The 56,412-nt window shown below is 38.9% G+C and carries 71 protein-coding genes and 2 other annotated features; of the genes, 70 read left to right on the forward strand and 1 reads right to left on the reverse strand.

The features are described from left to right. Positions 1-369 precede the first annotated feature (369 nt). The 70 genes from J7Q84_RS15450 (at position 370) to J7Q84_RS15795 (ending at position 55,776) form a co-directional block, all read left to right on the forward strand. Positions 370-831: a CtsR family transcriptional regulator gene (locus tag J7Q84_RS15450; protein ID WP_209095703.1), complete on the forward strand. Its 462-nt coding sequence runs from the start codon at positions 370-372 to the stop codon at positions 829-831. 28 nt (positions 832-859) lie between these two features. Then, positions 860-1,405 carry a protein-arginine kinase activator protein McsA gene (gene mcsA, locus J7Q84_RS15455; RefSeq protein ID WP_209095705.1) on the forward strand — a complete coding sequence of 182 codons (546 nt, stop codon included), beginning with the start codon at positions 860-862 and terminating at the stop codon, positions 1,403-1,405. 4 nt (positions 1,406-1,409) lie between these two features. Then, a complete protein-coding gene (gene mcsB / locus J7Q84_RS15460) occupies positions 1,410-2,498 on the forward strand; it encodes a protein-arginine kinase McsB (protein WP_209095707.1) in 1,089 nt (362 codons plus the stop codon). Between the two features lie 5 nt (positions 2,499-2,503). After that, positions 2,504-4,939, forward strand: a complete 2,436-nt coding sequence (gene clpC, locus J7Q84_RS15465; protein WP_209095716.1) for an ATP-dependent protease ATP-binding subunit ClpC — start codon at positions 2,504-2,506, stop codon at positions 4,937-4,939. A 102-nt stretch (positions 4,940-5,041) separates the two neighbouring features. Next, complete coding sequence (gene radA / locus J7Q84_RS15470) at positions 5,042-6,418, forward strand: DNA repair protein RadA (RefSeq protein WP_209095725.1); 1,377 nt, start codon at positions 5,042-5,044, stop codon at positions 6,416-6,418. Positions 6,419-6,421: 3 nt separating this feature from the next. Then, the gene (disA, locus tag J7Q84_RS15475) at positions 6,422-7,492 is read left to right on the forward strand and encodes a DNA integrity scanning diadenylate cyclase DisA (protein WP_209095734.1); all 1,071 of its coding nucleotides are present in this window, start codon (positions 6,422-6,424) and stop codon (positions 7,490-7,492) included. A 152-nt stretch (positions 7,493-7,644) separates the two neighbouring features. Further along, positions 7,645-8,727, forward strand: a complete 1,083-nt coding sequence (locus J7Q84_RS15480; protein ID WP_209095736.1) for a PIN/TRAM domain-containing protein — start codon at positions 7,645-7,647, stop codon at positions 8,725-8,727. 16 nt (positions 8,728-8,743) lie between these two features. Further along, on the forward strand, positions 8,744-9,421 hold the full coding sequence (ispD, locus tag J7Q84_RS15485; protein ID WP_209095738.1) for a 2-C-methyl-D-erythritol 4-phosphate cytidylyltransferase: 678 nt from the start codon (positions 8,744-8,746) through the stop codon (positions 9,419-9,421). Between the two features lie 11 nt (positions 9,422-9,432). Then, complete coding sequence (gene ispF, locus J7Q84_RS15490; RefSeq protein WP_209095740.1) at positions 9,433-9,909, forward strand: 2-C-methyl-D-erythritol 2,4-cyclodiphosphate synthase; 477 nt, start codon at positions 9,433-9,435, stop codon at positions 9,907-9,909. Between the two features lie 153 nt (positions 9,910-10,062). Continuing rightward, positions 10,063-11,520: a glutamate--tRNA ligase gene (gene gltX / locus J7Q84_RS15495; protein ID WP_209095742.1), complete on the forward strand. Its 1,458-nt coding sequence runs from the start codon at positions 10,063-10,065 to the stop codon at positions 11,518-11,520. Between the two features lie 48 nt (positions 11,521-11,568). Then, positions 11,569-11,795 (forward strand) — a binding site (T-box leader). Between the two features lie 117 nt (positions 11,796-11,912). Further along, the gene (gene cysE, locus J7Q84_RS15500; RefSeq protein WP_209095744.1) at positions 11,913-12,557 is read left to right on the forward strand and encodes a serine O-acetyltransferase; all 645 of its coding nucleotides are present in this window, start codon (positions 11,913-11,915) and stop codon (positions 12,555-12,557) included. 1 nt (position 12,558) lies between these two features. Further along, positions 12,559-13,959: a cysteine--tRNA ligase gene (gene cysS, locus J7Q84_RS15505; RefSeq protein WP_209095746.1), complete on the forward strand. Its 1,401-nt coding sequence runs from the start codon at positions 12,559-12,561 to the stop codon at positions 13,957-13,959. A gap of 2 nt (positions 13,960-13,961) precedes the next feature. Next, positions 13,962-14,381: a Mini-ribonuclease 3 gene (locus J7Q84_RS15510; protein ID WP_247739312.1), complete on the forward strand. Its 420-nt coding sequence runs from the start codon at positions 13,962-13,964 to the stop codon at positions 14,379-14,381. Continuing rightward, positions 14,371-15,114: a 23S rRNA (guanosine(2251)-2'-O)-methyltransferase RlmB gene (rlmB, locus tag J7Q84_RS15515; RefSeq protein WP_209095750.1), complete on the forward strand. Its 744-nt coding sequence runs from the start codon at positions 14,371-14,373 to the stop codon at positions 15,112-15,114. The genes J7Q84_RS15510 and rlmB overlap by 11 nt, the downstream gene beginning before the upstream one ends. 2 nt (positions 15,115-15,116) lie before the next feature. After that, positions 15,117-15,629 (forward strand): NYN domain-containing protein, encoded by a 513-nt coding sequence (locus J7Q84_RS15520; RefSeq protein ID WP_209095752.1) that lies wholly within the window; start codon positions 15,117-15,119, stop codon positions 15,627-15,629. 98 nt (positions 15,630-15,727) lie between these two features. Further along, positions 15,728-16,354 (forward strand): RNA polymerase factor sigma-70, encoded by a 627-nt coding sequence (locus J7Q84_RS15525; RefSeq protein WP_247739314.1) that lies wholly within the window; start codon positions 15,728-15,730, stop codon positions 16,352-16,354. Between the two features lie 139 nt (positions 16,355-16,493). Beyond that, a complete protein-coding gene (gene rpmG / locus J7Q84_RS15530) occupies positions 16,494-16,640 on the forward strand; it encodes a 50S ribosomal protein L33 (protein WP_209095760.1) in 147 nt (48 codons plus the stop codon). A gap of 49 nt (positions 16,641-16,689) precedes the next feature. Continuing rightward, on the forward strand, positions 16,690-16,872 hold the full coding sequence (gene secE / locus J7Q84_RS15535) for a preprotein translocase subunit SecE (protein WP_209095762.1): 183 nt from the start codon (positions 16,690-16,692) through the stop codon (positions 16,870-16,872). A gap of 117 nt (positions 16,873-16,989) precedes the next feature. Then, a complete protein-coding gene (gene nusG, locus J7Q84_RS15540) occupies positions 16,990-17,523 on the forward strand; it encodes a transcription termination/antitermination protein NusG (protein WP_209095764.1) in 534 nt (177 codons plus the stop codon). Between the two features lie 166 nt (positions 17,524-17,689). Further along, complete coding sequence (gene rplK / locus J7Q84_RS15545; RefSeq protein WP_164464297.1) at positions 17,690-18,115, forward strand: 50S ribosomal protein L11; 426 nt, start codon at positions 17,690-17,692, stop codon at positions 18,113-18,115. A gap of 223 nt (positions 18,116-18,338) precedes the next feature. Then, a complete protein-coding gene (gene rplA, locus J7Q84_RS15550) occupies positions 18,339-19,031 on the forward strand; it encodes a 50S ribosomal protein L1 (RefSeq protein ID WP_209095766.1) in 693 nt (230 codons plus the stop codon). A 49-nt stretch (positions 19,032-19,080) separates the two neighbouring features. Next, positions 19,081-19,223: a sequence feature (ribosomal protein L10 leader region), on the forward strand. Positions 19,224-19,265: 42 nt separating this feature from the next. Continuing rightward, on the forward strand, positions 19,266-19,766 hold the full coding sequence (rplJ, locus tag J7Q84_RS15555) for a 50S ribosomal protein L10 (protein ID WP_209095768.1): 501 nt from the start codon (positions 19,266-19,268) through the stop codon (positions 19,764-19,766). 58 nt (positions 19,767-19,824) lie between these two features. Then, the gene (gene rplL / locus J7Q84_RS15560; protein ID WP_209095769.1) at positions 19,825-20,187 is read left to right on the forward strand and encodes a 50S ribosomal protein L7/L12; all 363 of its coding nucleotides are present in this window, start codon (positions 19,825-19,827) and stop codon (positions 20,185-20,187) included. A gap of 97 nt (positions 20,188-20,284) precedes the next feature. Continuing rightward, on the forward strand, positions 20,285-20,884 hold the full coding sequence (locus J7Q84_RS15565) for a class I SAM-dependent methyltransferase (protein WP_209095771.1): 600 nt from the start codon (positions 20,285-20,287) through the stop codon (positions 20,882-20,884). Between the two features lie 318 nt (positions 20,885-21,202). After that, positions 21,203-24,736 (forward strand): DNA-directed RNA polymerase subunit beta, encoded by a 3,534-nt coding sequence (rpoB, locus tag J7Q84_RS15570; protein WP_209095774.1) that lies wholly within the window; start codon positions 21,203-21,205, stop codon positions 24,734-24,736. Positions 24,737-24,775: 39 nt separating this feature from the next. Then, the gene (gene rpoC / locus J7Q84_RS15575) at positions 24,776-28,387 is read left to right on the forward strand and encodes a DNA-directed RNA polymerase subunit beta' (RefSeq protein ID WP_209095776.1); all 3,612 of its coding nucleotides are present in this window, start codon (positions 24,776-24,778) and stop codon (positions 28,385-28,387) included. A gap of 114 nt (positions 28,388-28,501) precedes the next feature. Then, positions 28,502-28,750, forward strand: a complete 249-nt coding sequence (locus J7Q84_RS15580; protein ID WP_209095778.1) for a 50S ribosomal protein L7ae-like protein — start codon at positions 28,502-28,504, stop codon at positions 28,748-28,750. Positions 28,751-28,862: 112 nt separating this feature from the next. Further along, a complete protein-coding gene (gene rpsL, locus J7Q84_RS15585; RefSeq protein ID WP_209095780.1) occupies positions 28,863-29,285 on the forward strand; it encodes a 30S ribosomal protein S12 in 423 nt (140 codons plus the stop codon). Positions 29,286-29,317: 32 nt separating this feature from the next. Then, the gene (gene rpsG, locus J7Q84_RS15590) at positions 29,318-29,788 is read left to right on the forward strand and encodes a 30S ribosomal protein S7 (protein ID WP_209095782.1); all 471 of its coding nucleotides are present in this window, start codon (positions 29,318-29,320) and stop codon (positions 29,786-29,788) included. Positions 29,789-30,000: 212 nt separating this feature from the next. Further along, positions 30,001-32,079: an elongation factor G gene (fusA, locus tag J7Q84_RS15595; RefSeq protein WP_209095784.1), complete on the forward strand. Its 2,079-nt coding sequence runs from the start codon at positions 30,001-30,003 to the stop codon at positions 32,077-32,079. A 121-nt stretch (positions 32,080-32,200) separates the two neighbouring features. Beyond that, on the forward strand, positions 32,201-33,388 hold the full coding sequence (gene tuf, locus J7Q84_RS15600) for an elongation factor Tu (RefSeq protein WP_209095785.1): 1,188 nt from the start codon (positions 32,201-32,203) through the stop codon (positions 33,386-33,388). A 359-nt stretch (positions 33,389-33,747) separates the two neighbouring features. Beyond that, positions 33,748-34,056, forward strand: a complete 309-nt coding sequence (gene rpsJ, locus J7Q84_RS15605) for a 30S ribosomal protein S10 (RefSeq protein ID WP_209095787.1) — start codon at positions 33,748-33,750, stop codon at positions 34,054-34,056. A gap of 32 nt (positions 34,057-34,088) precedes the next feature. Next, entirely contained in the window at positions 34,089-34,721 is a 633-nt protein-coding gene (rplC, locus tag J7Q84_RS15610; RefSeq protein ID WP_209095789.1) for a 50S ribosomal protein L3, read from the forward strand. 26 nt (positions 34,722-34,747) lie between these two features. Next, positions 34,748-35,371, forward strand: coding sequence for a 50S ribosomal protein L4 (gene rplD / locus J7Q84_RS15615; protein ID WP_209095791.1), 624 nt, complete (start codon positions 34,748-34,750; stop codon positions 35,369-35,371). Beyond that, positions 35,371-35,661 (forward strand): 50S ribosomal protein L23, encoded by a 291-nt coding sequence (gene rplW / locus J7Q84_RS15620; RefSeq protein WP_209095793.1) that lies wholly within the window; start codon positions 35,371-35,373, stop codon positions 35,659-35,661. The genes rplD and rplW overlap by 1 nt, the downstream gene beginning before the upstream one ends. A gap of 28 nt (positions 35,662-35,689) precedes the next feature. Beyond that, on the forward strand, positions 35,690-36,520 hold the full coding sequence (gene rplB, locus J7Q84_RS15625) for a 50S ribosomal protein L2 (protein ID WP_209095795.1): 831 nt from the start codon (positions 35,690-35,692) through the stop codon (positions 36,518-36,520). 57 nt (positions 36,521-36,577) lie between these two features. Then, positions 36,578-36,856: a 30S ribosomal protein S19 gene (rpsS, locus tag J7Q84_RS15630; protein ID WP_209095797.1), complete on the forward strand. Its 279-nt coding sequence runs from the start codon at positions 36,578-36,580 to the stop codon at positions 36,854-36,856. A gap of 17 nt (positions 36,857-36,873) precedes the next feature. Next, positions 36,874-37,215, forward strand: a complete 342-nt coding sequence (gene rplV / locus J7Q84_RS15635) for a 50S ribosomal protein L22 (protein WP_209095799.1) — start codon at positions 36,874-36,876, stop codon at positions 37,213-37,215. Between the two features lie 3 nt (positions 37,216-37,218). Then, entirely contained in the window at positions 37,219-37,875 is a 657-nt protein-coding gene (rpsC, locus tag J7Q84_RS15640; RefSeq protein ID WP_209095801.1) for a 30S ribosomal protein S3, read from the forward strand. Between the two features lie 2 nt (positions 37,876-37,877). Beyond that, positions 37,878-38,312 (forward strand): 50S ribosomal protein L16, encoded by a 435-nt coding sequence (gene rplP / locus J7Q84_RS15645; RefSeq protein WP_209095802.1) that lies wholly within the window; start codon positions 37,878-37,880, stop codon positions 38,310-38,312. Continuing rightward, a complete protein-coding gene (gene rpmC, locus J7Q84_RS15650) occupies positions 38,302-38,502 on the forward strand; it encodes a 50S ribosomal protein L29 (protein ID WP_209095803.1) in 201 nt (66 codons plus the stop codon). Before rplP ends, rpmC begins: the two co-directional genes overlap by 11 nt. A 23-nt stretch (positions 38,503-38,525) precedes the next feature. Continuing rightward, positions 38,526-38,789 (forward strand): 30S ribosomal protein S17, encoded by a 264-nt coding sequence (rpsQ, locus tag J7Q84_RS15655; RefSeq protein WP_209095804.1) that lies wholly within the window; start codon positions 38,526-38,528, stop codon positions 38,787-38,789. A gap of 46 nt (positions 38,790-38,835) precedes the next feature. Continuing rightward, positions 38,836-39,204: a 50S ribosomal protein L14 gene (gene rplN / locus J7Q84_RS15660; RefSeq protein WP_209095805.1), complete on the forward strand. Its 369-nt coding sequence runs from the start codon at positions 38,836-38,838 to the stop codon at positions 39,202-39,204. Between the two features lie 39 nt (positions 39,205-39,243). Further along, positions 39,244-39,555: a 50S ribosomal protein L24 gene (gene rplX / locus J7Q84_RS15665; protein ID WP_209095806.1), complete on the forward strand. Its 312-nt coding sequence runs from the start codon at positions 39,244-39,246 to the stop codon at positions 39,553-39,555. A 25-nt stretch (positions 39,556-39,580) separates the two neighbouring features. After that, the gene (rplE, locus tag J7Q84_RS15670; protein ID WP_209095807.1) at positions 39,581-40,120 is read left to right on the forward strand and encodes a 50S ribosomal protein L5; all 540 of its coding nucleotides are present in this window, start codon (positions 39,581-39,583) and stop codon (positions 40,118-40,120) included. Positions 40,121-40,153: 33 nt separating this feature from the next. After that, positions 40,154-40,339 carry a 30S ribosomal protein S14 gene (gene rpsN / locus J7Q84_RS15675; RefSeq protein WP_003397678.1) on the forward strand — a complete coding sequence of 62 codons (186 nt, stop codon included), beginning with the start codon at positions 40,154-40,156 and terminating at the stop codon, positions 40,337-40,339. Positions 40,340-40,368: 29 nt separating this feature from the next. Beyond that, complete coding sequence (gene rpsH / locus J7Q84_RS15680; RefSeq protein WP_209095809.1) at positions 40,369-40,767, forward strand: 30S ribosomal protein S8; 399 nt, start codon at positions 40,369-40,371, stop codon at positions 40,765-40,767. 26 nt (positions 40,768-40,793) lie between these two features. Further along, entirely contained in the window at positions 40,794-41,333 is a 540-nt protein-coding gene (gene rplF, locus J7Q84_RS15685) for a 50S ribosomal protein L6 (RefSeq protein WP_209095811.1), read from the forward strand. 31 nt (positions 41,334-41,364) lie between these two features. Then, the gene (rplR, locus tag J7Q84_RS15690) at positions 41,365-41,727 is read left to right on the forward strand and encodes a 50S ribosomal protein L18 (RefSeq protein ID WP_209095813.1); all 363 of its coding nucleotides are present in this window, start codon (positions 41,365-41,367) and stop codon (positions 41,725-41,727) included. Between the two features lie 23 nt (positions 41,728-41,750). After that, on the forward strand, positions 41,751-42,251 hold the full coding sequence (gene rpsE / locus J7Q84_RS15695) for a 30S ribosomal protein S5 (RefSeq protein ID WP_209095815.1): 501 nt from the start codon (positions 41,751-41,753) through the stop codon (positions 42,249-42,251). 16 nt (positions 42,252-42,267) lie between these two features. Further along, positions 42,268-42,450 (forward strand): 50S ribosomal protein L30, encoded by a 183-nt coding sequence (gene rpmD / locus J7Q84_RS15700; RefSeq protein WP_209095817.1) that lies wholly within the window; start codon positions 42,268-42,270, stop codon positions 42,448-42,450. 36 nt (positions 42,451-42,486) lie between these two features. After that, positions 42,487-42,927 carry a 50S ribosomal protein L15 gene (rplO, locus tag J7Q84_RS15705; RefSeq protein ID WP_209095820.1) on the forward strand — a complete coding sequence of 147 codons (441 nt, stop codon included), beginning with the start codon at positions 42,487-42,489 and terminating at the stop codon, positions 42,925-42,927. Then, entirely contained in the window at positions 42,927-44,225 is a 1,299-nt protein-coding gene (secY, locus tag J7Q84_RS15710) for a preprotein translocase subunit SecY (protein WP_209095822.1), read from the forward strand. Before rplO ends, secY begins: the two co-directional genes overlap by 1 nt. A gap of 52 nt (positions 44,226-44,277) precedes the next feature. Beyond that, positions 44,278-44,928, forward strand: coding sequence for an adenylate kinase (locus J7Q84_RS15715; protein WP_209095824.1), 651 nt, complete (start codon positions 44,278-44,280; stop codon positions 44,926-44,928). Then, positions 44,928-45,674 (forward strand): type I methionyl aminopeptidase, encoded by a 747-nt coding sequence (map, locus tag J7Q84_RS15720; protein WP_209095825.1) that lies wholly within the window; start codon positions 44,928-44,930, stop codon positions 45,672-45,674. Before J7Q84_RS15715 ends, map begins: the two co-directional genes overlap by 1 nt. A 123-nt stretch (positions 45,675-45,797) precedes the next feature. Next, positions 45,798-46,016: a translation initiation factor IF-1 gene (gene infA / locus J7Q84_RS15725; protein ID WP_209095826.1), complete on the forward strand. Its 219-nt coding sequence runs from the start codon at positions 45,798-45,800 to the stop codon at positions 46,014-46,016. 35 nt (positions 46,017-46,051) lie between these two features. Beyond that, positions 46,052-46,165: a 50S ribosomal protein L36 gene (rpmJ, locus tag J7Q84_RS15730; protein ID WP_000868344.1), complete on the forward strand. Its 114-nt coding sequence runs from the start codon at positions 46,052-46,054 to the stop codon at positions 46,163-46,165. Positions 46,166-46,184: 19 nt separating this feature from the next. After that, positions 46,185-46,550 (forward strand): 30S ribosomal protein S13, encoded by a 366-nt coding sequence (rpsM, locus tag J7Q84_RS15735; RefSeq protein ID WP_209095830.1) that lies wholly within the window; start codon positions 46,185-46,187, stop codon positions 46,548-46,550. Between the two features lie 25 nt (positions 46,551-46,575). Next, the gene (gene rpsK / locus J7Q84_RS15740; RefSeq protein WP_209095831.1) at positions 46,576-46,965 is read left to right on the forward strand and encodes a 30S ribosomal protein S11; all 390 of its coding nucleotides are present in this window, start codon (positions 46,576-46,578) and stop codon (positions 46,963-46,965) included. A gap of 174 nt (positions 46,966-47,139) precedes the next feature. Next, complete coding sequence (locus tag J7Q84_RS15745; RefSeq protein ID WP_209095833.1) at positions 47,140-48,084, forward strand: DNA-directed RNA polymerase subunit alpha; 945 nt, start codon at positions 47,140-47,142, stop codon at positions 48,082-48,084. A 93-nt stretch (positions 48,085-48,177) separates the two neighbouring features. Further along, positions 48,178-48,540 carry a 50S ribosomal protein L17 gene (gene rplQ / locus J7Q84_RS15750; protein WP_209095842.1) on the forward strand — a complete coding sequence of 121 codons (363 nt, stop codon included), beginning with the start codon at positions 48,178-48,180 and terminating at the stop codon, positions 48,538-48,540. Positions 48,541-48,777: 237 nt separating this feature from the next. Next, positions 48,778-49,614: an energy-coupling factor ABC transporter ATP-binding protein gene (locus J7Q84_RS15755; RefSeq protein ID WP_209095844.1), complete on the forward strand. Its 837-nt coding sequence runs from the start codon at positions 48,778-48,780 to the stop codon at positions 49,612-49,614. After that, positions 49,590-50,459, forward strand: a complete 870-nt coding sequence (locus J7Q84_RS15760; protein ID WP_209095846.1) for an energy-coupling factor ABC transporter ATP-binding protein — start codon at positions 49,590-49,592, stop codon at positions 50,457-50,459. The genes J7Q84_RS15755 and J7Q84_RS15760 overlap by 25 nt, the downstream gene beginning before the upstream one ends. Continuing rightward, positions 50,459-51,253, forward strand: a complete 795-nt coding sequence (locus tag J7Q84_RS15765) for an energy-coupling factor transporter transmembrane component T family protein (RefSeq protein WP_209095870.1) — start codon at positions 50,459-50,461, stop codon at positions 51,251-51,253. Before J7Q84_RS15760 ends, J7Q84_RS15765 begins: the two co-directional genes overlap by 1 nt. Before the next feature lie 14 nt (positions 51,254-51,267). Further along, positions 51,268-52,011, forward strand: a complete 744-nt coding sequence (gene truA / locus J7Q84_RS15770; RefSeq protein WP_209095848.1) for a tRNA pseudouridine(38-40) synthase TruA — start codon at positions 51,268-51,270, stop codon at positions 52,009-52,011. A gap of 151 nt (positions 52,012-52,162) precedes the next feature. Next, positions 52,163-52,600: a 50S ribosomal protein L13 gene (gene rplM / locus J7Q84_RS15775; protein ID WP_209095850.1), complete on the forward strand. Its 438-nt coding sequence runs from the start codon at positions 52,163-52,165 to the stop codon at positions 52,598-52,600. A gap of 20 nt (positions 52,601-52,620) precedes the next feature. Continuing rightward, on the forward strand, positions 52,621-53,013 hold the full coding sequence (gene rpsI, locus J7Q84_RS15780; RefSeq protein WP_209095852.1) for a 30S ribosomal protein S9: 393 nt from the start codon (positions 52,621-52,623) through the stop codon (positions 53,011-53,013). 296 nt (positions 53,014-53,309) lie between these two features. Then, positions 53,310-53,750: a DUF2521 family protein gene (locus J7Q84_RS15785; protein WP_209095854.1), complete on the forward strand. Its 441-nt coding sequence runs from the start codon at positions 53,310-53,312 to the stop codon at positions 53,748-53,750. Between the two features lie 65 nt (positions 53,751-53,815). Then, the gene (gene cwlD, locus J7Q84_RS15790; protein WP_209095856.1) at positions 53,816-54,529 is read left to right on the forward strand and encodes an N-acetylmuramoyl-L-alanine amidase CwlD; all 714 of its coding nucleotides are present in this window, start codon (positions 53,816-53,818) and stop codon (positions 54,527-54,529) included. Between the two features lie 185 nt (positions 54,530-54,714). Beyond that, a complete protein-coding gene (locus J7Q84_RS15795; protein WP_209095858.1) occupies positions 54,715-55,776 on the forward strand; it encodes an Mrp/NBP35 family ATP-binding protein in 1,062 nt (353 codons plus the stop codon). Positions 55,777-55,805: 29 nt separating this feature from the next. On the opposite strand, the gene gerD is transcribed toward J7Q84_RS15795, so the two are convergent. Continuing rightward, positions 55,806-56,405 carry a spore germination lipoprotein GerD gene (gerD, locus tag J7Q84_RS15800; RefSeq protein WP_209095860.1) on the reverse strand — a complete coding sequence of 200 codons (600 nt, stop codon included), beginning with the start codon at positions 56,403-56,405 and terminating at the stop codon, positions 55,806-55,808. Between the last annotated feature and the right edge of the window lie 7 nt (positions 56,406-56,412).

The raw sequence follows: 56,412 nt of genomic DNA on the forward strand, positions 1-56,412 counted from the left end.
AAATTGACTGGTTTTTTTATTATAGTTATCTTCTTTTCTTCAGCATCGAATCCTCAACAGTAAACATGGATCCTACATTAATGCACAGCTCTTATTGTTAGAAAGTGCTCGACTTTATTTCATAGTAGTAAAATCCGTATACTCCATATATACATATCTAAACAGAATATATATTTTTTCTCCATAGATTTGCCATCATATTTATTTTCGCTGCACATAAATATAAAGTTACAGATTTCTCATTTTTATAGTATGAATCGTTATGAAAATTGGCTAGGCTATTGATGAAGTACAAATGAGTTGAAAAATTTTATAATACGTATATAATTATAGTCAAAGATAGTCAAAGTCAATAAAGGTGGAAGGTGAATGAGAAATATATCTGATATCATCGAACAGTATTTAAGAAAGGTTATTGACTTAAACGGAAATAACATAGCAGAAATCAAAAGAAGTGAAATTGCGAACAAGTTTGATTGTGTGCCGTCTCAAATTAATTATGTTATAAATACTCGTTTTACATTAGAACGCGGTTTTATAGTTGAGAGTAAACGAGGAGGCGGAGGATATATTCGCATTATTAAGGTGAATTTACATGAGGATATCCATCTAATTGAACAGATGCTTCGTATTATTAAGAATAGTATTTCTCAATTTAATGCTGAAAGTGTAATACAAACATTAATGGAAGAAACGGTCATTACCAGCCGTGAAGGTAAATTAATGCTTAGTGTACTTGATCGTTCCGTTTTATTAGCGGAGCTCCCATATCGGGATGAGCTACGTGCACGTATGTTAAAAGCAATGCTTACTAGCTTGAAATACAAATAAGTTTGTTGTAGTAAAGGTGGTGTGTTCTTTGATTTGTCAAGAATGTAAACAACGACCAGCTACTTTACATTTTACAAAAGTAGTAAATGGAGAAAAAACAGAAATCCATATTTGTGACACATGCGCTCAGCATAAAGGAGATATGTTCTTATCTTCTGGAAATCCTGGTTTCTCGATTCATAATTTATTAGCGGGGTTGTTAAATACAGAACAATCATTTGCCGACAAGAAAGTTAATGCATTCTCACAAAAGCCTATGCCGCAGTGTTCAAAGTGCGGGATGACGTATCAGCAATTTACGAAAATAGGAAAGTTTGGATGTTCTCATTGTTATAAAGAGTTTAAAGCTCAGCTTGAATCGATATTAAAGAGAGTTCATGGAGGAAATACCTTGCATAAAGGGAAAATTCCAAAGCGGATGGGAGGAAATATACACCTTCGCAAAGAATTAGATGAGTTAAAACAGATGCTTCAAAAACATATTCAGCAGGAGGAATTTGAACAGGCAGCAGAAATGCGAGATAGAATTCGAATTATTGAAAAGCAATTAAGTGCACATAGGGAGGAGGAATAGTTCCATGTCACTAGATCGCATCATTAATCAAGCTATTAGTCCATGGATGATAGAAGAAGGTCCAGCTTCAGATATTGTATTAAGTAGTCGAATTCGCCTTGCTAGAAATTTGCAAAACTATTCCTTTCCAACTTTATTTTCTAGTAAAGAAGCAAAAGAAATTATTGATATGTGCGAAGAGAAGCTTTCTTATCAACCGTTTCTTTCCTTTGGTAAATTAGAGTTGCTAAAGATGTCAGAAGTACAGCCGATTGAAAGGAAAGTATTGGTAGAAAAACATCTTATCAGTCCAGATTTGGCAGAGAATTCTTATTCCGGAGCTTGTTTATTATCTGAAAACGAGAAAATCAGCATAATGATAAATGAAGAAGACCATATACGGATTCAGTACTTAGCACCAGGATTTCAATTATCTGAAGCGCTGGAAATTGCAAATCATTTAGATGATTGGATTGAAGAAAAAGCAGAATATGCATTTGATGAAGAATACGGCTACTTAACAAGTTGCCCAACAAATGTAGGTACAGGTCTTCGTGCTTCTGTTATGATGCATGTGCCTGCATTAGTCTTGACTCAGCAAATGAAACGTATTATTCCTGCTATTAATCAACTTGGGCTAGTAGTGAGGGGCATGTATGGAGAGGGAAGCGAAGCTGTTGGTAATATTTTTCAAATTTCGAATCAGATTACATTAGGGAAATCAGAGGAAGAGATTGTTGAAGATTTAAAAAGTGTAGTTCAGCAGCTTATTGAGCAAGAGCGTTCTGCTCGAGAAGCTTTAATGAAGACCTCCCCTATTCCTTTAGAGGATAAAGTATATCGTTCCTTAGGGATATTGGTAAACAGCCGATTGATTGAATCGAATGAAGCAGCGAGCTGTTTATCTGATGTTCGCTTAGGAATTGATATTGGATATATCAAAAATATTTCTAAAAATATTTTGAATGAACTTATGATTTTAACGCAACCAGGCATTCTTACTCAATATGTGGGAGAGCCATTACGTCCGGAAGAGCGGGATTACCGCAGGGCGGCGTTAATTCGTGAAAGATTGTTGCTTGAGCAAGATAAAAATCATGGTGTAGGAGGCTGAAGAATATGATGTTTGGAAGATTTACGGAACGAGCACAAAAGGTATTAGCCTTATCACAAGAGGAAGCAATTCGCATTGGTCACAATAATATTGGAACTGAGCATATATTGCTTGGCTTAGTTCGTGAAGGAGAAGGAATTGCTGCAAAAGCATTAAGTGCTTTGGGACTAAGCCCTGAAAAAATTCAAAAAGAAGTAGAAGCATTGATTGGCAGAGGGCAAGATACATCTCAAACAGTACATTATACTCCGCGTGCAAAGAAAGTCATTGAGCTTTCAATGGATGAAGCTAGAAAACTCGGACATTCATATGTAGGTACAGAACATATATTGCTCGGTTTAATTCGTGAGGGTGAGGGTGTAGCGGCACGTGTATTAAATAATCTTGGTGTGAGTTTAAATAAAGCAAGACAACAAGTATTACAATTATTGGGAAGTAATGAGTCTTCTTCAGGTCATCAAAATGGCACAACAACAAACGCAAATACACCAACCTTAGATAGCTTGGCACGTGATTTAACTGTGATTGCTCGTGAAGGACGTCTTGATCCTGTTATTGGGAGAAGCGGTGAAATTCAACGGGTTATTGAAGTATTAAGTCGCAGAACTAAAAATAATCCAGTATTAATTGGTGAGCCTGGAGTTGGAAAAACAGCGATTGCTGAAGGACTTGCCCAACAAATTGTAAATAATGAAGTGCCAGAAATTTTACGCGATAAACGTGTTATGACCTTAGATATGGGAACGGTGGTAGCAGGTACAAAATATCGTGGTGAGTTTGAAGATCGTTTAAAAAAAGTAATGGATGAAATTCGCCAAGCAGGAAATATTATTTTATTCATTGATGAGCTTCATACCTTAATTGGAGCTGGTGGGGCAGAAGGGGCTATTGATGCTTCTAATATATTAAAACCATCATTGGCTCGTGGAGAATTACAATGTATTGGTGCTACAACATTAGATGAGTACCGTAAATATATTGAGAAGGATGCAGCCTTGGAACGTCGTTTTCAACCAATTCAAGTAGATGAGCCGACTTTGGAAGAAACTATTCTAATCTTAAAAGGATTACGTGATCGTTACGAAGCACATCATCGTGTTTCTATCACTGATGAATCTATAATTGAAGCGGTTAAGCTTTCAGACCGTTATATTACAGATCGGTTCTTACCTGATAAAGCTATTGATGTTATTGATGAGGCAGCTTCGAAAGTACGTTTACGTTCCTACACAACACCTCCGAATCTAAAAGAATTAGAGCAAAAGCTGGAGGAGGTCCGCAAAGAGAAGGATGCAGCTGTACAAAGTCAAGAGTTTGAAAAAGCGGCTTCTTTACGTGATACAGAACAACGTTTACGAGAGCAATTAGAAGATACGAAGCGAATTTGGAAAGAAAAGCAAGGAAAAGAAAATTCAGAAGTGACAGTAGAGGACATTGCTAATGTTGTATCTACATGGACTCGTATTCCTGTTTCAAAGCTTGCACAAACAGAAACAGAAAAGCTGCTTAATCTTGAAACAATTTTACATGATCGCTTGATAGGTCAAGAGGAAGCAGTTATAGCTGTTGCTAAGGCAGTACGACGTGCAAGAGCTGGATTAAAAGATCCAAAACGCCCAATTGGTTCATTTATCTTTTTAGGACCTACAGGAGTTGGTAAAACGGAATTAGCACGTGCCTTGGCAGAATCTATGTTTGGTGATGAAGATGCTATGATTCGTGTGGATATGTCAGAGTACATGGAGAAACATGCTACTTCCCGTCTCGTTGGTTCACCTCCTGGATATGTTGGATATGAGGAAGGCGGTCAGTTGACAGAAAAAGTACGCCGCAAACCATATTCAGTCATTTTATTGGATGAAATAGAGAAAGCACATCCCGATGTATTTAATATCCTTCTTCAAGTATTAGAGGATGGTCGTTTAACAGACTCTAAGGGACGTACAGTTGATTTTAGAAATACTATCGTCATTATGACATCGAATGTAGGGGCCAATACACTGAAAAGAAATAAATATCTCGGCTTTAATATTCAAGATGAAAGCCGTGATTATGCAGATATGAAAAATAAAGTAATGGATGAATTAAAGAAAGCATTTCGTCCAGAGTTTTTAAACCGTATCGATGAGATTATCGTATTCCATTCTTTAGAGAAAAAGCATATTAAAGAGATTGTTACTTTGATGGTAAATCAGTTAACAAAACGCTTGCAAGAGCAAGAGATGGAGCTATATCTAACGAATGCAGCCATTGAAAAAATTGCAGATGAAGGGTTTGATCCAGAATATGGAGCGCGTCCGTTGCGCAGAGCCATTCAAAAGCATATTGAAGACAGATTATCTGAGGAACTTTTGAAAGGTACAATTGAAAAAGGACAGAAAGTTGTACTTGATGTAGAAGGTGAATCATTTGTCGTTCAAAGCGTAGAAAAGGTAAAATAAGAAAAAGAAAAGAGGCTGATGTAGCCTCTTTTCTTATATTGTTACAATGGATAAACTTGGTAACATAAGGATAAGTATATATAATAAAGGATGGGCTGAAATATGGCGAAAAGAAAAACAAAATTTGTTTGTCAGTCTTGTGGCTATGAATCGGCTAAATGGATGGGAAAATGTCCTGGATGCGGTGCATGGAATACATTAGTTGAAGAGTTAGAAGCACAAACAACATCGAAACGACTGACATTTAATACAGGTTTGCAGTCTGAATTTGCAAAGCCTCGTCCTCTTATGGAAGTGGAAACGAAGCAGGAAGCCCGTATTTTCACAAGGTTTCAAGAATTAAACCGCGTGCTTGGGGGAGGAATTGTGAATGGTTCCCTTGTACTAATAGGAGGAGACCCAGGAATTGGAAAGTCTACTTTATTACTACAAGTATCGTCTCAGTTAGCAGATAGCTCATATAAAGTGTTATATATATCTGGTGAGGAGTCCGCAAAACAAATTAGATTAAGAGCAGATCGCTTAGATGTACAAAGTAATAACTTGTATGTTGTATCTGAAACAGATTTAGAATATATTTCAAAATATATCGATGAAGTGCAGCCTGCTTTCGTTGTGATAGATTCTATTCAAACTATTTATCTTTCGCATATTACTTCTGCACCAGGAAGTGTCTCCCAAGTAAGGGAGTGTACATCTGAGCTTATGAAATTGGCAAAGACAAAGGGTATTCCTATTTTTATTGTTGGTCATGTCACAAAAGAAGGGTCCATTGCAGGACCTAGATTATTAGAACACATGGTAGATGCTGTTTTGTATTTTGAAGGAGAACGTCACCATACATATCGAATTTTAAGAGCAGTAAAGAATCGTTTTGGTTCTACTAATGAAATTGGAATTTTTGAAATGAAGGAGCTTGGTTTGCAGGAGGTCTTGAATCCTTCAGAAATTTTTTTAGAGGAACGGCCTGTTGGAGTAGCCGGTTCAACGGTAGTTGCTTCAATGGAAGGGACACGTCCGGTTTTAGTAGAGGTGCAAGCCCTTATTTCTCCAACCAGCTTTGGAAATCCTCGCAGAATGGCAACTGGTATTGACCATAATCGAGTATCGCTTATTATGGCTGTGTTAGAAAAACGTGCAGGAATGTTGTTGCAAAATCAAGATGCATATTTAAAGGTAGCAGGAGGATTGAAATTAGATGAACCAGCCGTTGATCTTGCAGTTGCCTTAAGTATTGCTTCGAGCTTCCGTGATAAAGCTTCTGCACCAACAGACGTAGTAATTGGAGAAGTTGGTTTAACAGGCGAAGTGCGCAGAGTATCAAGGATAGAACAGAGGGTACAGGAAGCGGCTAAGTTAGGATTTAAACGTGCGGTGATACCACAAAAGAACTTAGGAGGCTGGACTGTACCTGACGATATTGAGGTAGTAGGTGTATCTAACATCGGAGAAGCTCTTCGATATACGTTAGGAGGATAGTAAATGGAGGAAAACAAGCAAAAAAAGAGTATTATCAATATTTTACAGCTCGTAGCTCCGGGTACACCTCTTCGTGAAGGAATTGATAATGTATTGCGTGCAGAAACCGGAGGGCTAATTGTTTTAGGCTATAACGATCAGATTAAAGGAATTGTAGATGGAGGGTTTCATATTAATTGCCCCTTTTCTCCTGCAAGTTTATATGAACTGGCAAAAATGGATGGTGCTATCATTTTGAATGAGACAGGGAGCAAAATTTTAATCGCTAATGCTCAATTGATGCCAGCTGCTGCAATTGATTCTATGGAAACGGGCATGCGTCATCGTACTGCAGAAAGGGTAGCGAAGCAAACAGGAAGTCTCGTAATAGCTATTTCACAAAGAAGGAATGTAATTACCCTATATCAAAGCAATTTACGTTATACATTAAAGGATATGGGAGTGATTTTAACAAAAGCAAATCAAGCGATTCAAACCCTTGAAAAATATAAGATTGTATGGAATGAAGGGATCACAAATCTTGGTGTATTGGAATTTGAAGAGGTAGTGACACTGTCTGAAGTGCTACATGTTCTTCATAGTGTGGAAATGGTTCTTCGTATAAAAAATGAAATCTTTAGTTATATCAATGAACTTGGCACAGAGGGAAGATTAATTCGTCTCCAGCTGACAGAGCTTTTGGCAGATTTAGAAGAAGAAGCAGCGTTACTTATTAAGGATTATCATTATGAAAAAACACAAGATCACTATCAAATCTTAAAAAAGCTGCAAGAGTTGTCTAACCTAGCATTACTGGAGGATACAGATATAATAAGGTTGCTTGGTTACCCAGGACAAATTAACTTGGAAGAGATTGTAATGCCAAGAGGATATAGGATTTTAGGGAAAATTTCACGATTGCCGCCGCTTGTCATTGAGAATTTGATTAACTGTTTCAAGAATCTTAAAGGTATTTGCAAGGCGACGATGGATGACTTAGATGAAGTAGAAGGAATTGGAGAAGTCCGAGCCAAAAAAATCCGTGAGGGGCTGAAACGAATACAAGAACAACTTTATATCAGCCGTCATAATTAAGAATATTAAATTCGTGTAACAAGATAACTAAATCCAACATTTCCAAAATGTGTTATGATATATTGGTAAGCAAATCATGAAAGTCTTTTCTGTTTTCTCATTCGACGTTTTCAATTGAAATAGACTGTCAATAATGAGTAGGAGGTGGTTGAATGTTAAAACGGGTTGTACAGATTTTCTTTCTAATCGTAGGCGGTACATTGGGTATTTTCTTTATACCCAAAGTTGTCAATCTGTTAAATGTCGGTTCTATAGGCTGGCTGGAAGAATCCTATGTTCGAGCTATTATCGGAGCGGCTATTTTATTTATTACTACATTTTGGTTGGTGGACTATATTGTTCATCTTATAAAATATGTTGAAGAAGCATTAGTAAAAGCACCTGTAACAGATGTGTTATTTGGAAGCTTAGGCCTCATTTTCGGACTTATATTAGCTTATTTACTTCTTTACCCTGTCAAGTATATTTCTATTCAAGTCGTAAGTACGGTTTTACCAATTTTTGTGACTATTTTGCTTGGATACTTAGGATTTCAGGTAGGATTTAAAAAACGAAATGAGCTTGTGACATTATTGCAAAGAGCAGGTAAAAAGAAGAATACAGAGGAAGAGCCGGAAAGCCGTTCTGCTAATTTTAAAATTCTAGATACCAGTGTAATTATTGACGGAAGAATTGCAGATATTTGTCAAACCGGATTTTTAGAAGGGGTTTTGGTCATTCCTCAGTTCGTATTAGAGGAACTGCAGCATATTGCTGATTCTTCAGATGCATTAAAACGGAACCGTGGCCGAAGAGGTTTGGATATTTTAAACAAAATTCAAAAAGAGCTTTCAGTTAAAGTTGAAATTTATGAAGGTGACTTTGAGGATATTCAAGAAGTAGACAGCAAGCTTGTAAAGCTGGCAAAGATTACAGGCGGTACAGTAGTAACGAATGATTTTAATTTAAATAAAGTATGTGAGCTGCAACGAGTTGCAGTCTTAAATATTAATGATTTAGCAAATGCTATTAAGCCAGTTGTTCTTCCTGGTGAAGAGTTGAGCGTTTATGTAGTAAAGGACGGTAAAGAGCATAATCAAGGAGTTGCATATTTGGATGATGGAACGATGATTGTTGTGGAAGATGGGCGTCAGTACATAGGTACACAAATTGATGTTCTCGTTACTAGCGTGTTACAGACATCAGCGGGAAGAATGATCTTTGCAAAGCGAAAACTGCTAGAAAAAGCATTGTAATATAAGAGGTATCCAAATGAATTACACATTAATCATTCCAGCAGCGGGACAAGGGAAACGTATGGGGGCAGGAAAGAACAAACTCTTTTTAGAAGTAGCCTCCATCCCGCTTATTGTTCACACATTAAAAGTGTTTGAAAGAGATATAAAATGTAAGCAAATTATACTAGTTATAAATGAACAAGAACAGGATATTTTTCGTCAGTTTATAGAAAAATACCGTCTTAACAAGAAAGTAATATTTGTTCCCGGTGGAGCTGAACGGCAAGACAGCGTATATAATGGCTTGATGAAGGTACAGGACGGAGAGTTTGTCATAGTACATGATGGGGCACGACCATTTGTAACCCAAGAGATTATTGATACTGTTTTGCATTCTGCTGAAGAGTATGAAGCAGCCATTTGTGCAGTCCCTGTAAAGGATACTATTAAACGTGTTCAAGACAGAACAGTTCAGGAAACAGTGGAGCGTTCCAGCTTGTGGGCGGTGCAAACACCACAGGCTTTTCGACTTTCTGCTTTAGTGGAGGCTCATGAACAAGCACGTCAGGAAGCGTTTCTTGGCACGGATGACGCCAGTTTGGTGGAACGGTTAGGTAAGCAGGTAGGAGTAGTAGAAGGAAGTTATTATAACATAAAAGTAACGACACCAGATGATTTACTGGTGGCAGAAAGTTTTTTGAAGAGAAGTTAAGGAGGGTAAAGATGTTTCGAATTGGACAAGGATTTGACGTACATGCTTTTGCAGAGGGGCGCCCGCTTATTCTTGGCGGGATTACTATTCCGTATGAAAAGGGATTGCTTGGTCATTCAGATGCAGATGTATTATTGCATGCCATTACAGATGCTTGCTTAGGAGCAATTTCTGCAGGTGATATTGGTAAGCATTTTCCCGATACAGATCCAGCTTTTAAAGATGCAGATTCGGCAATTTTACTTGAAAAAGTGTGGGAATTTGTGAGTGAAAAAGGGTATGAGCTAGGAAATGTAGATTGTACTATTATCGCTCAAAAGCCTAAAATGGCACCTTATATAGAAGAAATGCGTCATCGTATTAGTGAGTTATTGCAAACTCCTCTTGAAAATGTCAATGTAAAGGCTACGACAACAGAAAAGCTTGGATTTACAGGACGTGAAGAAGGAATTGCTTCTCAAGCAATTGTGTTATTGAAAAAAAAGTAATAAACTTATAAGGATAGAACTGGTGTTGGTGAGGAATTACTCACCGATGACTAGTGAAATTAACAGGCAGCCTACATTTTTTTGAGGAAACTTTACTGTCTGTCTATATGATATAAGCTTACAGTACACAAATTAAGACGGAAGGTGTCATCCATGTCAAAAAAAGTAAGATTACGTTATGCTCCAAGTCCAACAGGACATTTACATATTGGAAATACGAGAACAGCGTTATTCAATTATTTATTTGCCAAGCACCATAATGGTGATTTTATAATCCGAATTGAAGATACGGATTTAAAGCGTAATGTGCAAGGTGGAGAAGAGAGCCAATTAAAATATTTAAAGTGGCTTGGTATTGAGTGGGATGAAAGTGTCGATAAGCCAGGGAATTATGGTCCTTATCGTCAAACGGAACGCTTAGATATTTATAAGAAATATTATAATGAATTATTAGAACGCGGCTTGGCATATAAATGCTATATGAATGAAGAAGAATTAGAAGCAGAACGGGAAGAGCAAATGGGTCGCGGCGAAACACCTCGTTATTCTGGTAAGCATCGCAATCTGACTGAAGAAGAAATCCAGGCTTTTGAGGCAGATGGGCGTGTACCAAGTATTCGTTTCCGTGTTCCAGAAAATCAAGATTACACATTTCATGATATGGTAAGAGGTGAAATTACCTTTAATACAAACGAGATGGGTGATTTTGTCATCATTAAACGAGACGGCATCCCTACATATAACTTTGCTGTTGCTATTGATGATCATTTAATGGAGATTACCCATGTTCTTCGAGGTGAAGAGCATATCTCAAATACCCCAAAGCAACAGATGATTTATGAGGCGTTTGGTTGGGAACCTCCTCAATTCGGTCATATGACGTTGATTGTAAATGAGAATAGAAAGAAGTTAAGCAAACGTGATGAGTCGGTTCTTCAATTTATTTCACAATATGATGACCTTGGGTATCTACCAGAAGCATTATTAAACTTTATTACATTACTTGGCTGGTCTCCGGTAGGAGAAGAAGAAATTTTCACAAAAGAACAATTCATTGAAATGTTTGATCCGGCTCGTTTATCAAAATCTCCAGCTGTATTTGATACACAAAAACTAAAATGGATGAACAACCAGTATATTAAAAAGCAAGATGTAAACCGTGTAATAGAGTTAAGCTTGCCTCATTTGATCGAAGCTGGTTTAGTGAGTGCTAATATGGGCGAACAAGAGAGTGCTTGGATTCATGATTTAGTGGCGTTGTACCAAGATCAAATGAGTTATGGTGCTGAAATCGTGGAGTTATCTAAAGTATTCTTTAAAGAACAACTGGAATATAATGAAGAAGCACAAATGGTGCTGAATGAAGAACAGGTACCAACAGTATTGAGTACATTTGCAGCTCAGCTTGAAACACTTGAAATATTAACGGCAGATGCTGTACAATCAGCTATAAAAGCAACACAAAAACAAACTGGTCAAAAGGGTAAAAAACTATTTATGCCGATTCGAGTTGCAACAACCGGGCAAACACATGGTCCTGACTTACCAAAAGCAATTGCTTTACTTGGTAAAGATAAAATAATGACTAGGATTGCTGCTGTTATTGATTAACTTTTTGCTGAAAACTGTAATATACTAACAGTATTATAAAAATCTATATAAAAAGCGACGAGAAGGAGAAGTAAAAAATTTTCCTCTTTCCAGAGAGAACCACCTTCGGCTGTAAGTGGTTTAAGAGAAAATTTTTGAAATGCACCTTTGAGCCTTCTACTGAACTCGGAGTAAGTAGAAGCGGTGGAAAGCCGTTATGCAAAATTAAGTTGAGGTGAAGGTAATTTATTCATCTAAACAGAGTGGAACCGCGCTTAACCCAAGGCGTCTCTGTCTTCATGCAGAGACGCCTTTTTGTTGTTTATTTCTTTTGTAATGCTTATATAGATACTATAGAACCTTGCTACAATTATCAAAGAGCCGATTATATAAAATTAAAAGGGGGAAAATGTATGTTTAAGAGACTTCAGGAGGATATAGAAGTCGTCTTTGAACAAGACCCGGCGGCAAGAAGTTATATAGAAGTTATTCTGACATATTCTGGATTACATGCATTGTGGGCTCATCGAATAGCTCATGCATTTTATAATTGGCGGTTATTTTTTATCGCTCGTGTGATTTCACAAGTAAGTCGCTTTTTTACAGGTATTGAAATTCATCCCGGTGCTAAAATTGGGAGAAGATTTTTTATTGACCATGGTATGGGAGTGGTTATAGGAGAAACCTGTATTATTGGAGATAATGTAACTATTTATCAAGGTGTTACATTAGGTGGTACAGGAAAAGAGAAGGGAAAACGCCATCCTACAATCAAGGATAATGTGTTGATTGCCACAGGTGCTAAAGTGTTAGGTTCTATTACTGTGGGAGAGAATGCCAAAATAGGGGGAGGATCAGTCGTACTGAAGGAAGTACCCCCAAACTCTACAGTAGTTGGAATTCCAGGGCGAGTCGTTATCCAAGACGGGGTAAAAGTTGACAGAGACTTAAACCATTCAGATCTCCCGGATCCTATTGCAGATAAATTAAAAGCTATGGAAATGCAATTAACACAGTTAAAAAAACAACTTGAGGATTTAAGAGAAAGGAAAGATTAACATGACTATTTATCTCTATAATACGCTAACTCGTCAAAAAGAAGAGTTTAAACCGATTGAAAAAAATAAGGTAAAGATGTACGTTTGCGGCCCTACTGTATATAACTACATTCATATTGGAAATGCACGTCCAGCTATAGTGTTTGATACTGTCCGTCGTTACCTTGAATATAAAGGGTATGAAGTACAATATGTATCTAATTTTACCGATGTAGATGATAAATTGATTAAAGCAGCGAACGAATTGGGAGAAGATGTTCCTACGATTGCAGATCGTTTTGTTAAGGCGTATTTTGAGGATGTAACGGCACTTGGCTGCAAGCGTGCAACGGTTCATCCGCGTGTAACAGAAAATATGGATATTATTATTGAGTTTATTCAGCAATTGATTGAAAAAGGATACGCATATGAATCCGCTGGAGACGTCTATTATAAAACAAAGGAATTTAATGAATATGGGAAATTATCTCATCAATCTATTACGGAACTCCGTTTAGGAGAGCGTATCGAAGTAGGCGAAAAGAAACATGACCCTTTAGATTTTGCTCTTTGGAAGGCTGCTAAAGAAGGAGAAATTTATTGGGAAAGTCCATGGGGAAAGGGGAGACCGGGCTGGCACATTGAGTGCTCTGCAATGGCTCGAAAATATTTAGGAGATACTATAGATATACATGCCGGCGGTCAAGACTTGGCGTTCCCTCATCACGAAAATGAAATTGCACAATCTGAGGCGTTGACAGGAAAAACCTTTGCAAACTATTGGATGCATAATGGATATATTAATATCAATAATGAGAAAATGTCTAAGTCACTAGGTAACTTTGTATTAGTACACGACATTATTAAACAGTATGACCCGCAGCTTATTCGTTTCTTTATGTTATCAGTGCATTATCGTCATCCTATTAATTTCAGTGAAGAGTTGTTACAAAGCACCAAAAATGGATTGGAGAGAATTAAAACATCCTATCAAAACTTGAAGCATCGTATGGAAGCAAGTACGAATTTGACGGAGAATAATGACATGAAGATAGCAGGAATTCTAGAGTTCCGTCAAAAATTTGAAGCGGCAATGGATGACGATTTTAATACTGCGAATGCTGTTACTGAATTGTATAATTTGGCTAATCATGCAAACCAATATTTATTAGAAAAGCATACATCAAAAGAAGTCATTGAAACATACCTGAATGAATTTGAACAGTTATTCATAGTACTAGGAATGGAATTAAATGAACAAGAGGAACTGTTGGATGAGGATATAGAAGCTTTGATTCAAAAGCGTATTGAAGCTCGTAAAAATCGTAACTTCGCCTTAGCTGATCAAATTCGAGATCAATTGAAGAGCCTTCATATCATTTTGGAGGATACGCCGCAAGGAACAAGATGGAAAAGAGGATAAACATGACGAAACTAGATGTAAGGCAACTGAATAGTTTGGCCTTGGCTTACATGGGTGATGCGGTGTATGAGCAATATATCCGTCATCACCTTTTATCCAATGGGAATATTCGACCTAATCAGTTGCATCGTTTAGGAACACATTATGTTTCTGCAAAAGCACAAGCAGCAATTATTCATTATCTCTTAGAAAAGAGTTCTTTAACAGAAGAAGAGCATGCAGTAGTGATGAGAGGACGAAATGCAAAATCAGGTACTATCCCTAAAAATACAGATGTGCAAACGTACCGATACAGTACAGCATTTGAGTCTCTGCTTGGCTATCATTATTTATTGCAAAATCAAGAAAGACTGGAAGAACTTATCTCATCGGCTATATCAATAGTAGAGGAGAAGAAAGGAAGCAATTCAGATGAATCATGAATATATTATCGGACGTAATCCTGTAATGGAGGCAATACGCTCCGGACGGGACATTAATAAAATTTGGGTAGCGGAAGGCTCGGCAAAGGGACAGATACAAACATTACTGCAACTTGCTAAAGAAAAAGGGGTAATCGTTCAATTTTCCCCTAAAAAGAAATTAGATCAGCTTGCAGAGGGGAACCACCAAGGCGTAATTGCTCAGGTTGCAGCATATCAGTATGCTGAATTAGATGATTTATTTTCCTTAGCTCAAAAACGAAATGAGGAGCCATTCTTTTTATTATTAGATGAAATTGAAGATCCTCATAATCTTGGTTCTATCATGAGAACAGCAGATGCATCAGGGGCTCATGGTATTATTATTCCTAAGCGACGAGCGGTAGGCTTGACAGCAACGGTAGCCAAAGCTTCCACTGGAGCTATTGAGTATATCCCTGTAGTTCGTGTCACTAACCTTGCTAGAACTATTGAAGAATTAAAAGAACGAGGCGTTTGGATTGCAGGGACGGATGCAAAGGGAAAAGATGATTATCGAAATCTGGATGGAACAATGCCAATTGCTTTAGTAATAGGAAGTGAGGGTAAAGGAATCAGTCGTCTTATTACGGAGAAGTGTGATTTTCTTGTTCGTTTGCCGATGGCTGGGAAAGTCACATCCTTAAACGCTTCAGTTGCTGCAAGCTTGTTAATGTATGAGGTATACCGAAAGAGAAACCCTTTGGGTGAGTAATAATGAAAGATATTTTAATTGTGGACGGCTACAATATTATCGGTGCGTGGGTCGAATTGAAAAAACTCAAGGAATCAGACTTGCAAACAGCACGGGATTTGCTTATAGATAAAATGGCTGATTATCAAGGATATACGGGGACAAGAGTTATCGTTGTATTTGATGCACACTTTGTATACGGGATAGAGAAAAAAACAAAACAATCTAAAGTAGAAGTTATTTTTACAAGGAAAAATCAAACTGCAGATGAGAAAATTGAACAACTTGCGATTGAGTTAAAAAAAATTGATACTCAAATTTATGTAGCTACATCAGATTATACAGAGCAATGGGCAATCTTCGGACAAGGTGCTTTGCGAAAGTCAGCGCGGGAACTTGAAATTGAAGTACAGGGAATGGAAAACAATGTACGAAATAAAATTAAGAAGGAATTAGAGCACAAGCTAGGATTTCGATCATTATTTAGTAAGGAAATTACAGAAAAATTAGAAAAATTAAGGCGAGGGGAGCGTTGACTTATTGACGCTCCTAAAACCCTTGCTGTATAATGTTGACTATCTAAACAGTGTTCGGGGTGATAAGTGTGGAATCAGACTTCTTAAGTACAAGCAACATGAAATTTCGAAGTTTAGAGGATGAGGAAGTAGTAGAATTGGTTCGCAGGGGAAATATAGAAGCGCTGGAGTACCTAATTAATAAGTACAGGAATTTCGTGCGTGCAAAATCAAGGTCTTATTTTCTCGTGGGAGCAGACCGAGAAGATATCGTTCAAGAAGGTATGATAGGATTATTTAAGGCCATACGCGACTATAAAGAAGACAAGCTTTCTTCATTTAAAGCTTTTGCCGAACTTTGTATTACTCGTCAAATTATTACGGCAATTAAAACTGCAACCAGACAAAAGCATATCCCTTTAAATTCGTATGTTTCATTGGACAAGCCTATTTATGATGAGGAATCTGATCGAACACTACTAGATGTTATTTCTGAAGCAAAAGTCATGGATCCTGAAGAAATGATCATTAACCAAGAGGAATATGTAGACATAGAACTTAAAATATCAGAATTATTAAGCGATTTAGAAAGGAAAGTACTTTCTTTATATTTAGACGGACGTTCCTATCAAGAGATTTCAGAACTGTTAAATAGACATGTGAAATCTATAGATAATGCTTTGCAGCGTGTTAAACGGAAGTTGGAGCGTTATGTAGAAATGAGAGAAAGCACAACCTTTCATTGACATTAGCTTTTAATCTATGGTACGCTTTTGGAGATGTGAAAGGCATATTTATGCATTTGTCACGGTGCAAAAGCGGTAGATTTATGTCTCATACATGGTTCACAAGAATCATAGTTATGTATTCAAGGCTGGTGTGGAAATGAGAAAAAAGGTTATTCTTGCTTGTGTTGATTGTAATGGCAGAAACTACTCGACGATGAAGAATCAAAATTCTTCAGAACGTTTAGAGATGAAGAAATTTTGCAAAGCATGCAACACACATACTATCCATAAAGAAACTAAATAAAATTTCATTAATAGATCTTGTAACTGTAATAAATATTGGGGGTTTCCGCATGCGACGTTTGACAAATTTTTTAGGTGATGTAGCTCGTGAAATGAGAAAAGTCAGTTGGCCAAAGAGAGGCGAATTGTTTCGTTCTACATTGACTGTACTTACAACTGTAGTTTTTTTCGGTGTTTTTTTTGCAGTTATTGATTTAGGTATTTCTAGATTGATTCGTCTAATTATTGAATAACGAGCACTTATACATGGTATAATGATGAATACAATAACCAAAAAACCCGGTTCACGGGTTTTTTAATTTGAGCAAAAATTGGATTTTCAGGGAGGGAAGGACAGTAGTCCTATTTTTATGGAGAAAAACTGGTATGTTGTACATACGTATTCTGGATATGAGAATAAAGTAAAAGCGAATTTAGAAAAACGTGTAGAATCTATGGGAATGCAAGACAAGATTTTCCGTGTAGTAGTACCGGAAGAAACAGAAGTGGAAATGAAAAACGGTAAAGAAAAAGTAACTAAGCGTAAAGTGTTTCCGGGTTATGTTCTTGTAGAGATTATTATGACTGATGATTCTTGGTATGTGGTACGCAATACCCCTGGTGTCACAGGATTTGTTGGTTCTGCGGGTTCCGGTTCTAAGCCAACACCTTTACTGAGTGAAGAAGTTGCAGTTATTTTAAAACGTATGGGAGTAGAGAGTGAGAAGGTAGACTTTGATTTTGAGATGCATGAAACTGTACGAGTAAAAGAAGGTCCATTCGCAAATTACACAGGTGCAATTGAAGAAATTGATACAGAAAAGCAAAAGGTTAAAGTACTTGTTGATATGTTTGGACGTGAAACGCCGGTAGAGCTAGATTTTTCCCAAATCGAAAAATTATAAATGAAAAACTTGAAATTGCCGTTGAAAAGTGTTAATATCTTTTAAGTCAGTATGTCTTCGTATTGCGGAGGCTTTTATTGAAATATTTGTCTCACTATATGTGAGATGATTTGAGTGGGAGGGCAAAGCCCATTTACCACATCACGGACTTAAGGAGGTGTGTCTCGTGGCTAAAAAGGTAATTAAAGTTGTAAAATTACAAATTCCTGCAGGTAAAGCAAACCCAGCTCCACCGGTTGGTCCGGCACTAGGACAAGCAGGTGTTAACATTATGGGATTCTGTAAAGAGTTTAACGCTCGTACAGCTGACCAAGCTGGTTTAATCATTCCTGTTGAAATTACGGTATTTGAAGACCGTTCATTTACTTTTATTACAAAAACTCCGCCTGCTGCTGTTCTTCTTAAAGTAGTAGCTGGAATCCAGTCTGGTTCTGGTGAACCAAACCGTAATAAAGTAGCGACTGTTAAGCGTGATAAAGTTCGCGAAATTGCTGAACAAAAAATGCCTGACTTAAACGCTGCAAGCGTGGAAGCTGCAATGCGCATGGTTGAAGGTACTGCACGTAGCATGGGAATCGTTATCGAAGACTAATTCTGTTGCAGTTTTGGTGGATAGGAAGGTTGCGGGTATAGAACTATAACTCTCGCAACCTTTATTATCGTCACTCACACTAGTATTTTCACGATGATCGTTTTATCGATAGAGGGCGCGTGCCCGTCCGAGACCGGTAACAAAACACGGCTGAAATCCACATATTGGAAGGCTCAATCGTGGGAGGTTATTCCGCTAAAACCACATAAGGAGGAAAAATACAATGGCTAAAAGAGGTAAAAAGTATCTAGAAGCTGCTAAGCTAGTAGATCGTATGTCTACTTACGCGATTGCAGAGGCAATCGAGTTAGTAAAGAAAACTAACACTGCTAAATTCGATGCGACTGTTGAGGTTGCTTTCCGTTTAGGCGTAGACCCTAAGAAAGCTGACCAACAAATTCGTGGTGCAGTAGTTCTTCCACACGGTACTGGTAAAGTACAACGTGTATTAGTATTCGCTAAAGGCGAAAAAGCAAAAGAAGCAGAAGCTGCTGGCGCTGATTTTGTAGGAGATAGCGACTATATCAACAAAATCCAACAAGGTTGGTTTGATTTCGATGTAGTAGTAGCAACTCCAGATATGATGGGTGAAGTTGGTAAACTTGGTCGTGTATTAGGACCAAAAGGCTTAATGCCAAACCCTAAAACTGGTACAGTTACATTTGATGTAACAAAAGCAGTTAACGAAATTAAAGCAGGTAAAGTAGAGTACCGTGTAGATAAAGCTGGTAACATTCATGTTCCTATCGGTAAAGTATCTTTCGAAGATAACAAGCTTGCTGAAAACTTGCAAACAATTTATGATGCAATGTTAAAAGCTAAGCCATCTGCTGCAAAAGGTACGTACATGAAGAACGTAACTGTAGCTTCTACAATGGGACCTGGTGTACGCGTAGACGTTTCTACTTTTGCATAAAAATTGGAAGTTGACTTAATTAAAAAGTTTTTATATAATCAAACATGTTGTTAATTCAATAGATGTACCGTAGACAGTAGGTGCTTTTAAGGCTTAATTTCCTACCGAGGTGTTAATTATAAGGAACGGATTTATTCTGTGATTATAATACCTCCATGTCTTCTGTAAGAGTGGAGGTTTTTTTACGCCGCACTTTCGGTATCGGTACAAGACAGACCTACAGGAGGTGTAATGATGAACAAAGCAGTTGAGGCTAAACAAGAAGTAGTATCTGAAATTGCTGGTAAACTACGTGAAAGTAAGTCAACTATCGTTGTTGATTACCGTGGCTTAACAGTTTCTGAAGTGACTGAACTTCGTAAAAGCTTACGTGAAGCGGGTGTTGAGTTCAAAGTATACAAAAACACTTTAACTCGCCGTGCAGCTGAGCAAGCAGAAGTAGCAGATCTTAATGCGTACCTAACAGGGCCGAATGCGATTGCATTCAGTAATGAAGATGTAGTTGCTCCTGCGAAAGTATTAAACGACTTTGCGAAAAAGCACGAAGCTTTAGAAATCAAAGCAGGTGTTATTGAAGGTAAATTGGCTTCTAGTGAAGAGGTTAAAGCGATTGCTGAACTTCCATCTCGCGAAGGTTTACTTTCTATGTTGCTTAGCGTTCTTCAAGCTCCAATCCGCAACCTTGCTCTTGCTACAAAAGCGGTTGCTGAACAAAAAGAAGAACAAGGTGCTTAATTTAGAACCTTTCATCTTATGTTATTAATAAAAAGCGAAAAATAAGGAGGATATTCAAATGACTAAAGAACAAATCATTGAAGCGGTTAAAAGCATGACTGTATTAGAACTTAACGACTTAGTAAAAGCTATTGAAGAGGAATTCGGCGTAACTGCTGCGGCTCCTGTAGCTGTTATGGCTGGTGGCGGTGCTGCTGCTGTTGAAGAGCAAACTGAATTTGATGTAGTACTTGCTAGCGCAGGCGCTCAAAAAATCAAAGTTATCAAAGTTGTTCGTGAATTAACTGGTCTTGGCTTAAAAGAAGCTAAAGAACTTGTTGACAACACTCCAAAAGCAGTTAAAGAAGGTGCTTCTAAAGAAGAAGCTGAAGAAATCAAAGCTAAACTTGAAGAAGTTGGAGCAGTTGTTGAAGTTAAGTAATTTAACTTGTGCTGCATAAAAAAGCTCGCTCTAGCGCGAGCTTTTTTTTTACCTTTATAACGGTGTTACTAAATGTTCCGTAGGAAAGAGGGGTTTTATGGCAGATCATTACTTTTCCGACAATCCAATAAGTAGAAGTGAACGAAAAAGATGGAATTATGATTTGAAAGGATATACCTTTACTTTCCTTTCAGATTATGGTGTGTTTTCAAAAAACGAGGTGGATTTTGGATCTCGATTATTGATTGAGACATTTGTTGAACCAGAAGTTAAGGGAGATTTTTTGGATGTGGGTTGTGGATATGGTCCGATCGGTCTTTCGCTTGCAAAAGCATATTCTCTAAGAAACATTGATATGGTAGATGTAAACGAAAGAGCGATGGAACTAACGCGGGAGAATGCGGCTTTGAATCACATAAATAATATTTCGGTTTTTCGAAGTAATGTGTATGAAAATGTTGAAAGGAAGTATGCTGCGATCTTATCGAATCCCCCTATCCGTGCGGGAAAGCAAGTTGTTCACCAGATTTTAGAGGAAGCTAATGAATATCTTGTTCCTGGAGGAGAGCTTTGGATTGTTATTCAAAAAAAACAAGGAGCTCCGTCCGCTCTTGCGAAAATGGAAGAGGTATATGGAACCGTTGAAGTGGTAGAAAAGAAAAAAGGATATTATATCATAAAATCAAAAAAACGTTGACGGTTATTTTTGGTTATGTTAACATTATAAAATGCCAATGTGCGATTTTCTATAGTTAGTATATAATGTATAATTTTGTCTAACTTAGGAAAAGATAGTAAAATCAGTAGAGCGTTAAACAGAATGATGGTTTTCTTATAGAAGCCATTTTTCTTTTTTGCGTAAAAAGCAGGAAATACTTTCAAATTACTTATAAGGACAATTTGGTGGATGTTTATAATTTTTAAAATTATGTATGCACCGGGTTTTCTTTATCTCATGACTCCACACTAGCTTTCTGGTGTGATTATAAAACTCTTGATTTGAGGGGTGAAGCAGTTGACAGGTCAACTAGTTCAGTATGGACGACACCGCCAACGAAGAAGTTACGCGCGTATCAATGAAGTGTTAGAATTACCAAATCTCATCGAAATTCAAACCTCTTCATATCAATGGTTTCTTGATGAGGGCTTGCGAGAAATGTTCCAAGATATTTCTCCAATCGAAGACTTTACAGGAAATCTTTCTCTTGAGTTCATCGATTACAGCTTAGGTGAGCCTAAGTATCCAGTAGAGGAATCGAAGGAACGTGATGTTACGTACGCAGCACCATTGCGTGTAAAAGTACGTCTCATTAATAAGGAAACAGGTGAAGTGAAGGAACAAGACGTTTTCATGGGTGATTTCCCTCTGATGACAGAAACGGGAACCTTCGTGATTAATGGCGCAGAGCGCGTAATTGTTTCTCAGCTAGTACGTTCACCTAGCGTTTACTATAGTGGTAAAATTGATAAAAATGGTAAACGAGGATTTACTGCCACAGTAATTCCAAACCGAGGTGCTTGGTTGGAGTATGAAACAGATGCTAAGGATGTAGTATATGTACGTATTGACCGTACAAGAAAACTTCCAGTAACTGTTTTATTACGTTCACTAGGGTTTGGTTCTGATCAAGAAATCATCGAACTGTTAGGCGAGAATGAATACTTACGTAATACTTTAGAAAAAGACAACACAGATAGTACTGAGAAAGCATTGTTAGAAATCTATGAGCGTCTTCGTCCGGGCGAACCGCCTACAGTAGAGAATGCGAAGAGCCTTTTGGTTTCTCGTTTCTTTGATCCGAAGCGCTATGATTTGGCGAATGTTGGACGTTACAAAATTAATAAGAAGTTACACATTAAAAACAGACTATTTAACCAACGTTTAGCAGAAACATTGGTAGATCCAGAAACGGGAGAGATCTTAGCTGCGGAAGGTACAATTTTAGATCGCCGCACACTTGACCGCATTCTTCCATACTTAGAAAATAACATTGGGTTTAAATCAGCGAGACCTATGGGTGGAGTTGTAGAAGGTAATGTTACTTTACAGTCTATTAAGATTTACACACCTGATGGAGATGGTGAGCAAGTCATCAATGTAATTGGTAATGCAAATGTTGAGCATGGAGTGAAACATATTACTCCGGCAGATATTATAGCTTCCATCAGTTACTTCTTTAACCTACTTTACAAAGTAGGAGATACAGATGATATTGACCATTTAGGTAACCGCCGTCTGCGTTCCGTAGGTGAGTTGTTGCAAAATCAATTCCGAATTGGCCTTTCCCGTATGGAGCGTGTCGTTCGTGAGAGAATGTCTATTCAGGACACAAATGCAATTACGCCTCAAGCGCTAATTAATATTCGTCCTGTTATAGCTTCTATTAAAGAGTTTTTTGGAAGTTCGCAGCTTTCACAGTTTATGGACCAAACTAACCCGCTAGCGGAATTGACTCACAAACGAAGATTATCCGCATTGGGACCAGGTGGTTTGACACGTGAGCGTGCAGGCTTTGAAGTGCGTGATGTTCACTATTCTCACTATGGCCGTATGTGTCCAATTGAGACGCCTGAGGGTCCGAACATCGGGCTTATTAACTCTTTATCTTCTTTCGCTAAAGTAAATCAATTTGGTTTTATTGAAACACCATATCGTCGCGTAGATCCAGAAACTGGACGCGTAACGAACCGAGTAGATTATTTGACTGCGGATGAAGAAGATAATTATGTAGTAGCCCAAGCGAACGCAAGATTAACGGAAGAAGGCGATTTTATCGATGAAGATATCGTTGCTCGTTTCCGTGGTGAGAACACAGTTGTAAAACGTGATCGACTCGATTATATGGATGTATCACCAAAACAGGTTGTATCTGCTGCTACAGCATGTATTCCGTTCTTAGAAAATGACGACTCTAACCGTGCATTAATGGGAGCGAACATGCAACGTCAAGCAGTTCCATTATTAAATCCAGAGTCGCCAATTGTTGGTACAGGTATGGAATATGTATCTGCAAAAGACTCCGGAGCGGCTGTTATTTGTAAATATCCTGGCGTGGTAGAACGTGTAGAAGCCAAAGAAGTCTGGGTTCGTCGATATGTAGAAATCGATGGGCAAAAGGTTAAAGGCGATTTAGATAAGTACAGAATGTTAAAATTTGTTCGTTCTAACCAAGGGACTTGTTATAACCAACGTCCGATTGTAAGTGTTGGAGATGAAGTAGTAAAAGGAGAAATCCTTGCTGATGGACCTTCCATGGAAAAGGGTGAACTTGCACTTGGACGTAATGTGCTTGTCGGCTTCATGACATGGGATGGGTATAACTACGAGGATGCTATCATTATGAGTGAGCGCCTTGTAAAAGATGATGTATATACTTCTGTTCATATTGAAGAATATGAATCGGAAGCTCGGGATACAAAGCTTGGTCCAGAAGAAATTACTCGTGATATTCCAAATGTGGGCGAAGAAGCATTACGTAACCTTGATGAGCGTGGAATTGTGCGAATCGGTGCGGAAGTAAAAGACGGAGATCTTCTTGTTGGTAAAGTTACACCAAAAGGAGTAACAGAATTAACAGCAGAAGAACGTTTATTACATGCAATCTTTGGAGAAAAAGCTCGTGAGGTTCGTGATACTTCCTTACGTGTACCACACGGCGGAGGCGGAATCATTCTGGATGTAAAAGTATTCAACCGTGAAGATGGGGATGAACTTCCACCGGGCGTTAACCAGTTGGTTCGTGTATATATCGTACAAAAACGTAAAATCTCTGAAGGAGATAAAATGGCGGGACGACATGGTAACAAGGGTGTTATCTCTCGCATTTTACCAGAAGAGGATATGCCATATCTTCCTGATGGAACACCTATTGATATCATGTTAAACCCTCTAGGTGTACCTTCACGTATGAACATCGGTCAGGTATTAGAGCTTCATTTAGGTATGGCAGCTCGTTATCTTGGCATTCATGTTGCAACTTCCGTATTTGATGGTGCTCGTGAGGAAGATGTATGGGGAACAATTCAGGAAGCAGGAATGGCTAATGATGCCAAAACTGTTCTTTATGATGGCCGCACAGGTGAACCGTTTGATAATCGTGTATCTGTCGGTGTAATGTATATGATTAAATTGGCCCACATGGTCGATGACAAGTTGCATGCTCGTTCAACTGGACCATACTCTCTAGTAACGCAACAGCCTCTGGGCGGTAAAGCTCAATTTGGCGGACAGCGTTTTGGTGAGATGGAGGTTTGGGCACTTGAGGCGTATGGCGCTGCTTATACATTACAAGAGATTTTAACGGTTAAATCAGATGACGTTGTAGGTCGTGTGAAGACATATGAAGCTATTGTTAAAGGTGAAAATGTACCAGAGCCAGGTGTTCCTGAATCATTCAAGGTATTGATTAAGGAATTACAAAGCTTGGGTATGGATGTTAAAATGTTAACTAGCGATGAACAAGAAATTGAAATGCGCGATACAGATGATGACGATGATCACCAGTCTGCGGACAAGTTGAATATCGAAGTTGAGACAACTAAGGAATAAAACGGGTAAAACCTGAAGGTTGAAAGGGAGGTAGGCCCCTTGATAGATGTAAACAACTTTGAATATATGAAGATTGGACTTGCTTCACCAGATAAGATTCGTTCTTGGTCATATGGTGAAGTGAAAAAACCAGAAACAATTAACTATCGTACGTTAAAGCCAGAAAAAGACGGTTTATTCTGCGAACGCATTTTCGGTCCTACAAAGGACTGGGAATGTCATTGCGGAAAATATAAGCGTGTTCGTTACAAGGGTGTAGTTTGTGACCGATGCGGTGTAGAAGTTACACGTGCAAAAGTACGTCGTGAGCGTATGGGTCATATTGAATTAGCTGCGCCTGTATCTCATATTTGGTATTTTAAAGGAATCCCGAGTCGGATGGGGCTTGTTTTAGACATGTCCCCTCGGGCTCTTGAAGAAATCATCTATTTTGCTTCGTATGTTGTAACAGAAAATGGAGATACGCCGCTTGAGAAGAAACAGCTTCTTTCCGAGAAGGAGTATCGTGCATACCGTGAAAGATATGGAAGTACATTCCAAGCTTCTATGGGTGCAGAAGCCATTAAAAAGCTTTTACAAGATATCGACTTAGATAAAGAAGTAGATTTCCTGAAGGAAGAGTTAAAAACGGCACAAGGACAACGTCGTACACGTGCCATTAAACGTCTAGAAGTGTTAGAAGCATTTCGTAATTCTGGAAACAATCCAGACTGGATGATACTAGATGTATTACCAGTTATTCCACCGGAACTTCGTCCGATGGTACAGTTAGATGGTGGACGTTTCGCTACTTCGGATTTAAATGATTTGTACCGTCGTGTTATTAATCGGAACAATCGTTTGAAACGTTTGTTAGATTTGGGTGCACCTAGCATTATCGTTCAAAATGAAAAACGTATGCTGCAAGAAGCAGTTGATGCATTGATTGATAATGGTCGTCGTGGCCGTCCTGTTACTGGACCAGGAAACCGTCCATTAAAATCTCTTTCTCATATGCTAAAAGGTAAGCAAGGACGTTTCCGTCAAAACTTACTAGGAAAACGTGTTGATTACTCTGGTCGTTCTGTTATCGTTGTAGGACCGAACTTAAAGATGTATCAGTGTGGTTTACCGAAAGAGATGGCATTAGAGTTATTCAAGCCATTCGTAATGAAAGAGCTAGTAGAAAAAGGATTAGCTCATAATATTAAGAGTGCGAAAAGAAAGATTGAGCGCGTACAACCAGAAGTATGGGATGTATTGGAATCTGTCATTAAAGAACATCCTGTTCTACTTAACCGTGCTCCAACGCTTCACCGTCTTGGTATCCAAGCGTTTGAGCCTACGTTAGTAGAAGGACGTGCTATTCGTCTACACCCGCTTGTATGTACTGCATATAACGCAGACTTTGACGGAGACCAGATGGCTGTTCACGTTCCATTATCTTCAGAAGCACAAGCAGAAGCGCGTCTTCTTATGCTTGCAGCACAGAATATCTTAAATCCGAAAGATGGAAAACCTGTAGTAACACCGTCTCAGGATATGGTTTTAGGAAACTATTACTTAACGATGGAGCGAGCAGGTGCAGTTGGTGAAGGTATGGTTTTCAAAGATACAAATGAAGCATTGATTGCGTACCAAAATGGATATGTACACTTGCATACTCGTGTCGCTGTAGCGGCAGGCTCTTTAAATAATGAAACATTTACCGAAGAGCAAAAAGGAAAGTTGTTATTGACTACTGTTGGTAAGATGATCTTCAATGAAATTTTACCTACATCTTTCCCTTACATTAATGAACCGACACAAACGAACTTAGAAAAAGAAACACCTGAGCAGTACTTTGTTCCAAAAGGTGCAGATGTAAAGCAAATTCTTGCAGAACGCGATGAAATTGCACCATTCAAAAAGAAAATCCTTGGTAACATCATCGCAGAAGTATTCAAACGCTTTAAAATCACCGAAACTTCTCGCATGCTGGATCGCATGAAAAACTTAGGGTTCAGACATTCTACAAAAGCTGGTATTACAGTTGGGGTAGCTGATATCATCGTTTTAGCTGAGAAAGAGGAGCTTTTAAAAGAAGCGCAAACAAAAGTTGATACAGTAATGAAACAATTCCGTCGTGGTTTAATTACGGAAGAAGAGCGTTACGATCGAGTTATTTCTATATGGAGTAATGCTAAGGATGTAATTCAAGGCAAGCTAATGAAAACATTAGATAAGCGCAATCCAATCTTCATGATGAGTGATTCTGGTGCGCGTGGTAACGCGTCGAACTTTACACAGCTTGCGGGTATGCGTGGTTTGATGGCAAACCCATCCGGTCGTATTATCGAACTTCCGATTAAATCAAGTTTCCGTGAAGGTTTAACAGTATTAGAATACTTCATTTCTACACACGGTGCTCGTAAAGGTCTTGCTGATACAGCACTTAAAACTGCCGATTCTGGTTACTTAACAAGACGTCTTGTAGACGTAGCTCAGGATGTTATCGTTCGTGAAGATGATTGCGGTACAGACAGAGGCTTATTAATAGCAGCTATTAAAGAAGGAAATGAAGTTATTGAACCGCTATACGATCGCTTAGTAGGTCGTTTCATAAGAAAAACTGTGAGACATCCGGAAACGGGAGAAGTAATTATAAGTGAAAATGAATTAATTTCAGAAGACATCGCTCGTATAATCGAAGATAGCGGCATTCAATCGGTAACGATTCGTTCTGCCTTCACATGTAATACACGTCACGGTGTATGTAAGAAGTGTTACGGACGTAACTTAGCTACCGGTTCTGACGTAGAAGTTGGAGAGGCTGTGGGTATTATTGCGGCACAATCTATTGGAGAACCAGGTACACAGTTGACGATGCGTACATTCCATACAGGTGGTGTAGCGGGAGACGATATTACTCAAGGTTTACCGCGTGTTCAAGAGTTGTTTGAAGCACGTAACCCTAAAGGTCAAGCTGTTATTACGGAGATTGACGGTGTTATTGCTGCAATTAATGATGTGAAAGAACGTCAAGAGATAGTAGTTCAAGGTGATGTAGAAGCCCGTTCATATGCAATTCCATATGGTGCTCGCGTAAAAGTTGCCGAAGGTCAGAAGGTAGGACGCGGCCAAGAGTTAACGGAAGGTTCTATCGATCCGAAAGAGCTTTTAAAAGTAAAAGATATTACAGCAGTACAGGAGTACTTGCTTCGTGAAGTACAGAAAGTATACCGCATGCAAGGGGTAGAAATCGGCGATAAGCATATTGAAGTAATGGTTCGTCAAATGCTGAGCAAGGTACGTGTAATGGATGCGGGTGAAACTGATGTACTACCTGGTACTTTACTTGATATTCATCAGTTTACAGATGCTAACAAAAAAGTATTACTTGAAGGAAAACAAGCGGCTACAGCTCGTCCAGTCCTTCTTGGTATTACAAAAGCTTCACTTGAAACAGATTCATTCTTGTCTGCTGCATCATTCCAGGAAACGACTCGTGTCTTAACGGATGCTGCAATTAAAGGTAAGCGTGATGAACTTCTTGGTTTGAAGGAGAACGTAATTATCGGTAAGTTGGTTCCTGCTGGTACAGGAATGAACCGTTATCGTCGAGTGGATCTTGTGAAAAAATCTCCTGAAGACCTAAACAGTGAGGTAAAAGAGGTTTATGTGGAAAGTTAAAAACTTCCAGTATAATTTTTTTCGAAATATCACTTCGATAGTTGACAGTATATAAAACAAAATGTTAATATAAGCAAGGTTGCTCCTAAAGAGTGATGCTTTGGAGGATGTAACGTGTCTTATGAAAAAGTATCAAATGCCAAAAATGTAGTTGTCGGTAAAAAACAAACATTACAGGCGTTAAAAAAAGGTATAATTAATGAGGTGGTCGTTGCAGAAGATGCTGATTATCACTTAGTGCATAATGTGGCGGAATTTGCAAGCCAGTTAAATATACCTGTTTCAAAAGTGGACTCCATGAAGCAGCTTGGAAAAGCATGTGGAATTCAAGTAGGAGCTTCTGCAGTAGGAATAGTCAGTTAAAACTGTTTTTGTGAGGCGGGGATTACCCCCTCCTTGCAAAAACTTTGTTTTCAACTAATAATGAACCACCTGGATGTGTGGTCTTATAAAGATGTGAAGGGAGGATAAATTGATGCCTACTATTAACCAATTAGTAAGAAAAGGTCGTACTGATAAAGTATGGAAATCTAAATCACCTGCGTTAAATAAAGGTTTCAACTCATTAAAGAAAAAATCAACTGATTTGTCTGCTCCACAAAAACGTGGTGTATGTACTCGTGTTGGTACAATGACTCCAAAGAAACCGAACTCAGCATTACGTAAATATGCTCGTGTACGTTTAACAAATGGTATTGAGGTAACTGCTTATATTCCTGGTATTGGACATAACCTACAAGAGCACAGCGTAGTATTAATTCGCGGCGGCCGTGTAAAAGACTTACCAGGGGTACGTTACCACATCGTTCGTGGTGCGCTTGATACAGCTGGTGTTAACAACCGTATGCAAGGTCGTTCTAAATACGGTACTAAGAGACCAAAAGCTCCTAAGAAATAATAAAAATATTGTGCTGAAAGGAGGAAATAAATATGCCTCGTAAAGGACCTGTTGCAAAGAGAGATGTATTACCAGATCCTATTTATAATTCCAAGCTTGTAACTCGTTTAATCAACAAAATGATGGTTGATGGTAAAAAAGGTAAATCACAAGCTATTCTTTATAATGCATTTGACATCGTACGTGATCGTACTGGGAAAGATCCTATGGAAGTATTCGAGCAAGCTCTTAAGAACATCATGCCTGTTCTTGAAGTACGCGCTCGTCGTGTTGGTGGTGCTAACTACCAAGTTCCTGTAGAAGTTCGCCCAGAGCGTCGTACTACTTTAGGACTTCGTTGGTTAGTAAACTACGCTCGTCTTCGTGGTGAAAAAACTATGGAACAGCGTTTAGCTAACGAAATTCTAGATGCAGCTAACAATGCTGGTGCATCTGTTAAAAAGCGTGAGGACACTCACAAAATGGCAGAAGCTAACAAAGCGTTTGCTCACTACCGCTGGTAGGATTGAAATTAATTTTGTTGCTTGTATAAAACTGCCTTATTTATCGTTCGTGAAAGTGTGGAGAGGACCGAAAGTTCTCTCCCTTTAATGAACGTCCATTTACATAATACGGATGTTTAATAGTTATACTTATCATGTATGGTGAATGAAGCGGTATTTATGCTGTGACAATTTAAAATAAACTCCAAAAAAGGAAGGAGTAAGAATACCGTATGACAAGAGAGTTCTCCTTAGACATGACTCGTAATATTGGTATCATGGCTCACATCGATGCTGGTAAAACGACTACTACTGAACGTATTTTGTTCTACACAGGTCGTGTACACAAAATCGGTGAAGTTCACGAAGGCGCTGCTACAATGGACTGGATGGAGCAAGAGCAAGAACGTGGTATTACAATCACTTCTGCTGCAACAACGGCTCAATGGAAAGGTCATCGTGTAAACATTATCGATACACCAGGACACGTAGACTTTACTGTAGAAGTAGAACGTTCTTTACGTGTACTTGATGGTGCTGTAGCAGTTCTTGACGCTCAATCAGGCGTAGAACCGCAAACAGAAACAGTTTGGCGACAAGCAACTACTTATGGGGTTCCACGTGTTGTGTTCGTTAACAAAATGGACAAAATTGGTGCGGACTTCTTATACTCTGTAAAAACATTGCATGATCGTTTACAAGCAAACGCTCATCCAATTCAATTACCAATTGGTGCTGAAAATGAGTTTTCTGCTATTATCGACCTTGTTGAAATGAAAGCGCATTTCTATTCAAATGACTTAGGTACTGATATTCAAGTAGGAGAAATCCCTGCTGAATACCAAGATAAAGCAGAAGAACTTCGTGGTTCTTTAATTGAAGCGTTAGCTGATTATGATGAAGAACTAATGATGAAGTATCTTGAAGGTGAAGAAGTTACGGTAGAAGAATTAAAAGCTGCTATCCGTAAAGCTACACTAAGCGTAGAATTCTACCCAGTAGTGTGTGGTTCTGCCTTCAAAAACAAAGGTGTTCAATTAATGTTGGATGCAGTAATTGATTACCTTCCATCTCCGGTTGATGTTCCTGCTATCACAGGTATCGTTCCTGATACTGACGAAGAAGTGACTCGTCCAGCTGATGATGAAGGTCCATTCTCTGCATTAGCATTCAAAATCATGACTGACCCTTATGTAGGTAAGTTAACATTCTTCCGCGTTTACTCTGGTAAAGCTGAAGCTGGTTCTTATGTAATTAACTCTACAAAAGGTAAGCGTGAGCGTTTAGGCCGTATCCTACAGATGCATGCAAACTCTCGTCAAGAGATTTCTGTATGTTACTCTGGTGATATTGCGGCAGCTGTAGGTTTAAAAGATACTACAACTGGTGACACTCTATGTGATGAAAAGAATCGAGTAATTCTTGAGTCTATGACATTCCCAGAGCCTGTTATCTCTGTAGCTATCGAACCTAAATCTAAAGCTGACCAAGATAAAATGGGTACAGCATTAGTTAAGCTTTCTGAAGAAGATCCAACATTCCGTGCTCATACTGACCAAGAGACTGGTCAAACGATCATCTCCGGTATGGGTGAGCTTCACCTTGACATCATCGTTGACCGTATGCGTCGCGAGTTCAAAGTAGAAGCTAACGTTGGTGCTCCGCAAGTAGCTTACCGTGAAACATTCCGTGCAGCAGCACGTGTTGAAGGTAAGTTTGCGCGTCAATCTGGTGGTCGTGGTCAATTCGGTCACGTTTGGATTGAGTTCGAGCCAAATGAAGAAGGTAAAGGTTTTGAATTTGCAAACAAAATCGTGGGTGGGGTAGTTCCTCGTGAATACATCCCAGCTGTACAAGCAGGTCTTGAAGATGCAATGAAAAACGGTGTAGTTGCTGGCTATCCGCTAGTAGACGTAAAAGCTGCATTAGTTGATGGATCTTACCATGATGTTGACTCTTCTGAAATGGCATTTAAAATCGCTGCATCTATGGCATTAAAAGCAGCGGCTTCTAAATGTAACCCAGCTCTTCTTGAGCCGATGATGAAGGTAGAAGTTGTAATCCCTGATGAGTATCTTGGAGATATCATGGGCGACATCACTTCTCGTCGTGGTCGTGTAGAAGGTATGGAAGCTCGCGGAAATGCACAAGTAGTTCGTGCGATGGTTCCACTTTCTGAAATGTTTGGATATGCAACATCCTTACGTTCTAACACGCAAGGTCGCGGAACATTCTCAATGGTATTCGATCATTATGAAGAGGTTCCACGTTCTATTTCTGAAGAAATTATCAAAAAAAATAAAGGTCAATAATTGATTTTTATCAATTGTTCCATTATAACTACTTATGTAGGCTATGAAAGAGAAGCTTCTCTTTCATAGCATCATATAAAGAAACTCTACTATTTATTTAAATTCTAAGGAGGATTTTCCAATGGGTAAAGCTAAATTCGAACGCTCTAAACCACACGTTAACATTGGTACAATCGGACACGTTGACCATGGTAAAACTACTTTAACTGCTGCTATCACTACAGTTCTTGCAAAAGCTGGTGGTGCTGAAGCACGTGGATACGATCAAATCGACGCTGCTCCAGAAGAAAGAGAGCGCGGTATCACAATCTCTACTGCACACGTAGAGTACGAAACTGAAACTCGTCACTATGCACACGTTGACTGCCCAGGCCATGCTGACTATGTTAAAAACATGATCACTGGTGCTGCTCAAATGGACGGCGCGATCTTAGTAGTATCTGCTGCTGACGGTCCAATGCCTCAAACTCGTGAGCACATTCTTCTTTCTCGTCAAGTAGGTGTACCATACCTTGTAGTATTCTTAAACAAATGTGACATGGTAGACGACGAAGAATTATTAGAATTAGTTGAAATGGAAGTTCGTGACCTATTATCTGAATATGACTTCCCTGGCGACGATATTCCAGTAGTAAAAGGTTCTGCTCTTAAAGCTCTTGAAGGAGATGCAGAGTGGGAAGGTAAAATTCATGAATTAATGGCTGAAGTTGATGCTTACATCCCAACTCCAGAGCGCGACACTGACAAACCATTCTTAATGCCAGTTGAGGACGTATTCTCTATCACTGGTCGTGGTACAGTTGCTACTGGCCGTGTAGACCGTGGAATCGTTAAAGTTGGTGACGTAGTAGAAATCGTTGGTCTTATGGAAGAAACTAAAAACACAACTGTAACAGGTGTGGAAATGTTCCGTAAGCTTCTTGATCAAGCACAAGCTGGAGACAACATCGGTGCTCTTCTTCGTGGAGTAGCTCGTGACGATATCCAACGTGGACAAGTTCTTGCAAAACCAGGTTCTGTTAAACAACACACTAAGTTCAAAGCAGAAGTTTACGTTCTATCTAAAGAAGAAGGTGGACGTCACACTCCATTCTTCACTAACTACCGTCCGCAATTCTATTTCCGTACAACTGACGTAACTGGTATCATCCAATTACCAGAAGGTACTGAAATGGTTATGCCTGGCGACAACATCGAAATGGTAGTAGAACTTATCGCTCCAATCGCGGTTGAAGAAGGAACTAAATTCTCAATCCGTGAAGGCGGCCGTACAGTAGGCGCTGGCGTAGTTGCTACAATCACTGAGTAATTCCTTTAAAAAGAACCTAGTTGTTACTGGGTTCTTTTTTTATTAGGGAAATCATTATGAAATATATGAAAGCTAGCAGTGAAAAAGTAATTCCAAAAACTGCATGTGAAATCAAAACAGAAGATAACTTGCAAAGCTATTTGAGACCATGTATAATACAAAAAGTACGGCAATGAAGGAAAACACCTAATTTGCTGTTGCATATCCTATTATTTTATTGTATAATAGACAATGTTGGTCTTTGACTGCGATGAAGTGGAAGGTTGCTGACACGCCCGGCCGCTTTGCCATGGCGAGCGTGAGGAAATTTCCATGGAGAAATGTCTATTTCTAAAATAGGCGAAGAAGGAGGGAAAATAATGGCAAAAGAAAAAATTCGTATCCGTTTAAAAGCTTACGATCACCGTATCCTTGATCAATCTGCAGAAAAAATCGTTGAAACAGCTAAACGTTCAGGTGCAACAGTTTCTGGACCGATTCCGTTGCCGACTGAAAAGAATGTTTACACGATTTTACGTGCGGTGCATAAGTATAAAGATTCTCGTGAGCAGTTCGAAATGCGTACACACAAGCGTCTAATCGACATCGTGAATCCTACTCCACAAACAGTAGATTCTTTAATGCGTTTAGATTTACCATCTGGTGTAGATATCGAAATTAAGTTATAATAGACAATTTTAATATGTAGGAGGTGTGACTCATGACCAAAGGAATCTTAGGAAAAAAGATCGGTATGACTCAAGTGTTTACTGAAAACGGGGAATTAATTCCTGTAACAGTTATCGAAGCGACTCCAAACGTGGTTCTTCAAAAGAAGACTATTGAAACTGATGGATATAATTCTATTCAGTTAGGTGTTGCTGATAAGCGTGAAAAATTAGCTAATAAACCTGAAAAAGGACATGTTGCTAAAGCTAACACTGCTCCTAAGCGCTTCGTTCGCGAAATTCGCGATGCAAACGTTGAAGAGTTTGAAGTTGGTCAAGAAGTCAAAGTAGAAACTTTCGCTGCAGGCGATAAAGTAGATGTAACAGGAATCTCTAAAGGTAAAGGATTCCAAGGTGTAATTAAACGCCACGGACAATCTCGCGGACCTATGTCTCACGGTTCTCGTTACCACCGTCGTCCTGGTTCAATGGGACCTGTTGCTCCAAACCGTGTATTTAAAGGTAAAAAACTTGCTGGACGCATGGGCGGAGATCAAATCACAGTACAAAACTTACAAATCGTGAAAGTTGATGCAGAACGCAACTTACTTTTAGTAAAAGGTAATGTACCAGGCGCTAAAAAATCTTTCGTGATTGTTCGTAACACTGTTAAAACAGGCAAGTAATTTTCTAGAAGAAAGGAGGAAAACCAATGCCAAAAGTAACGTTATTTAATCAAACTGGCTCTACAGTTGGTGAAATCGAACTAGCTGATTCTATTTTCGGTATTGAACCAAATGAAGCTGTACTTTTTGATGCAGTAATTATGCAACAAGCATCTTTACGTCAAGGTACACATAAAGTTAAAACTCGCTCTGAAGTACGTGGTGGAGGACGCAAACCATGGCGTCAAAAAGGAACTGGACGTGCACGTCAAGGTTCTATTCGTTCCCCACAATGGCGCGGCGGCGGTATTGTATTCGGACCTACTCCAAGATCTTATGCTTATAAATTACCTAAGAAGGTTCGTCGTTTAGCGATCAAATCTGCATTATCAACTAAAGTACTTGAGAACAACGTAATCGTTCTTGAAGATTTAGTATTAAATGCACCAAAAACAAAAGATATGACAGTTATCCTGAAAGGATTATCTGTTGAGAAGAAAGCTTTAATCGTAACTGCAGATGTAAACGAAGCGGTTGCATTATCTGCTCGTAATATTCCTGGAGTAGCTGTAGTTACTGCAAACGGAGTAAGCGTGTTAGATGTGCTTCATCATGATAAATTAATCATGACAAAAGCAGCAGTGGAAAAAGTAGAGGAGGTGCTTGCATAATGAGAGATCCTCGTGATATTATTAAGCGCCCAGTTATCACTGAACGTACTATGGAAATGATGGCTGAAAAAAAATACACTTTTGATGTGGATGTAAAATCTAATAAAACAGAAGTTAAAGATGCTATCGAAGCTATTTTTGGCGTAGAGGTAGAGAAAGTAAACATCATGAACTACAAGCCTAAATATAAGCGTGTAGGTCGTCATACTGGTTTTACTAACCGTCGCAGAAAAGCTATCGTTAAATTAACAACTGACAGCAAAGAGATCGAAATCTTTGAAGGTGTTTAATTCTTAAAAGAGAAGGAGGGAAACTGAGATGGCAATTAAAAAGTACAAACCAACGTCTAACGGTCGCCGTGGGATGACAGCTTCTGATTTCGCTGAAATCACTACTAGCACACCGGAAAAATCACTTTTAGCGCCTTTAAACAAAAAGGCTGGTCGTAATAACCAAGGTAAAATTACTGTACGTCACCAAGGTGGCGGACATAAACGCCAATACCGTATCATCGACTTTAAGCGCGATAAAGATGGTATTCCTGGACGCGTTGCTACAATCGAGTACGATCCAAACCGTTCTGCAAACATCGCGTTAATTAACTACGTAGATGGAGAAAAGCGTTATATCCTTGCTCCAAAGAATCTACAAGTAGGCATGGAAGTTATGTCTGGTCCTGAAGCGGATATTAAAGTAGGTAACGCTCTACCACTTATAAACATTCCAGTAGGTACTGTAATCCATAACATCGAGCTTAAGCCAGGTCGTGGTGGACAATTAGTACGTTCTGCAGGAACTTCTGCACAAGTACTTGGTAAAGAAGGTAAATACGTATTAGTACGTTTGACTTCTGGAGAAGTACGCTTAGTTTTAGCTACTTGCCGTGCTACAATCGGTCAAGTTGGTAACGAACACCATGAACTTATTAATATCGGTAAAGCTGGTCGTTCTCGCTGGTTAGGTAAACGTCCAACAGTTCGTGGTTCTGTAATGAACCCAGTTGATCACCCACACGGTGGTGGTGAAGGTCGTTCACCTATCGGACGTAAGTCTCCAATGTCTCCATGGGGTAAACCAACTCTTGGATTCAAGACTCGTAAGAAAAACAAAGGTTCTGATAAGTTTATCGTTCGTCGTCGTAAAAAATAACGGGGTTGTAGTACGGTTCATTAGAACCGTACGTCAATCACGAAGGGAGGTACAAACATGGGCCGCAGCTTGAAAAAAGGACCATTTATTGATGATCATTTAATGGTTAAAATTGAAAAGTTAAATGAAACTGAATCAAAACAAGTTATCAAAACTTGGTCTCGTCGTTCAACAATTTTCCCACAATTCATCGGTCATACAATCGCTGTTTATGATGGTCGTAAACACGTGCCAGTATACGTTACAGAGGACATGGTTGGTCACAAATTAGGTGAGTTCGCACCTACTCGTACGTATAAAGGTCATGACGCTGATGACAAGAAAACTAGAAGATAATGAGAGGAGGCACTCCAATGCAAGCTAAAGCAGTAGCGAGAACAGTTCGTATTGCTCCTCGTAAGGTACGTCTAGTAGTAGATTTAATTCGAGGAAAGCAAGTTGGTGAAGCAATCGCAATTCTTCGCCATACACCAAAAACTGCTTCTCCAGTTGTAGAGAAGGTTTTAAATTCTGCAATTGCAAATGCAGAACATAACTATGAAATGGATGTAAACAACTTAGTTGTTACTACAGCATTCGTTGATGAAGGTCCAACTTTAAAACGTTTCCGTCCACGTGCTATGGGACGTGCAAGCCAAATTAACAAACGCACAAGCCACATCACAATCGTGGTATCAGAAAAGAAGGAGGGATAATCGATGGGTCAAAAGGTTAGTCCAGTAGGTCTTCGCGTAGGTATTATTCGCGATTGGGAATCTAAATGGTACGCTGAAAAAGACTACGCTGAATTATTACACGAAGATATTAAAATTCGTGAGTATATCAACGTTCGTTTAGCAGATGCAGCAGTTTCTAAAGTAGAAATTGAGCGTGCTGCAAATCGCGTAAACATCACAGTTCACACTGCAAAACCTGGTATGGTAATTGGTAAAGGTGGTACAGAAGTTGAAGCCCTTCGTAAAGCCCTTAACCAATTAACAGGCAAGCGTGTTCACATCAATATCTTAGAAATCAAAAGAGCAGATCTTGATGCAAAATTAGTTGCTGAAAACATCGCTCGTCAACTAGAAAATCGTGTATCTTTCCGTCGTGCACAAAAACAAGCAATTCAACGTACAATGCGTGCAGGCGCACAAGGTATTAAAACTCAAGTTTCTGGACGTCTAGGCGGCGCAGATATCGCTCGTGCAGAATCTTACAGCGAAGGAACTGTTCCACTTCATACACTTCGTGCTGATATCGACTATGCAACTGCTGAAGCAGATACAACATACGGTAAACTTGGCGTAAAAGTATGGATCTATCGTGGAGAAGTCCTTCCTACGAAAAAGAAAGCTGTGGAAGGAGGAAAATAAATATGTTAATGCCTAAACGCGTAAAATATCGCAGAGAGCACCGTGGCAAAATGCGTGGGCGTGCTAAAGGTGGCACAGAAGTAGCATTTGGTGAATTCGGTTTACAAGCTCTTGAAGCTTCTTGGATTACAAACCGTCAAATAGAAGCAGCACGTCGTGCAATGACTCGTTATATGAAACGTGGCGGTAAAGTATGGATTAAAATTTTCCCTTCTAAGCCATATACTGCAAAACCTCTAGAAGTACGTATGGGTTCCGGTAAAGGTGCTCCAGAAGGTTGGGTAGCAGTTGTTAAGCCTGGTAAAATCATGTTTGAAATTGCAGGGGTATCTGAAGAAGTAGCACGTGAAGCATTACGTCTTGCTGCTCACAAGTTACCAATCAAATGTAAATTTGTAAAACGTGAAGAAAATGGTGGTGAATCTAATGAAAACTAATGAAATTCGTGAATTAACCACTGCTGAAATTGAACAAAAAGTAAAAGCTTTAAAAGAAGAATTATTCAATCTTCGTTTTCAACTTGCTACAGGACAATTAGAGAACACTGCTCGCATCCGCGAAGTACGTAAAGCAATTGCTCGTATGAGAACTGTAGTTAGTGAAAGAGAGATCGGAATTAATCGATAATTACTTGAGGGGAGGTTTGCACGATGAGCGAACGCAACCAACGTAAAGTATATACTGGACGTGTTGTTTCCGATAAAATGGATAAGACTATCACAGTTTTAGTTGAAACATACAAAACACATTCATTATACGGAAAACGTGTTAAGTATTCTAAAAAATACAAAGCACATGATGAATTAAACCAAGCGAAAATCGGCGATATCGTAAAGATTATGGAAACTCGTCCATTGTCTGCTACTAAACGCTTCCGTTTAGTTGAAATCGTTGAAGAAGCTGTTATTATTTAATGAAAGAATCGGATAAAACCTTAAATCCGAAGGGAGGTTTCATTGCATGATTCAACAAGAAACTCGTTTAAAAGTTGCAGATAACTCTGGTGCACGTGAACTATTAACAATTAAAGTGTTAGGCGGTTCTGGTCGTAAAACTGCTAACATCGGTGACATCATCGTTGCTTCAGTAAAACAAGCAACACCAGGTGGCGTTGTTAAAAAAGGTGATGTTGTTAAAGCTGTTATCGTACGCACAAAAAGCGGTGCTCGTCGTGTAGATGGTTCTTACATCCGTTTTGACGAAAACGCAGCGGTTATCATCAAGGAAGATAAGAGCCCACGTGGAACTCGTATCTTCGGACCTGTTGCACGTGAATTACGCGACAACAACTTCATGAAAATCGTTTCTTTAGCTCCAGAAGTTCTTTAATAAAAGGTTATTTCCTTACCAAGGAGGTGCACAGATCTGATGCATGTAAAGAAGGGTGACAAAGTATTAGTTATCACAGGTAAAGATAAAGGTAAACAAGGCGTTATTCTTGCTGCTTTACCAAAACAAAATCGTGTAATCGTTGAGGGTGTTAACATCGTTAAAAAACACTCTAAGCCATCTCAACTTAATCCACAAGGTGGGATTATTACTAAAGAAGCGCCTGTCCATGTATCTAATGTTATGCCATTAGATCCAAAAACTGGTGAACCTACTCGTGTAGGCTTCAAAGTAGTAGATGGTAAAAAAGTACGTATCGCGAAAAAATCTGGTGAATTATTAGATAAATAATTTCTCGTGAAAGGAGGTCCCTCAATTGAATCGCCTAAAAGAAAAATTCCAAAAAGAGATTACACCTGCTTTAATGAGCAAGTTTAATTATAAATCGGTAATGCAAGTTCCAAAACTTGAGAAAATCGTTATCAACATGGGTGTTGGAGAAGCTGTACAAAACTCTAAAGCATTAGATAATGCAGTAGAAGAATTAACAGCTATCGTAGGACAAAAACCTGTTGTAACTCGTGCAAAGAAATCTATCGCTGGTTTCCGTCTTCGTGAAGGTATGCCAATCGGTGCGAAGGTTACTTTACGCGGAGAGCAAATGTATGAGTTCTTCGATAAGTTAGTTTCTGTTTCTTTACCACGTGTACGTGACTTCCGTGGTATATCTAAAAAATCTTTTGATGGCCGTGGTAACTATACTTTAGGTGTTAAAGAACAGTTAATCTTCCCGGAAATCGATTATGATAAAGTTAGCAAAGTACGCGGTATGGACATCGTAATTGTTACAACTGCGAATACTGATGAAGAAGCACGTGAATTGTTAACGCAATTCGGTATGCCATTCCAAAAATAATGGAAATAGGCGTTAAGTAGAGGAGGCGAAAACGTGGCTAAGAAGTCAATGATTGCGAAACAAAAACGCACTCCAAAGTTTAAAGTTCAAGCGTATACACGCTGCGAACGTTGCGGACGTCCACACTCTGTATACCGTAAATTTAAACTGTGCCGTATTTGTTTCCGTGAACTCGCATACAAAGGACAAATTCCTGGAGTTAAGAAAGCTAGTTGGTAATACCCGAAAGTGGGAAGGAGGTAAAACAAATGGTGATGACAGATCCAATTGCAGATATGCTTACTCGCATCCGTAATGCGAACATGGTACGTCACGAGAAATTAGAAGTTCCAGCTTCTAAAATCAAGAAAGAAATCGCAGAAATTTTAAAACGTGAAGGTTTCGTTCGTGATGTAGAATATATCGAAGACAACAAGCAAGGTATTATTCGTATCTTCTTGAAATACGGTGCAAATAACGAACGCGTTATTTCTGGCCTTAAGCGCATCAGTAAGCCTGGCTTACGTGTATATGCTAAAACAAACGAAGTACCTCGTGTACTTAACGGTTTAGGTATTGCTATCGTTTCTACATCTAAAGGTGTTATGACAGACAAAGAAGCTCGTCAACAACAAACTGGTGGAGAAGTATTAGCGTACGTTTGGTAATATTGAAACGAACGGAGGTGTAACATATGTCTCGTATTGGTAAAAAGATTCTTGAAATCCCTGCTGGTGTAACAATCACAGTAGCAGATAATAACACTGTAACTGTAAAAGGACCAAAAGGTGAGTTAACTCGTACTTTCCATGCTGATATGGCTATTAAAATCGAAGATAACGTACTAACAGTAGAGCGTCCTTCTGATCAGAAGGAACACCGTGCATTACACGGTACTACTCGTGCAGTAATCGGAAATATGGTTGAAGGTGTTTCTAACGGCTTCCAACGTAACCTTGAATTAATCGGGGTTGGTTACCGTGCTCAAAAACAAGGTAATAAACTTGTATTGAACGTAGGTTACTCTCATCCAGTTGAAATCGTTCCTGAGCAAGGAATTGAAATCGAAGTACCAGCAAATACAAAAATTACTGTAAAAGGTATCGATAAAGAACGTGTTGGTGCATTAGCTGCTAACATTCGTGCTGTACGCGCTCCAGAGCCATACAAAGGCAAAGGTATTCGTTATGAAGGCGAAGTTGTACGTCGCAAAGAAGGTAAAACAGCTAAGTAAACCCATTAGGTGAAAGAAAGGAGTGACATAGATGATCACTAAAGTTGATAAAAATGCGGTTCGTAGAAAAAGACATGCACGCGTGCGCACAAAACTTACGGGTACTGCGCAACGTCCACGTTTAAACGTGTTCCGTTCTAATCAACACATTTACGCACAAGTTATTGATGATGTAAATGGTGTAACATTAGTAAGTGCATCTACTCTTGATAAAGAACTTTCTTTTGAAGGCACTAGCAACATTAACGCTGCTACAAAAGTTGGAGAACTAGTTGCAAAGCGTGCTGTGGAGAAAGGTGTTAAAGAAGTGGTATTTGATCGCGGTGGTTACTTATACCATGGTCGCGTGAAAGCTTTAGCTGAAGCTGCTCGTGAAGCTGGATTACAATTTTAATCGTTAAAGGAGGGACAATATAGATGCGTCGCATTGACCCAAACAAATTAGAACTTGAAGAACGTGTTGTTACGGTTAACCGTGTTGCGAAAGTAGTTAAGGGTGGTCGTCGTTTCCGTTTCGCTGCACTGGTTGTTGTTGGAGATAAAAACGGTAACGTAGGATTTGGAACAGGTAAAGCGCAAGAAGTACCTGATGCAATCCGCAAAGCTATCGAAGATGCTAAGAAAAACTTGGTTTCAGTACCTTTAGTTGGTACTACAATTCCACACGAAATACTTGGTCAATTTGGAGCAGGTGAAGTATTCTTAAAACCGGCTTCTGAAGGTACTGGAGTTATCGCTGGTGGACCAGTTCGTGCGGTTCTTGAATTAGCTGGTGTACAAGATATCCTATCTAAATCTTTAGGATCTAACACTCCAATTAATATGATCCGTGCTACTATTAACGGATTAAAAGAACTAAAGCGTGCTGAAGACGTAGCGAAGTTACGTGGAAAAACTGTAGAAGAGCTACTAGGTTAATAAGGAGGGAAAACACATGACAAAGAATTTAGAAATCACCCTCACTCGTAGTATAATCGGTCGTCCACAGGATCAACGTGCAACGGTTGAAGCATTAGGATTGAAGAAGCTAAACCAAACGGTAGTGAAACAAGACAATGCTGCAATCCGTGGTATGATTAACAAAGTTACTCACCTTGTAACTGTTAAAGAAGCTTAATCATAAACCATTGACACAATAAGGAGGTGCCCGTAAATGAAACTTCATGAATTAAAACCTGCTGAAGGTTCTCGTAAAGTTCGCAATCGTCTAGGACGCGGTATCGGTTCTGGTAACGGTAAGACTGCTGGTAAAGGTCATAAAGGACAAAATGCTCGTTCTGGCGGCGGCGTTCGTCTTGGATTTGAAGGTGGTCAAACTCCTTTATTCCGTCGTTTACCAAAACGTGGCTTTACAAACATCAATCGTAAAGATTTTACAATTGTGAACCTTGAAACATTAAATCGCTTTGAAGATGGTACAGAAGTAACACCTGAGTTATTGCTTGAAACTGGTGTAATCAGTAAATTAAATCACGGTGTAAAAATTCTTGCTAACGGTACGTTAGAGAAGAAGCTAACTGTTAAAGCCCATAAGTTTTCTTCAACTGCGAAAGAGGCAATTGAAACAGCTGGCGGAACAACAGAGGTGATCTAATGTTTCGTACAATCTCCAACTTTATGCGCGTTGCTGATATAAGACGTAAAATCCTCTTCACTTTAGCTATGTTAGTAGTATTTCGTATCGGTACATTCATTCCTGTACCACATGTAAATGCAGATGTACTAAAGGCACAAGATCAACTAAGTGTATTTGGAATTCTAAATACATTCGGTGGAGGAGCCTTAAAAAACTTCTCTATCTTTGCTATGGGTATTATGCCTTATATTACAGCATCCATCATTGTACAATTATTACAGATGGATGTTGTTCCTAAGTTTACGGAATGGTCCAAGCAAGGTGAAGTTGGACGACGTAAATTGGCTCAATTTACCCGCTACTTCACGATTATTCTTGGATTCGTCCAAGCTATAGGTATGTCAATTGGATTTAATAATATTGCGAACGGACAGCTGATTACAAATCCAGGTTGGATGACGTATTTATATATCGCTCTAGTATTAACTGCGGGAACGTCGTTTTTAATGTGGTTAGGTGAGCAAATTACTGCAAAAGGTGTTGGTAATGGAATTTCCATACTCATCTTTGCAGGTATTGTTGCGGCTATCCCAACTACCATTAACCAAATTTATGTTCAGCAATTCCAAGATGCTGGAGATGATTTATTTATTCGTATTGTAAAAGTAGCATTGATTTTAATTGCGGTATTAGCAGTAATTATTGGTGTTATTTTCATTCAGCAAGCAACAAGAAAAATACCAATTCAGTACGCAAAACGTACTTCAGGTAATGGCGGCTATATCGGAGGCAAAAACACGCATCTTCCATTAAAAGTGAATGGAGCGGGTGTTATTCCGGTAATCTTTGCTGTATCATTCCTGATTACACCGCCAACAATTGCACAGTTTTTCCCGAATCACGACGTATCGCAATGGATTATTAAAAACTTTAATTATTCTCATCCCGTGGGAATGATTATCTATGTTGCTTTAATTATTGCCTTTACGTATTTCTATACATTTGTTCAAGTAAACCCTGAGCAGATGGCGGAAAATCTGAATAAGCAAGGCGGGTATGTTCCTGGTATTCGTCCGGGTAAAAACACAGAAGTATATTTAACTAAAATCTTATACCGCTTAACTTTAGTTGGTGCAATTTTCTTAGCAGCAATAGCGATTCTGCCTGTTCTGTTTATACAGCTCGCAAACCTTCCATCTTCTGCACAAATCGGTGGAACTAGTTTATTAATCGTTGTTGGTGTTGCTTTGGAAACAATGAAGCAACTTGAAAGCCAATTAGTAAAACGTCATTACAAAGGTTTTATTAAAGAGTGAGCAATCGGGAAGAAGCTTCTTCCCTAGGGCTCATTAATGAGGGGGAATAAGCGTGAATTTAATTTTGATGGGGCTTCCGGGTGCTGGAAAAGGCACTCAAGCTGAAAAAATCGTTGAAAAATACGAAATCCCTCACATCTCTACGGGAGATATGTTTCGCGCTGCTATTAAAGAAGGAACTGAATTAGGGTTAAAAGCAAAATCGTTCATGGATAAAGGGGAACTTGTTCCAGACGAAGTTACCATTGGTATTGTACGTGAGCGTTTAGGTAAAGATGATTGTAAAAAAGGCTTCTTACTTGATGGTTTTCCACGAACAGTGGCACAGGCATCTGCTCTTGAAGAGATCGTAACAGATCTTGAAAGAAAAATTGACTATGTTGTTAACATTAATGTTGATCAAGAGATATTAATGAAACGCTTAACTGGTCGACGCATTTGTAAAGATTGCGGTGCTACGTATCATTTAGTTTTCAACCCACCTGCACAAGAGGGTGTGTGTGATAAATGTGGCGGAGAATTATATCAACGCTCTGATGATAATGAAGAAACAGTAGCCAACCGACTAGAAGTCAATATTAAGCAAACAAAACCGCTTCTTGATTTCTACGGAAACCTTGGCTATTTAAGAAATATAGATGGTCAACAAGATATCGGCAAAGTATTTGAAGATATCGATGCTTTAATTGGAGGCTTAGCGTAATGATCATATGCAAGACGCCGCGCGAAATTGAGATTATGCGTGAAGCTGGAAGAATTGTTGCCTTGACTCATAAAGAGTTGAAGCGATATATTATACCAGGCATTACAACTAAAGAGCTCGATGCGATTGCCGAAAAAACGATCCGAAAGTACGGGGCTACCCCTTCTTTCAAAGGATACAATGGCTTTCCAGGAAGCATATGTGCTTCTGTAAACGAAGAGTTGGTGCATGGAATTCCTAGTAAACGAAAGCTCAAAGAAGGCGACATCATTAGCATAGATATTGGCGCGAAGTTCAATGGATATCACGGAGATTCTGCTTGGACGTACGCAGTGGGCAATATCCAGGAGTCCCTTCAGAACCTGCTTGATGTCACAGAAAAGTCATTATATCTTGGATTAGACCAAGCGAAACCGGGGGAGCGTCTGTCTAATATTTCACATGCAATTCAAACATTTGTTGAAGCGCAAAACTTCTCGATTGTTCGTGAGTATGTAGGGCACGGAGTTGGGCAAGACTTACATGAAGACCCGCAAATTCCGCATTATGGCCCTCCAAATAAAGGACCAAGACTGAAACCGGGGATGGTTCTTGCAATTGAGCCGATGGTCAATCAAGGATCTCGTTACGTGAAAACGTTAGCGGATGACTGGACAGTAGTAACTGTGGATGGTAAAATGTGTGCTCATTTTGAACATACGATTGCTATTACTGAAACAGGATATGAAGTTCTAACAAAGCTTTAAGATAGAAAGAGAAATCCCCGAAATTTCAGAGCAGTATGCTGAAAGAAGTTGTGTGGCAAACCAGACATTACATTATGTAAGCAGAAGAGTTTGTCTAAAGCTTTGAAGAAGGGAGAACATTTAATGGCTAAAGACGATGTAATTGAAATCGAAGGTACAGTAGTTGAGACGCTGCCAAACGCTATGTTCAAAGTAGAGTTGGAAAATGGGCATGTAGTATTGGCACATGTTTCAGGTAAAATCCGTATGAATTTCATTCGTATTTTACCTGGCGATAAAGTTACGGTAGAATTATCTCCGTATGACTTAACTCGTGGTCGTATTACGTACCGTTTCAAATAATATAGCGCTCCGTAATCTTTAAGGAGGTTAGAGAGATGAAAGTTAGACCATCAGTAAAGCCAATCTGTGAAAAATGTAAAGTTATTCGCAGAAGAGGTAAAGTAATGGTTATCTGTGAAAATCCAAAGCATAAGCAAAAACAAGGTTAATATAAGGAGGTGTGCGTAAATGGCACGTATCGCAGGTGTTGATATTCCTCGTGATAAACGCGTAGTTGTTTCTTTAACATACATTTTTGGAATTGGTCGTCCTACTGCAGAACAAGTTCTTGCAGAAGCTGGAGTTTCTCAGGATACTCGAGTACGCGACTTAACAGAAGACGAATTAGGTAAAATTCGTGAAGTGATTGACCGTCTAAAGGTTGAAGGTGACCTTCGTCGTGAGGTTTCTTTAAATATTAAACGTTTAATGGAGATCGGTTCTTACCGTGGTCTTCGTCATCGTCGTGGCTTACCAGTTCGCGGTCAAAACACTAAAAACAACGCACGTACTCGTAAAGGTCCGCGTCGTACGGTAGCGAATAAGAAGAAATAATTAAGTAAAGGAGGTTGAACACACAATGGCACGTAAAACTAATACTCGTAAACGTCGTGTGAGAAAGAACATTGAAGCTGGTATAGCTCATATTCGTTCTACTTTCAACAACACAATTGTAACAATTACAGATGTTCATGGTAACGCAATTTCTTGGTCTAGTGCAGGTGCACTTGGTTTCAGAGGATCTCGTAAGTCTACTCCATTTGCAGCACAAATGGCAGCAGAAACAGCTGCAAAAGCTGCTATGGAACATAGCTTAAAAACATTAGAGGTTACTGTAAAAGGTCCTGGTGCAGGACGTGAAGCTGCTATCCGTGCGCTTCAAGCTGCAGGGTTAGAAGTAACAGCTATCAGAGACGTTACTCCAGTACCTCATAATGGATGCCGTCCGCCAAAACGTCGTCGCGTATAATTTTTGTATAGATTTTTCAACATTGTCTATAATGGGATATGATACAATAAAAAGAAAAGTTCATACAGAAACATCGCTTGTTGTGCACAATTGGGAACTGCCTAATGGGGACTTTCGGTTAGACAATGTTGTTGTCTAGCCGGGGTTTCGACGTTTTGAAGGAGGGTTTAATAAATGATCGAGATTGAAAAACCAAAAATCGAAACGGTTGAACTTAGCGATGATGCCAAGTACGGCAAATTCGTCATTGAACCGCTTGAGCGTGGATATGGTACTACTTTGGGTAACTCCTTACGTCGTATCCTGTTATCCTCACTCCCTGGTGCCGCTGTAACATCTATACAAATTGATGGTGTACTGCATGAGTTTTCTACTGTTGAAGGCGTTGTAGAAGATGTAACCACTATTATTTTGAACGTGAAAAAGCTTGCACTTAAAATCTATTCTGATGAAGAAAAAACGCTTGAAATTGATGTTCAGGGCGCAGGTGTTGTCACAGCTGCTGATATTACTCACGATAGTGATGTGGAAATTTTAAACCCAGATTTGCACATTGCAACGTTAGCAAGTGACGCAAGCTTCCGCATGCGTTTAACTGCAAAGCGTGGGCGCGGGTATACACCAGCTGATGCAAACAAGAGAGAAGATCAGCCGATAGGTGTTATTCCTATTGATTCTATCTATACTCCTGTTTCTCGTGTGACTTACCAAGTAGAAAACACGCGTGTAGGACAAGTAACAAATTATGATAAGCTTACGCTTGATGTATGGACAGATGGAAGCATCGGTCCTAAAGAAGCAATTGCACTTGGTTCTAAAATCTTAACTGAGCATTTAAATATCTTTGTTGGTTTAACTGATGAAGCACAAAATGCTGAGATTATGGTTGAGAAAGAGGAAGACCAAAAAGAAAAAGTTCTTGAAATGACAATTGAAGAGCTAGATCTTTCTGTTCGTTCTTATAATTGCTTAAAGCGTGCAGGTATTAACACTGTACAAGAGCTGGCTAATAAGACAGAAGAAGATATGATGAAGGTACGTAACTTAGGTCGTAAATCTCTAGAGGAAGTCAAGCATAAGCTTGAAGAGCTGGGCTTGGGCTTACGCAAAGATGACTAGTACTGCTAGGCATTTCTTTGTGTTTTAAGGTCTAAATTACGAATCACACCGTTGATATATGTTGAATTACTTCAACGAAGGAGGGAACTAAGAATGGCTTACAGAAAATTAGGACGTACAAGTGCTCAACGTAAAGCAATGCTACGTGACTTAGCTACAGACTTAATCATCAACGAGCGCATCCAAACTACAGAAACTCGTGCGAAGGAACTTCGTTCAGTAGTAGAAAAAATGATTACTCTTGGTAAACGTGGAGATCTTCACGCTCGTCGTCAAGCAGCAGCATTTATTCGTAATGAAATTGCTAATGCTGAAACGAACCAAGATGCACTGCAAAAGTTATTCGCTGACATCGCACCACGTTATGCAGATCGTCAAGGCGGATATACTCGTATTGCAAAAATTGGACCTCGCCGCGGAGACGCTGCTCCAATGGTAATCATCGAGTTAGTTTAATACAACGCTATTAAAAGGGCAGGACAGTACTTTCTAAGTAACTGGTCGTGGCCCTTTTTTGCTATTTCCATTTTTATTTTGTTAGAATCTATCATTTCGAAAGCTTATGCTTTAATAAGACTGAAGTAGCTAAAAAGGGGATAACTAATAAAAAGGCTTTGAAGGTTGTTTTGCGTCAAAATAGATTATTTCTTAGGAAATGTTGTAGAAATGTATCGAAAAGAAGGTGTGGAGAATATGGAAAGGGAAAAGCTTCGCGTTGATAAGGTTTCATTTAAGTATCCACATTCTGATTCTCCGGTTTTACGAGATATATCTTTTTCGGTTTATGAAGGAGAATGGATTTCTGTTATTGGACAAAATGGTTCTGGGAAATCTACACTGGCCAAATTGTTAAATGGGTTGTTGCTTTCAAGTTCAGGCACTATCTTAATAGGGGATAAAGTTCTGTCGGAGGAAACAATTTGGGAAATCCGTAAAGAAGTTGGAATGGTATTTCAAAATCCAGATAATCAATTTGTAGGGACAACAGTGAAAGACGACATAGCTTTTGGATTAGAGAACAATGGAATCCCTCGCGATGAAATGGTTCAAATAATAGACGATGTGTTAGACCTTGTACATATGACTGATTTTGAAAATCAGGAGCCCCACTATCTGTCAGGAGGGCAAAAGCAAAGGGTAGCTATCGCCAGTGTGCTTGCTTTGCAGCCCTCCATATTAATTTTGGATGAAGCTACATCTATGCTTGATCCAAAAGGGAGATTAGAAGTGCTGGACACTGTACGAGAGCTTGTTAAAAAAAAGAAAATTTCAGTTATCTCTATTACTCATGATTTAGAAGAGGCTGCCTGTGCAGACCGAATTGTTGTTTTAAATAAAGGTGAGATCTATAAAGAGGGTAGTCCGCACAGTATCTTTCAAAACGGTCAAGAGCTGCGAGAGATTGGATTAGATGTACCATTTGCAGTGAAATTAACAGAGTTGTTACAAAGCGGCAATGTTACATTACAACATCATCTTACAATGGAAAGCTTGGTGAATGAGCTTTGGACATCTCATTTCAAAAAGTAGAGCATCGATATCAAAAGGGGACACCCTTTGAGAGACAGGCGATCTATAATATAAATCTTATGCTTGAAAGTAAAAAATACTATGCTGTCATTGGACACACGGGATCTGGAAAATCTACCATCATACAGCATTTAAATGGGCTACTGCAGCCAACCTCTGGAACAGTAGAGATTGGAGAGTTCCATCTTGAAGCTAAGAAAAAAGAAAAAAAACTGAAACCTCTTCGAAAAAAAGTAGGAGTCGTATTTCAATTTCCAGAACACCAGCTATTTGAGGAAACCGTTGAAAAAGATATTTGCTTCGGTCCAATGAACTTTGGGGTTTCGCAGGAAGAGGCAAAGAAACAAGCGAAAATTGCATTAGACCTTGTTGGCTTGCCTGAAGAATATTTAACAAAATCCCCCTTTGAACTTAGTGGAGGACAAATGCGCAGAGTGGCTATTGCGGGTATCCTTGCTATGGAGCCAGAGGTTCTAGTTTTAGATGAACCAACAGCAGGATTAGACCCAAAAGGACAAGAAGAACTAATGGGTTTATTTTATCGTCTTCATAAGGAGCAAGGCCTGACTGTAATTTTAGTTACACACAATATGGAGGATGCTGCACGGTATGCAGATGAAATTATTGTGTTGCATAGAGGGACTATATTTTTGCAAGGGACACCGGCAGAAATATTTGCTCGTTCTGATGAATTGGATGCTATAGGGTTATCTTTGCCTCTTTCTTTGCAATATAAAAAGTTTATGGAGCAAAAACTAGGAGTTCAGCTGTTAGGTTCAGCGTTAACGTTAGAAGATTTATCTGCTGAAATAATTGCGACCTTGAATACAGGTGATGTGCCATGATGCAACAATTTATAGTCGGCAAGTATATACCAGGCGACTCTTATGTTCATCAAATGGATGCAAGAGCCAAGCTTACTATTGTATTTCTTTATGTATTTGTTGTTTTTCTTGCGAATAACGCTCTCTCATACGCTGTATTAGCTGTTTTTTCATCTGCGGCTCTATTACTATCAAGAGTACCTCTCCGCTTCCTGCTGAGAGGATTACAGCCTGTATTATGGATCTTTCTCTTTACCTTCCTCCTTCACATCTTTACAACGAAGGAAGGAACGCTGCTCTTTCAATTAGGACCGATATCAATACATGAAAAAGGTTTGCAGCAAGGAATTTATATCTCGTTGCGATTCTTGTTTCTAATCATGATGACTACGTTGCTGACATTAACAACTACTCCTATTGAAATTACGGATGGAATGGAGACGTTGCTAGCCCCATTTAAGCGTCTAGGTATGCCGGTTCATGAAATTGCTCTTATGATGTCAATTTCACTTCGATTTATCCCCACATTAATGGAGGAAACGGAAAAAATCATGAAAGCACAGTCATCGAGGGGCATTGATTTTGCAGGAGGACCAATTCAAGAGCGTTTGAAAGCCATAGTGTCATTATTAGTTCCTTTGTTTATTAATGCATTTAAACGTGCAGAAGATTTAGCTGTTGCTATGGAAGCAAGAGGATATCGAGGAGGAGAAGGAAGGACTAAGTTTCGTCAATTAAGATGGAAAACGGGAGATACCTTAGCCCTCCTCATGCTTCTTCTTCTTACAGTTCTGCTTGTTCTAATTCGTTCATAATAGGAGAGTCAAGCATGGAGAGAATAAAATGTACTATTTCCTATGATGGTACCTATTTTTATGGATATCAAATACAACCTGAAAAACGTACTGTGCAGAAAGAAATAGAAGCAGTTTTGGAAAAAATCCACAAAGGAACAAATGTTCGTGTTTATGCATCAGGACGTACAGATGCAACTGTTCATGCTAAGGGGCAGGTCCTTCATTTTGATACACCTTTATCGATTCCAGAGGACCGATGGGTAGCTGCACTTAATACAATGTTACCTTCAGATATTTCAGTCAACCTTGTAGAAAAGGTGCCAGAAACATTTCATGCTCGGTTTGATGTATGCAGTAAAGAGTATCGGTATCGTGTTTTTTTAGCAAAGAAAAGGGATGTTTTTTCACGCAGCTATGCTTATCATTTTCCTTATTCAATAGATTTGCAAGCTATGCAAGAGGCGATTCCGTATTTAACAGGTACTCATGATTTCACCTCATTTTGCTCTGCAAAAACAGAAATAGAGGATAAGGTACGTACCCTTTACGAATTGGAATTGCTGCAAACCGATGAAGAGCTGGTGTTTCGTTTTGTGGGAAATGGATTTTTGTACAATATGGTACGAATCCTAGTAGGAACTTTGTTAGATATTGGACAACATAAAATAAAACCAGAGGAAATTTCTAGGATATTAGAAAAGAAAGATCGGCGTCATGCTGGGAGAACCGCTCCAGGTCACGGATTATATTTATGGCAAGTAAACTATAACAACTAATCCTGGTGTAACATTTGCTTGACATTAGTTTCACAACAGGATATTATAACATATGGTATTGTTTCTAAAACCACGATTAGCCCCGGAATTAATCGTGTTAAGATAAACAATAGATTTTTAAGTCTAAATTGAACAATCAGGAGGGAAAAAAATGCGTACGACTTTCATGGCGAAAGCTAATCAAGTTGAGCGTAAATGGTACGTTGTTGACGCTGAAGGTCAAACTTTAGGTCGTCTAGCAACTGAAGTTGCTTCTATTTTACGTGGCAAACACAAACCAACTTACACACCACATGTTGATACTGGTGATCATGTTGTCATCATTAATGCTGACAAAATTCATTTAACTGGTAACAAATTAAACGATAAAATTTACTACCGTCACACTATGCACCCAGGCGGTTTAAAACAAAGAACAGCTCTTGAAATGCGCACTAACTACCCTGTACAAATGTTAGAGCTTGCAATTAAAGGCATGCTTCCAAAGAATCGTTTAGGCCGTCAAATGGCTAAGAAATTAAAAGTGTATGCTGGTACTGAGCATCCACATCAAGCACAACAACCAGAAGTTTACGAACTTCGCGGATAATTAATTAAGGAGGGTTTACTTTGGCACAGGTACAATATTATGGTACTGGACGTCGTAAAAGTTCAGTAGCACGTGTACGTTTAGTTCCTGGTGAAGGACGCGTAATCATTAACGGTCGTGAATTTGAAAACTACATTCCATTTGCTGCTCTACGTGAAGTAGTTAAGCAACCTCTAGTTGCAACTGAAACTCTAGGCAGCTATGATGTTCTTGTTAACGTAAACGGTGGAGGTTACACTGGTCAAGCTGGTGCAATCCGTCACGGTATCGCAAGAGCATTATTAAAAGCAGATCCAGAATACCGCTTAACTCTAAAGCGCGCTGGTCTATTAACTCGTGACGCACGTATGAAAGAACGTAAAAAATACGGTCTTAAAGGCGCTCGTCGTGCACCTCAGTTCTCAAAACGTTAATTTGGACGTTTCGAAGACTCTCAACTATTTTGGTTGGGGGTCTTTTTTATTGAAGAGATTTAGTCTTGGGTCCAACTCTTTGACTCAAAACATCCTTCATATCTACTTAAATAAAGGGGTTGCATGTGTCTGAGGTTAGAATTTTTTACGTTGAAGTATGAAATGTCGTTTTATAAAAGCAATGTCTTTGTTTAGTTTTTCTTCCTAATTGTTTAATACGTGGAAGATTTTTATGTAGTGAGATAATGCATGTTCCTTATTGAACCGTGGAAACTACGGAATAGGGAGGTGCGAAAATGAATGTCATTACTACCCTAAAGGATAAACGACGTGATAAACAAATAAAATACGAACGAAAAATGTTGCGCGAAATATCATTAAATGTATTGCGTAAAAACATACATCATCATTTTCAAGAATATTGTGAGAAGAACTATTCACGGAATCAATTTGAAGATTACTGTATTGAATTGGCAATTGAATCATACTTACTAGGTGCAAGATATAGTAAGTTTGGATGTTACGGAGAATCACTAACAACAATCAAGCATCGCTCTCTTTCTGAAGAACAAAATTTGACCGAAACGTTATATCTCTTTTTGACAAATGTACACTTATTGCAAGAGACAGAACAGCGGAAACAAAGCTTGTACTACATATGTCAAAGCTTTATTGATTCTTGGTGGAAGGAAGGATTTGAAAAAGGAGAGCGGAGATATAAGCTGCGTTTACGATAAAGTATCATAATCTCTCTTCTTGTCCCATATAAGTAAATAGGAGGGACTGGCAGGAGGGAGATTAGATGAAAAGGATTAAGGTTATTTCATTTATTTTAGCGGCAATATTACTTTTATTTGTACTACGATATGAATTTACTATTACAAAATCATGGAAATCATGGAACTTGCCCTTATCCGGTAAAATCATTGTAATTGATGCAGGACATGGCGGACCAGATGGGGGAGCCGTAGGAACGCAAGATATTATTGAAAAAGATATTACATTGGAGCTGACAAAAAAAGTACAAGATTATTTACAGGAACAAGGAGCATTGGTTATCCTTACTCGGGACGGCGATTTCGACCTTGCTGATAAAGACTTAAAAGGATATAGCAAACGAAAGGCACAAGATCTTCGCAAAAGAGTCGATATTATCAATAATTCTGATGCAGATTTTTTTGTCAGTATTCATCTGAATGCTATCCCTATTCAAAGCTCAAAAGGGGCACAAACATTTTATTATCGTTCTTTAATTGAAAATGAACGAGCAGCTAAATTTATTCAAGCAGAGCTGCGAAATAGTTTAGAAAACACGCATCGTAGTGCTAGGACTATCGATCATGTATATGTGCTAAAGCATGCACAACCTCCAGGAGTTCTTGTTGAAGCAGGATTTTTATCGAATGTTAATGAAAGACATATGCTCAATTCTGAAAAATATCAGCAGAAAATTGCGGCAGCTATTTATCGTGGGATATTACGGTATTTTACTGAAAGAGGGGATCCTCCTAACTGATGGAGGATTTTTGTTTGGGTTCAGATGTGTATTAAGAGACTGTAGCCTCTATATGATAGATGTCTCACTTAATTGGTATATAATAATTAAATATATTTTTAATAAAAAACAAAGAATATTTTTTAAATTTCTTTTCTAATGTTATACTGAAAATGTAAACGCTTATACATTGGGTGGTGGAGAGAATGGTATCAAAAGAGCAAGTATTAGAAGTGTTAGCAGAACTGAAAGACCCGTTCTTACATAGAACGTTTAAAGAAACGAATGCTGTAAAAGAAGTAAACATAAAACCAGAAAAAGCACATGTCAGCCTTAAAATTGCTTTAGCAAGAACAGGAACGGCAGAACAAATGCAGTTACAAGGTACTATTGTAAAGATTATAAAAGAAATTGGAGCAGCAAGTGTCGGCTTGCGCTTTATCGAATTTACACAAGAAGAGCTGCAGGTATTTGGGGGTTCTTCAGCAGAACAAACTGCAGATTCCTTATTGTCTCCGGATTCAAAAACAATTTTCCTTGCAGTAGCTAGCGGAAAAGGCGGTGTAGGAAAATCTACTGTGTCCGTAAACTTGGCTGTATCTCTGGCAAGGTTAGGGAAGAAAGTAGGTATTATTGACGCAGACATTTACGGATTTAGTGTACCAGATATGATGGGGATCACAAAACGTCCGGTTGTGCGCGGAGACCGTATCATTCCAGTAGAACGCTTTGGTGTAAAAGTGATTTCTATGGGATTCTTTGTAGAGGATAATGCACCTGTTATTTGGCGTGGACCTATGCTAGGTAAAATGTTAAATCATTTCTTTACAGAAGTAGAGTGGGGAGACTTAGATTATTTGGTACTTGATTTACCGCCTGGAACTGGAGATGTAGCTTTAGACTTACACTCTATGCTTCCTGCTTGTAAGGAGGTTATTGTAACCACTCCTCATCCAACTGCAGCATTTGTAGCAGCACGTGCTGGTGCAATGGCATTACGTACAGAGCATGAAGTAATTGGCGTAATTGAAAATATGTCTTATTTCGAAAGTAAAGTAACTGGAGAAAAAGAATATGTATTCGGAAAAGGTGGAGGAAATAAGCTGTCTGAAGAACTTCAAACAAAGCTTCTTGGCCAAATTCCACTCCAACAGCCTGACTGGAATGAAGAGGATTTTGCTCCGTCGGTCTATGCAGCAGACCACCCAACGGGGAAAATTTATGAAGATATTGCTCAAAAAGTAGTACACGCTACTGTAACGGTGTAAAAAAAGCCTCTTCTTAAAGAAGAGGCTTTTTATTGACTTTGACTATCTTTTTCTTGTCCACCTTTAGCGCTAGAGCTTTGAGCCTTTTTCTCTGCTTTTTCAATAGCTTTACTGATTACATCAATCATTTTTACTTGGAAGAGAGGACTTTGCACAGTATCATTTAATACTTGCTGCAGATATTGTCTATAGTCTTTACTTTGCATAACATCCTGCATTTGTTTTTGAATTTCAGGGTTTTTCATGATAGAAATAACACCGCTTTGAAAGTCTGGGTCTTTCATTAACGTTTTCATCAGATTTGTTTGTGGTTTCTCCATGCTTTTAGCAAAGGTAGCTGCAAACTTCGGATCGCTGAATTGTTGCTCCCAAAACTCCTGGCCTTTTTCAGAGAGCATTGTACTTTCAATGGTTTGTTTTACAGTGGCTTCATCTAAGATAAGAGCTTGTTTGACTTGTTCATCTTGTAGAACAGCTTGAATGGCTTTTTTTCCTTCATCTGTTTGTAAGATATCCACAACCATTTTTTTTGCTTGATCATAATCTATTTGGGCTTCCGTTTGTTCTTTTTGAGCGCATCCGGATAAAAGGAAAAGAAGGATTGACAATAAAATCGGAATCCGTTTCATTAGTCGG

The sequence above is a fragment of the Bacillus sp. 165 genome (assembly GCF_017742235.1).
Taxonomy (GTDB): Bacteria; Bacillota; Bacilli; order Bacillales; family Bacillaceae_G; genus JAGHKQ01.

Bases quoted from the DNA above. Each gene is read 5' to 3' on its own strand.
- J7Q84_RS15450 (WP_209095703.1), top strand. From the start codon at position 370: ATGAGAAATATATCTGATATCATCGAACAGTATTTAAGAAAGGTTATT.
- mcsB (WP_209095707.1), top strand. From the start codon at position 1,410: ATGTCACTAGATCGCATCATTAATCAAGCTATTAGTCCATGGATGATA.
- clpC (WP_209095716.1), top strand. From the start codon at position 2,504: ATGATGTTTGGAAGATTTACGGAACGAGCACAAAAGGTATTAGCCTTA.
- radA (WP_209095725.1), top strand. From the start codon at position 5,042: ATGGCGAAAAGAAAAACAAAATTTGTTTGTCAGTCTTGTGGCTATGAA.
- disA (WP_209095734.1), top strand. From the start codon at position 6,422: ATGGAGGAAAACAAGCAAAAAAAGAGTATTATCAATATTTTACAGCTC.
- J7Q84_RS15480 (WP_209095736.1), top strand. From the start codon at position 7,645: ATGTTAAAACGGGTTGTACAGATTTTCTTTCTAATCGTAGGCGGTACA.
- ispD (WP_209095738.1), top strand. From the start codon at position 8,744: ATGAATTACACATTAATCATTCCAGCAGCGGGACAAGGGAAACGTATG.
- ispF (WP_209095740.1), top strand. From the start codon at position 9,433: ATGTTTCGAATTGGACAAGGATTTGACGTACATGCTTTTGCAGAGGGG.
- gltX (WP_209095742.1), top strand. From the start codon at position 10,063: ATGTCAAAAAAAGTAAGATTACGTTATGCTCCAAGTCCAACAGGACAT.
- cysE (WP_209095744.1), top strand. From the start codon at position 11,913: ATGTTTAAGAGACTTCAGGAGGATATAGAAGTCGTCTTTGAACAAGAC.
- cysS (WP_209095746.1), top strand. From the start codon at position 12,559: ATGACTATTTATCTCTATAATACGCTAACTCGTCAAAAAGAAGAGTTT.
- J7Q84_RS15510 (WP_247739312.1), top strand. From the start codon at position 13,962: ATGACGAAACTAGATGTAAGGCAACTGAATAGTTTGGCCTTGGCTTAC.
- rlmB (WP_209095750.1), top strand. From the start codon at position 14,371: ATGAATCATGAATATATTATCGGACGTAATCCTGTAATGGAGGCAATA.
- J7Q84_RS15520 (WP_209095752.1), top strand. From the start codon at position 15,117: ATGAAAGATATTTTAATTGTGGACGGCTACAATATTATCGGTGCGTGG.
- J7Q84_RS15525 (WP_247739314.1), top strand. From the start codon at position 15,728: ATGAAATTTCGAAGTTTAGAGGATGAGGAAGTAGTAGAATTGGTTCGC.
- rpmG (WP_209095760.1), top strand. From the start codon at position 16,494: ATGAGAAAAAAGGTTATTCTTGCTTGTGTTGATTGTAATGGCAGAAAC.
- secE (WP_209095762.1), top strand. From the start codon at position 16,690: ATGCGACGTTTGACAAATTTTTTAGGTGATGTAGCTCGTGAAATGAGA.
- nusG (WP_209095764.1), top strand. From the start codon at position 16,990: ATGGAGAAAAACTGGTATGTTGTACATACGTATTCTGGATATGAGAAT.
- rplA (WP_209095766.1), top strand. From the start codon at position 18,339: ATGGCTAAAAGAGGTAAAAAGTATCTAGAAGCTGCTAAGCTAGTAGAT.
- rplJ (WP_209095768.1), top strand. From the start codon at position 19,266: ATGAACAAAGCAGTTGAGGCTAAACAAGAAGTAGTATCTGAAATTGCT.
- rplL (WP_209095769.1), top strand. From the start codon at position 19,825: ATGACTAAAGAACAAATCATTGAAGCGGTTAAAAGCATGACTGTATTA.
- J7Q84_RS15565 (WP_209095771.1), top strand. From the start codon at position 20,285: ATGGCAGATCATTACTTTTCCGACAATCCAATAAGTAGAAGTGAACGA.
- rpsL (WP_209095780.1), top strand. From the start codon at position 28,863: ATGCCTACTATTAACCAATTAGTAAGAAAAGGTCGTACTGATAAAGTA.
- rpsG (WP_209095782.1), top strand. From the start codon at position 29,318: ATGCCTCGTAAAGGACCTGTTGCAAAGAGAGATGTATTACCAGATCCT.
- fusA (WP_209095784.1), top strand. From the start codon at position 30,001: ATGACAAGAGAGTTCTCCTTAGACATGACTCGTAATATTGGTATCATG.
- tuf (WP_209095785.1), top strand. From the start codon at position 32,201: ATGGGTAAAGCTAAATTCGAACGCTCTAAACCACACGTTAACATTGGT.
- rpsJ (WP_209095787.1), top strand. From the start codon at position 33,748: ATGGCAAAAGAAAAAATTCGTATCCGTTTAAAAGCTTACGATCACCGT.
- rplC (WP_209095789.1), top strand. From the start codon at position 34,089: ATGACCAAAGGAATCTTAGGAAAAAAGATCGGTATGACTCAAGTGTTT.
- rplD (WP_209095791.1), top strand. From the start codon at position 34,748: ATGCCAAAAGTAACGTTATTTAATCAAACTGGCTCTACAGTTGGTGAA.
- rplW (WP_209095793.1), top strand. From the start codon at position 35,371: ATGAGAGATCCTCGTGATATTATTAAGCGCCCAGTTATCACTGAACGT.
- rplB (WP_209095795.1), top strand. From the start codon at position 35,690: ATGGCAATTAAAAAGTACAAACCAACGTCTAACGGTCGCCGTGGGATG.
- rpsS (WP_209095797.1), top strand. From the start codon at position 36,578: ATGGGCCGCAGCTTGAAAAAAGGACCATTTATTGATGATCATTTAATG.
- rplV (WP_209095799.1), top strand. From the start codon at position 36,874: ATGCAAGCTAAAGCAGTAGCGAGAACAGTTCGTATTGCTCCTCGTAAG.
- rpsC (WP_209095801.1), top strand. From the start codon at position 37,219: ATGGGTCAAAAGGTTAGTCCAGTAGGTCTTCGCGTAGGTATTATTCGC.
- rplP (WP_209095802.1), top strand. From the start codon at position 37,878: ATGTTAATGCCTAAACGCGTAAAATATCGCAGAGAGCACCGTGGCAAA.
- rpmC (WP_209095803.1), top strand. From the start codon at position 38,302: ATGAAAACTAATGAAATTCGTGAATTAACCACTGCTGAAATTGAACAA.
- rpsQ (WP_209095804.1), top strand. From the start codon at position 38,526: ATGAGCGAACGCAACCAACGTAAAGTATATACTGGACGTGTTGTTTCC.
- rplN (WP_209095805.1), top strand. From the start codon at position 38,836: ATGATTCAACAAGAAACTCGTTTAAAAGTTGCAGATAACTCTGGTGCA.
- rplX (WP_209095806.1), top strand. From the start codon at position 39,244: ATGCATGTAAAGAAGGGTGACAAAGTATTAGTTATCACAGGTAAAGAT.
- rpsH (WP_209095809.1), top strand. From the start codon at position 40,369: ATGGTGATGACAGATCCAATTGCAGATATGCTTACTCGCATCCGTAAT.
- rplF (WP_209095811.1), top strand. From the start codon at position 40,794: ATGTCTCGTATTGGTAAAAAGATTCTTGAAATCCCTGCTGGTGTAACA.
- rplR (WP_209095813.1), top strand. From the start codon at position 41,365: ATGATCACTAAAGTTGATAAAAATGCGGTTCGTAGAAAAAGACATGCA.
- rpsE (WP_209095815.1), top strand. From the start codon at position 41,751: ATGCGTCGCATTGACCCAAACAAATTAGAACTTGAAGAACGTGTTGTT.
- rpmD (WP_209095817.1), top strand. From the start codon at position 42,268: ATGACAAAGAATTTAGAAATCACCCTCACTCGTAGTATAATCGGTCGT.
- rplO (WP_209095820.1), top strand. From the start codon at position 42,487: ATGAAACTTCATGAATTAAAACCTGCTGAAGGTTCTCGTAAAGTTCGC.
- secY (WP_209095822.1), top strand. From the start codon at position 42,927: ATGTTTCGTACAATCTCCAACTTTATGCGCGTTGCTGATATAAGACGT.
- map (WP_209095825.1), top strand. From the start codon at position 44,928: ATGATCATATGCAAGACGCCGCGCGAAATTGAGATTATGCGTGAAGCT.
- infA (WP_209095826.1), top strand. From the start codon at position 45,798: ATGGCTAAAGACGATGTAATTGAAATCGAAGGTACAGTAGTTGAGACG.
- rpmJ (WP_000868344.1), top strand. From the start codon at position 46,052: ATGAAAGTTAGACCATCAGTAAAGCCAATCTGTGAAAAATGTAAAGTT.
- rpsM (WP_209095830.1), top strand. From the start codon at position 46,185: ATGGCACGTATCGCAGGTGTTGATATTCCTCGTGATAAACGCGTAGTT.
- rpsK (WP_209095831.1), top strand. From the start codon at position 46,576: ATGGCACGTAAAACTAATACTCGTAAACGTCGTGTGAGAAAGAACATT.
- J7Q84_RS15745 (WP_209095833.1), top strand. From the start codon at position 47,140: ATGATCGAGATTGAAAAACCAAAAATCGAAACGGTTGAACTTAGCGAT.
- rplQ (WP_209095842.1), top strand. From the start codon at position 48,178: ATGGCTTACAGAAAATTAGGACGTACAAGTGCTCAACGTAAAGCAATG.
- J7Q84_RS15755 (WP_209095844.1), top strand. From the start codon at position 48,778: ATGGAAAGGGAAAAGCTTCGCGTTGATAAGGTTTCATTTAAGTATCCA.
- J7Q84_RS15765 (WP_209095870.1), top strand. From the start codon at position 50,459: ATGCAACAATTTATAGTCGGCAAGTATATACCAGGCGACTCTTATGTT.
- truA (WP_209095848.1), top strand. From the start codon at position 51,268: ATGGAGAGAATAAAATGTACTATTTCCTATGATGGTACCTATTTTTAT.
- rplM (WP_209095850.1), top strand. From the start codon at position 52,163: ATGCGTACGACTTTCATGGCGAAAGCTAATCAAGTTGAGCGTAAATGG.
- J7Q84_RS15785 (WP_209095854.1), top strand. From the start codon at position 53,310: ATGAATGTCATTACTACCCTAAAGGATAAACGACGTGATAAACAAATA.
- cwlD (WP_209095856.1), top strand. From the start codon at position 53,816: ATGAAAAGGATTAAGGTTATTTCATTTATTTTAGCGGCAATATTACTT.
- J7Q84_RS15795 (WP_209095858.1), top strand. From the start codon at position 54,715: ATGGTATCAAAAGAGCAAGTATTAGAAGTGTTAGCAGAACTGAAAGAC.
- gerD (WP_209095860.1), bottom strand. From the start codon at position 56,405: ATGAAACGGATTCCGATTTTATTGTCAATCCTTCTTTTCCTTTTATCC.